The following is a 57,671-nucleotide window of genomic DNA, read 5'->3' on the forward strand; positions in this document are numbered from 1 at the left end:
CCATGCTGGCCACGGCGAGCTTCGCGCCGCGGTCGGGCAGACGGTGCCGGGCCTGCGAGCCCGTCACGACCTCGATCGCCCGCTGGCCGGGCGACACGGCGATGACGACACCGTCGGCCGCGTTGTCCGTCGAGGCCAGCAAGCCTTCGGCGGTGGCACGGGTGTCCTCGCCGAGGTCGCCCAGGTACACACTGAAGTCCAGGCCGGTCTCACGGCTGGCGAGCGTCAGCGCCTCGTCCAGCCGGGCGAGCTGCTGGGTCGTGAATGGGCTGATCGGACCAGCCGGTTCGTACATCTTGGCGGCGGAAATCCGGCCGCTCGAGGTAACGGCGGCGCCGTAACCGGGCTCTTCGTCAACAGCGGTGGACGAATGGGTCAGTTCACCAGTTGCCACGAGCGCCTCCCGTCACCGTCGCTCCGTCCGCGGCGACGACGGCGGTCGCGCCGCCCTCGTTCGCGTGCGAATGCCTCGCGCCGACACCTTCGGGGTTGGCGCTCCACCACATGGCCGGGTACTCCCACGGCTGCCCCGGCCGGTACCGGGCGACGCCCGCGCCCTTCGACCGCAGCGTGGCCACCCCGCACAGCGCGTAGATGGCCAAGGGGATCACCGCGAAGACCAGGATCGTCTCGACAAGGTTCACGCGCGTGAGCGTATCCGATGGCGTGCGGCCGCACCCGCTCGCACGGCCCCTACCGCTCATCGTCCTCAGGTGGCCGTCCGCCGCTTGCCGCGAAAGCGCTCCCACGTTGGGGCGAAGCCCGCAAGGCCGAAAGGTTGCAACTCAACGTACGGGCGGCCGCACCCGGCGCTGTCGTCTTGTCGCGGCCTTGAAATCCTCGTAGCTTTTTCACCTGTACGGGCCTTGCGCCCAGCTCCCCCACCCCAGCAGGTAACGCACCGGTCGCAGGAGGATATGTCATGCAGAGCACCCAGACACCCGGCCAGGCGATCATCGACGACATTTCGTCACTCTTCGAAATTGGATTCGTCCCCGGTACGCGTGTGACGGCGGGCACACGGGTTACGCGCGGTACTCGCGTCACTCGCGGTACGCGGGTCACCGCCGGAACCAGGGTCACCCGCGGAACCCGCGTCACGCGTGGCACCCGCGTCACCGCCGGAACCCGCGTCACCCGTGGCACGCGAGTCACCCGTGGCACCCGCGTGACGGCGGGCACCCGCGTCACCTGCGGCACGCGTGTCACTCGCGGCACCCGGGTCACCCGTGGCACCCGCGTCACCTGCCAGAGCGACTTCTCTCTCGCCGCCTGAGTCCGAGCGCGACCGGTTTGTAGGGGAACGGCGTACTCGTAGCGAGCTTCACCACGGCGTCATCGGCCCGCCCCGGCCGCCGAAAGGCAGCCGGGGCGCCGACGTGTTCATGGTCGGATCAGGCCGCGGTTCCCAGGTACGGCCGCCACAACGGGTCGGCCTCCTTCGAATGCGCGAGCAGTCGCCAGTGCGGCCCGTGCGGGGCCCTCGGCACGACGCGCAGGCGCCAGCCGATCTCGGAAAGCAGCTTGTCCGCCTTCCGGTGGTTGCACTTGGCGCAACACGCCACGCAGTTCGTCCAGCTGTGGGGCCCTCCGCGACTGCGCGGGACGACGTGGTCGATGGTCTCGGCCCGCCCTCCGCAGTAGGCGCAGCGGTACCGGTCGCGGTGCATCAGCCCGGCCCGGGTCAGCGGCACCTGCGCGCGGTAGGGCACGCGCACGTAGGTACTCAGCCGGATCACCGAAGGCACGGGCAGCGAGACCGTGGCGGCGTGCAGTTCGAGCCCCGCCGGGTCTCCGTGCACCACCTCGGCCTTGCCGCACATCACGAGGACCACCGCGCGCCGCAACGGCAGCGCCGTGAGCGGTTCGAACGTGGCGTTCAACAGCAATACCCGTCTGCGGCCCCACGAAGTCGTAGTGGGTGCCGCCGTAGTCGACGGATCCCGCCCTCTACGCTGTCCGGGCGGGCGGGCAACACCCCCTGGCCGCGTTCCCGGCCCGCCCGGTGGGGCCCCGTGCGAGGGGGCACCTCCCGGATGGGCGCGCAACACGACCTCCGGCGCCTGTCCGGCCACGGCTTGGCTCGGGACGCCGAGGGGGATGGGTTGTCGGTCTGGCACTCGACCACCTCCACCGGTGCAGGCATAGTCGACCACAGATCAGCCCCAAAGTGCACGTGTGTTACTGGACGTGTCACATGCGCGCGACCCGGCGGCCACATGAAGTTGGGTGTTTCGCATCCGCCGGGGCGTGTGGCGTGACCGATCCCCGCCGAGTACGAAAGGACATTTCCTCTCCGTGAACCTGCTGCCCACCGAACCCCCGGCCTGCACGCGCGAAGCCGGGAGCCTGTGCTACCAGGTGTTCCAGGTCACAAAGAACGAATGGCTCTCCGCGTCGGCAGGCTGGCTGCTGACGAAGCCGCTCAGGATCCTGATGATCGTCGCCGTGGCGTTCCTGCTGCGGTACCTGGTGCGGCGCCTGATCAACCGCGTGACGCGGATGCCGAGCGGATCGTCGAAACTGCCCGCCCTGTTGAGACCGCTGCGGGAGAAGGCTCCCGAAGTGCTCGGGTCGGCGGTGATGGAACGGCGCCGTCAGCGCGCCGCCACCATCGGCTCGGTGCTCAAGTCGATGGCCACGTTCCTGATCTACGGCCTCGCGTTCATCCTGGTGCTGGGCGAACTGGGTATCGACCTCGCGCCGATCATCGCTTCGGCGGGCATCGTCGGCGTGGCGCTCGGGTTCGGCGCGCAGAACCTGGTCAAGGACTTCCTGTCCGGCATGTTCATGATGATCGAGGACCAGTACGGCGTCGGTGACGTCGTCGACGTCGGCGAGGCGTCCGGCACCGTCGAGGCCGTCGGCCTCCGGATCACCACCCTGCGTGACATCAACGGCACCGTCTGGTACGTCCGCAACGGCGAGGTGCTGCGGGTCGGCAACTCGAGCCAGGGTTTCGCGGTGGCCGTCGTCGACGTGCCGCTCAGCTACTCCGCCGACGTCGAGAAGGCCACCGAACTGATGGCCGAGAAGGCGAAGACGCTCCTGGAGAGCGAAAGCCTCTCGCCGAACGTGCTGGAACCGCCGGAGATGCTCGGTGTGGAGACCGTCACGCCCGAAGGCATCAAGCTCCGGCTGACGGTGAAGGTCCGGCCGGGCAAGCAGTGGGCCGTGCAGCGCGCGCTGCGGGCGCACCTGCTCGCCGCGCTCGACGAAGCCGGCTTCGAGCCACCGCTGGGGCGCTTTATGTCGTCCGGCCCGGCCTCGCAGTAGGACAAGGGCAGAATGGAGCTGTGTCCGTGACCGAACCTGACCCCACCACCTTGTACGAAGCCATCGGCGGCGAACCGGTGTTCACCCGGATCGTCGCGCGGTTCTACGCCGAAGTGGCGGTCGACGAGGTGCTTCGCCCGCTGTACCCGGAGGAGGACCTCGGCCCGGCCGAGGAGCGTTTCCGGCTGTTCCTCATGCAGTACTGGGGCGGCCCGCACACCTACTCCGACCAGCGCGGTCACCCGCGGCTGCGGATGCGGCACGCCCCGTTCAAGATCGGCCCGATCGAACGCGACGCCTGGTTGCGCTGCATCAAGATCGCGGTCGACGAGGAGCACATCGAGGAGCCCTACCGCGGGCAGCTGTGGGCGTACCTGGAGATGGCCGCCAACAGCATGATGAACAGTTTCGTGTGATGGAACGCGACGTGGCTTGGTGGGCCCAGGCGGTCTTCTACCAGGTCTACGTGCGCTCGTTCGCCGATTCGGACGGGGACGGCGTCGGTGACCTCGAAGGCATCCGCGGCAAGCTCGGGTACCTGGAGCTGCTCGGGGTCGACGCGCTGTGGCTGACGCCGTTCTACCGCTCCCCCATGGCCGATCACGGCTACGACATCGCCGACCCGCGCGACGTCGACCCGATGTTCGGCACCCTCGGCGATTTCGACGTCCTGCTGACCGAGGCGCACAAACGCGGCATCAAGGTCACCGTCGACGTCGTCCCCAACCACACCAGCAACACCCACGCCTGGTTCAAATCGGCGATGGCGGCGCCGCCGGGCAGCCCGGAGCGGGATCGCTACATCTTCCGTGACGGGCTCGGCCCGCGCGGCGACCAGCCGCCGAACAACTGGGTCAGCTCGTTCGGCGGCCCGGCGTGGACCCGGGTGCCGGACGGCCAGTGGTACCTGCACCTGTTCTCCCCGCAGCAACCGGATCTGAACTGGGCCAACCACGAGGTCGCCGCCGACCTGGAGCGGACGCTGCGGTTCTGGCTGGACCACGGCGTGGACGGGTTCCGCATCGACGTCGCGCACGGTATGGCGAAACCGCCGGGCCTGCCGGACATGGACCCGCGGGTGAACCCGCTGGGGCCGAGCGAGTTCTACGATCCGCGCTTCGACAACGACCGCGTCCACGAGATCCACCAGATGATCCGCAAGGTGCTCGACGAATACCCGGGCACCATGGCCGTCGGCGAGATCTGGGTGACCGACGAGGAACGCCTCGCCCGCTATCTGCGGCCGGACGAGCTGCACCTGGCGTTCAACTTCCGGCTCGTCCTCACGCATTTCGACGCGGACGCGCTACGGACGGCCATCGAGCGGTCCCTGGCGGTGCCGAAGGCCGCCGGGGCGCCCGCCACCTGGACGTTGAGCAACCACGACGTCTGGCGCCAGGTCAGCCGGTACGGCGGCGGCGAACGCGGCGTCCGGCGCGCCAGGGCGATGGCACTCGTCGAGCTGGCGCTGCCCGGTGCGGTCTATCTGTACAACGGCGAGGAACTGGGGCTCGGCAACGTCGACATCCCGCCCGACGCGGTCGCGGACCCGCGCGCCAAGATCTCCGGTGCCGAGTTCGGCCGGGACGCGTCACGCGTGCCGCTGCCGTGGGAAGGCGACCTGCCGCCGTTCGGTTTCTCGCGCAATCCGAGGACCTGGCTGCCGATGCCCGCCTCGTGGGCGCCGGTGACCGTCGAAGCGCAGCTGGAGGATCCGGCGTCGACGCTCTCGCTGTACCGGCGGGCGATCGAAATCCGCAAGTCGCACCAGGCTTTCCGCGGGGACGAGCTGGAGTGGTACGGCGCCCCGGCCGGCTGTTTCGCGTTCCGGCGGCGTGGTGGCGGGCTGGTCTGCGCGCTGAACACGTCGGCGAGCCCGATCGCGTTGCCGCCGGGTGAGGTGTTGCTGTCGAGCGTGCCGTTGGTGAACGGGAAACTGCCGCCGGACGCGGCCGCCTGGCTCGTCTGAACCCCTCCCCCGCGTGCAATGAACGGTCCGTTCCTTGCAAAATTTGCAAGGAACGGACCGTTCATGGCGCGTTACCGGGTCAGTTGTTGTTGAAGCCCGGGTGCAGCTTGTACTGCGTCTGGGCGTTGAACTGGTTCTGCCGGACGAGCTTCGCCGGGAAGGTCCGCCAGTCGTTGAGGTCCAGGACGTCCAGGCCCTTCACGATGTCGGACGAGAAGATGTAGCCGTTGTACCAGTACGTCGACCACGTCCCGCCGCCGACGAGCTTCTCGTTCGAGAGCGGGCCCCGCTCCCAGAACGCGATCTCCTTCGGGTTCTTCGCGTCGGTGAAGTCCCACACCGAGACACCGCCCTGGTACCAGGACTGGACCATGATGTCCTTGCCCGGCACCGGGATCAGCGAACCGTTGTGCGCCACGCAGTTCTCGGTCTCGGACTGCAGCCGCGGGATCTTGTAGTAGCTGACGAACTCCAGCTTGCGGTCGTCGCCGCGGCCGGTGATCTGGTAGATGCCGTTGGCACCGCGGGTGGAGCCGAACTTCTCCAGGCAGGTCGCCATCCCGCCGCCGCCGAGTTCGTCGGTGAAGACGATCTTGGTGGCGTCGTTGTTGAAGGTGGCGCTGTGCCAGAACGCGAAGTTCACGTTGTCCTGGACCCGGTTGATGACCCGCGGCTTGAGCCGGTCGGAGATGTCGAGCAGGACGCCGTCACCCATGCAGGCGCCGGCCATCAGGTCCTTCTCCGGGAGCGCCGTGAGGTCGTGGCAACCGGTGGTCGCCGAGCGGCGGGTGCCGTCGGGGTTGGTGCCGCCTTCGTTGCCGCCGTCCGGGAACAGCACCGGCGTCGCGACCAGCGCGGCCTTCGCCGGGTCCTTCACCGGGACCTTGATGATGGACAGCTTGTCGTGCGGCGGCTGGCAGTCGGGCAGGTTCGCCGCGGGCGCGTACGACGAGACGTAGATGTAGACGTCCTTGCCGCGCTTGTCCGGCACCAGGGTGTTGGTGTGCGAACCGCAGTCGGTCTCGATCGCCGCGACGTACTTCGGCGCCGCGAGGTTCGAGATGTCGAAGATCTTGATGCCCTCCCACGCCGACTTCTCCGACGCGGGCTTCGCGACGCTGTTGCACGAGTTGTCGCTGCGCGACGAGTCGGTCGACAGGAAGAGCAGGTCCCCGGAGATCGACACGTCGTTCTGCCCGCCAGGGCACAGGACCTGGCTGACGATCTTCGGGCGGTACGGGTTGCGGACGTCGAAGACGTTGAACCCGTCGTAGGTACCGATGATCGCGTGGCCCTTGGTGAACGCGATGTCGGTGCCGGTCGAGTCCTTGGTGAACGGTCCCTGCTGCGGGACGTTCGCGATCGACCGGAGATTCGGGCTGTGGACGATCTCGTCCACACCCGGGATCGCGGCCGCCGACGGTTCGGCGACGACGGCCGGCGCGGCGAGCGCACTGGAGGCCCCGAGTGCGGCGACCGCGGCCGCCGACACGAAGACCCTGGTCAAGCGACGTTTCAGCCCAGGCTGCAGCACGATATGGCTCTCCTTCCACCCAGCTTTACGCGCACCTTATTCCTTATTTAGGCTCAACAGATACCGACCAACGGAGGAACTCCCGGGATGCGAAAAAGTTTGACATCGGCGCTGGTCGCCGCCGCTTTCCTCGTCTCGGGCTGCACCGGTGACGCGGACCCCGCCGCACCGGCCCAGAGCGCGCCGGTGATCGCCCCCGGCAAACCCGGCGAGCAGGCGAGCACCGGCTCCCGCGGTCCGGTGAACCGCGATCAGCCCAACGAGGCCGACGTCGAGTACATGACGATGATGATCCCCCACCACCAGCAGGCGAAGGTGATGACCGACCTGGTGCCGGGCAAGACGGCCAACGAGCAGATCCGGGCGATCGCCGGGCGGATCTCGGTCGCGCAGGACGGCGAGATCACGATGATGAAGACCTGGCTGGCCGATCGCGGCAAGCCGGTGCCGGGCGAAGGGCACGCGGGCCACGGGGGCGGGCACGATCACGCGCTCATGCCCGGGATGGCGACCGAGGCCCAGCTGGCGGATCTGCGCGCGGCGAACGGGGCGGCGTTCGAAAAGCTGTTCCTCGACCTGATGATCGCGCACCACCAGGGCGCGCTGACCATGGCCGAAGCCCAGCTCGGCAAGGGCGTGGAGATCAAGGCGCAGGAGATGGCGCAGGAGGTCATCACCGGCCAGACCGCCGAGATCGAGCGCATGAAAGCGATGCGCGGAAAGCTCTAAGCCTCGCGTTTCGTCCTCTGAATGCGGTAGTTCGTAACGCCAACTACCGCATTCAGAGGACGAAACGCGGGAGTCAGGCGTCGCCGGAAGAGCCCATGTCGCCGAAACCGGAGTCGCCGGAGTCGTCGTCGAGGGTGCCCGAGACGATCCAGGTCGCCAGCGCGGCGGCCTGGACGTAGGGCGCCGCCTTCGCCGCGGCCCGTCCGGCGCTCTTGGCGCGGCCCCACTTCTCCGGGCGTTCGGCGCGTTCGGGCGCCTCCTCACCCGGCGGGCGCTCGGTCCGCCACGGCGTCTCCTCCGGCCGGACCTCGGCGAGGAAGTCCGCGGTGGGGTCGTCCCCGTCCTTATCGTTCATGGAGACAGCATGACGCCGCGGGCGGCCGGAAGCCACCCGCGGCGTCATGCGGTAAGAAACCCGTCAGAACAGCAGCGGCAGGAGCGCGTGGCGGCGCTTGAGGACGGCGCCGTAGCGGGCGTCGATGCGCATCCACGAATCCGTCGCGGTCACCCGGACGACGTCGCCGTCGATCGACGAGTCCACGAAACCCATCCCCGACAACGCGAACAGGCACCGCATCTGGACCTTGATCTCCAGCTCGTTGCCCGAAACGGTGAGCACCGCCTGGTCCATCAGCGACGCGGGCGGCGTGCCGTGCGGGCCCACGTTGTCGCGCGCGAGGGTGACCCCGCGATCGGCCAGCTCCGAGATCACCGTCGCCGGCAGTTCGTCCACCAGCTGCCAGCGGCCCGGCGCGGGCAGCTCGGAATGCCACATCAGATCGCGGGCGGGGCCCGGATCCATCCGCTCGCCGCCGGCGACGGTCAGCGCGGCGAGCAGCTCGTTCCCGGACACGGTGATGTCCGACGGCGTGATGTCACCGGCGACGGCCCTGGTGGCCAGGACCTCGAACGGCGTCGCGCACCACGCCTCGACGACACCGTCACCCCGCTGCCGCAACCGCACCAGCGTGTTCTGGTCGAGCCGGACCGCCCTGGCCACGAACGCGCCGAGCGTTTCGCGGTCGCCCGGGTCCGGGATGACGAGCTCAGGCATCCGCGAACCCCTTCTCCAGGAAGGCACGTTCGTCCTCGGTCAGCCGGCGGGGCCGCTCGGACGCGGTGTCGAACGGCGCGAGCACCGTCTCGGCGGTGACCGCGACCTTGTCGGCCTCGGCGGGCCCGGAATGCACCCGGTAGCCGAGGGTGAAGCTGGCGTGCTTCAAGTCCTTCAACGAGATCTCCACCCGGATGTCCTGATCGGACACCACGATCGGCGAACGGTAATGGACGGCCAGCTTCACCACCACGATGCCCTTCGGCAGTTCGGTGAGCCCGGCGCGGACGGCGTCCCCGAACAACAGCGGGATCCGTGCCTCTTCGAGCAGGGTCACCATGTTCGCGTGGTTGACGTGCCCGTAGACGTCCATATCCGACCAGCGCGGCCGGATCAGGGAAATGTAGCTCACTACCTCACCGTGCTCCGGATTTGCCTAGCCGCCACCGACAGTGTCGCCAGGTCGAGCTTGCCGAACTGGCTGATCTCGTCCAGCGCGACCCGGGCCCGCTGCAGCCTCGAGGCGTTCGTCTTCTCCCAGTGGGCGATCTTCTCGTCCGGGTCGGTGCCCGAATCGCTGTGCCGCAAGGCGTCCAGCGTGATCGTCCGCAGGGAACCGTAGACGTCGTCCCGCAGCGCCAGCCGCGCGAGCGCGTGCCAGCGGTTGCCGCGTTCGAGACCGCTGATCGACGTCAGCATCTTGTCGATGCCGAGGTGGTCGGAAAGCGCGTAGTACAGGCCCGCCGTCTCCGTCGGGGTGTGCACCGCGTCGATCCCCGCCTGCTGCTCGGCCAGCTCCGCGACGTCGGTGACGTCGAGCAGGCCGTAGGTGTGCAGCAGCAGCGCCACCCGTCCGGCGAGTTCCGCCGGGACGCCCTTCCCGATCAGCCGCTCGGTGTTCGCGTCCACCGAAGCGCACTCGACACCGCGAAGCAGTTCGTGCGCCCTCGGGGCCAGCTCGCCGACGACCCGGCCGAACCGGTTGATCTCGGCGAGCGGGGCCAGCGGCTGCGGCCGGTTGGTGAGGAACCAGCGAGCGGCGCGGTCGAGCAGCCTGCGGGTCTCCAGCATCATCTCGTCGGCGACCTCGGTCGGCACGACGTTGTCCAGCGCGTCGATCTGGGCCCACAGCGAAGGCAGGTCGTACACGTGGGTGACCACGGCGTACGCGCGGACGGCGTCGGTCGCGGTCGCGTTCATCTCCTCCATCAGGCGGAAGACGTACGAGATCCCGGCGCCGTCGACGACCTCGTTGGCCACCATCGTCGTGATGATCTCGCGCTTCAGCGGGTGCTGGAAGATCGCGTCGCCGAAGCGCTCCCGAAGCGGCTTCGGGAAGTACTCGGGCAGGCGGCGTGAGAACACCTCGGAGTCCGGCAGTTCACTGGCCAGCAGCTCGTCCTTGAGGTCGAGCTTGACGTGCGCGAGCAGCGTCGCCAGTTCCGGCGAGGTGAGACCCTCGCCCGCCTTCTCCAGCGCGCGGAACTCCGCCGAACTCGGCAGCGCTTCGAGCTTGCGGTCGAAGGCGCCCTTCGCGACGAGCGCCGCGACGAGCCGCTGGTGCACCGAGACCATCGGGCCGGCGTGCGCCCGGCTGACCCCGAGCACCGCGTTCTGCCGGTAGTTGTCGGCCAGCACGAGCTCGCCGACCTCGTCGGTCATCTGCTCGAGCAGTTCGTTGCGCTGCTCGGCGTCCAGCGATCCGGTCGAGACCAGGTGGTCCAGCAGGATCTTGATGTTGACCTCGTGGTCGGAGCAGTCCACGCCGGCGGAGTTGTCGAGCGCGTCGGTGTTGATCTTGCCGCCCGCGCGGGCGAACTCGATCCGGCCGAGCTGGGTCAGGCCCAGGTTCCCGCCCTCGCCGACGACCTTGACGCGAAGCTGGTTGCCGTTGACGCGCAGGGCGTCGTTGGCCTTGTCGCCCGCGTCCGCGTGGGTCTCGTTCTCGGCCTTGACGTAGGTGCCGATGCCGCCGTTCCACAGCAGCTCGACCGGCGCCAGCAGGATCGCCTGCATCAGGTCGTTGGGCGCCAGTTTCGTGACGTCCTCGCCGAGGCCGAGCGCCTCGCGGACCTGCGGGCTGACCGGGATCGTCTTCGCCGACCGCGAGTAGATCCCTCCGCCCTCGCTGATCAGCGAGCGGTCGTAGTCCTCCCACGACGAACGAGGCAGATCGAACAGCCTGCGCCGCTCGGCGAACGACGTCGCCGAATCCGGGTTCGGGTCGAGGAAGATGTGCATGTGGTTGAAGGCGGCCACGAGCCGGATGTGCTTCGAGAGCAGCATCCCGTTGCCGAAGACGTCACCCATCATGTCGCCGATGCCGACGACGGTGAAGTCCTCGGTCTGGGTGTCCTTGCCCAGCTCGCGGAAGTTGCGTTTGACGCTCTCCCAAGCGCCCTTCGCGGTGATGCCCATGGCCTTGTGGTCGTAGCCGACCGAGCCACCGGACGCGAAGGCGTCGCCGAGCCAGAACCCGTAGTTCGCCGAGACCTCGTTCGCGATGTCGGAGAACTTCGCGGTGCCCTTGTCCGCGGCGACCACGAGGTAGCTGTCGTCGCCGTCGTGGCGGACCACGCGCGGCGCCGGGACGGTCTTGCCCTCGACGCGGTTGTCGGTCACGTCGAGCAGGCCGGAGATGAACATCCGGTAGCAGGCGATGCCCTCGTTCAGCTGGGCGTCGCGGTCCAGACCGGGGTCGCCCGTGGCCGTCGGCGGGCGCTTCACGACGAAGCCACCCTTCGCGCCGACAGGCACGATGACCGCGTTCTTGACCGCCTGCGCCTTGACCAGGCCGAGGATCTCCGTGCGGAAGTCCTCCCGGCGGTCGGACCACCGCAGGCCACCGCGCGCGACGTCACCGAAGCGCAGGTGCACACCCTCGATGCGGGGCGAGTACACGAAGATCTCGTACTTCGGCCGCGGCTCGGGCAGCTCGGGCACCGCGCTCGGGTCGAGTTTGAGCGCCAGGTACGGGCGGGAGTTCCCGTCCTCGTCGGTGACGTGGTAGTTCGTCCGCAGCGTGGCGAGGATGACCGACATCAGCCGCCGCAGGATCCGGTCCTCGTCGAGGCTCGTCACCTCGTCGACCAGCTTGCCGATCTCGGTGGTGAGCTGATCGGCCTGCGACGCGCGCGCTTCGTCGCCGAGCGCGAGGTCGAAGCGGGTCTCGAACAGCCGCACCAGCGCGGTGGCGATGTCGGTGTGCGCGAGGACGGTGTTCTCGATGTACTCCTGCGAGAACGGGATCTTCGTCTGGCGCAGGTACCGCGAATAGGCCCGCAGGATGGCCGCCTGGCGCCAGGTGAGCCCGGCGCGCAGGACGAGACCGTTGAAGCCGTCGACCTCGCAGTCGCCGCGCCAGGCGGCGTGGAAGGCGTCCTGGAAGCGGGTGCGCAGGTCGCTGTCCGCGTGGTCGAGGACCTGCGGGTCGATCCGCAGGCCGAAGTCGTAGATCCAGGACCGGCCGCCGTCCTCGCGGCGCAGTTCGTACGGCCGCTCGTCGACGACCTCGACACCCATCCGCTGCAGGACCGGGAGCACCTGGGAGAGGGTGACGCCCTCTCCGCGCAGGTACAGCTTGAAGCGCCGCTCCCCCGCCTCGGCGTCGGCCGGCAGGTAGAACGACATCGACAGGTCGCCCTCGTCGGTCAGCGACTCCAGGGCGCGGAGGTCCGCCAGCGCTTCGAGCGCGGTGAAGTCCTCCTTGTAGCCCTCGGGGAACACCGCGGCGAACCGCTGCCCCTGCTCGCCCGCGGACTCCTCGACCAGCAGGCCGATCGCGACGCCGCTGTCCCCGGCGCGCTCACGGCGCTCGGCGAGGATCGCCTCGACCATCCGGTCGTCCCAGCTGCGCACGGCTTCGTTGAGCCGTTCCTGGATGCGCAGGGTGTCCGGTTCGGACCGCTGCGACGGATCGGTGTGCACGATGAAGTGCACCTGCGCGAGCACGGTCTCGCCGATACGCGCGCTGTACTCCAGTTGCGTGCCTTCGAGTTCTTCGAGCAGGACCTCCTGCATCGCGAGCCGCGAACGGGTCGTGTAGCGGTCGCGCGGGAGGTACACGAGGCACGAGTAGAAACGGCCGTACGGGTCGCGGCGCAGGAACAGGCGCAGCCGTCTGCGATCCGAAAGCGTGATCGCGCCCGTCGTCGTCGAGTACAGCGAGTCCGTGTCGGCCGAGAACAGGTCCGCGCGCGGCCAGTTCTGCAGGACTTCGAGCATCCGCTGGCCGGAGAAGGACTCCATCGGGAAGCCCGCGCGGTGGATGACCTCGCGGACCCGGTTGCAGACCACCGGGATGTCGAGCACGTTCTCGTGCAGCGCGGTGGTGGTGAACATGCCGAGGAACCGGTGCTCGCCGGTGACGTTCCCGTTGTCGTCGAACGTTTTCACGCCGACGTAGTACGGATACACCGGGCGGTGCACGGTGGACGGCGCGCTCGCCTGGGTCAGCACCAGCAGCGTCGGCGCGAGCGCGGAGGCCGCGGTGTCCGGGCCGGCGGTGAGGCTGCGCGCGGCCAGGCTGTCCTGGCGCAGCACGCCCAGCCCGGTGGCGAGGACCGCGCGCAGGGCGGGCTCTTCGCTGTCCGGGTGCGGGTTGTCGATCAGCTCGTAACGGCGGTAGCCCAGGAAGGTGAAGTGGCCCTCGGCCAGCCAGCGCAGCAGCCGGGCGCCTTCCGCGACCTCGTTGGCGGGCAGCCGCGGCGGGTTCCCGTCCAGCTCGTCGGCGAGACGGCGCGCCGTCTCCGTCATCTTGTCGGTGTCCTCGACGACCTCGCGGACGTCACCCAGGACCGACGACAGCCGGTTGTCCAGCTCGCGGGCCCGGTTCGGGTCCGTGACCAGGTCGATCTCGATGTACATCCACGACTCGGCCGCCGAATTCGCCGGCGGCTCCGCCGGGTCGGCGTCCGGGTGGACCTCCAACAGCTCACCGGTCAGATCCCGGCTCACCACGACGATGGGGTGCACGATTCGCTGCACCTGCACCCCGTCCCGCGCGAACTCGGCCGCGACGGAATCCACCAGGTACGGCATGTCGTCCGTGACGACCTGGACGACGGTGGCTTCACGCGTCCAGCCGTCTTCGGGGCCCGTCGGGTTCAGCAACCGCACCGCGGGACGGCCGGGCATCCGGTCCTTCGCGAGCTGCAGATGCGAGCGGACGGCGCCGACGAGGTCGACCGGGTCGTCACCGAGAATCTCTTCGGCCGGGATGTGCCGGTAGTACAGGCGGATCAGGTCGCCGATCTCCGGGGCGTACGCCGCGGCGGCGTCGATCAGGTCGTCCCGGATCTGCTCCGGGTTCGCCGACCGGCGCCGGGCGCCATCCTCGGTGCCGACATCTTTTCCGGGCAGGGACGAGACTCCCGTCGAGCTCATTTGAGGCAACTCTCCACTGTAGCGAGATTGACACCGCGACCGGCACGACTCTGTACCGGCCCAGACCCAACCTACAGCTCCGGACAGTCGGCTCCACAAGGCCGGGTCATTCCCGCCCGTCGAAGATTTCCCTGCTCAGATACCGGAATCGCCGTGATCGGTTCAGCTACTCGCCGGTCACATCGGCGGTCTGTCCGGACCCTTCCACGCCTCGCCGCACCGGGGTGACCAGCACCCATTGCCGCGTGATGCCCCGACGGGCGACCTGAGCGGGTCAGCTGAATCGTTCAAGCCGAGCGCGGCTCCCACCGAGGTGAGCAAGGGACCTTTGCTACCGCGGGTTCAGTCGCTCCCGTTGGCGCGGTGCCGGTCGTGCCCGTTGACCGGACGCTTTCCCGAGTCCTGGGAACCGAGCTGCTTCACGAGCGCGGCGGCGCTGGCGGTGCCCGCCTGATGCTCGGCGAGCGCGCGGGCGAGCAGGTCGGCGAGGCCGGCGTCCGGCGGCGGTTCCTCCTCCGCGATCGCGCGGGCGTAGCTCTCCGGGAACGGCGTGATCGGCCGCCAGGAACCGGTGTCGGTCAGCGGGTCCAGCGCGGGCGGCATCCGCAACCGCGGCAACCAGGGATCCGCGACCTCTTCCTTGGCGGCCGGACGGGCGTTCTCCTGAGTCCGCGGTGGCGCGGGATCTTCCCGAGGAGGCGGGGCGAGCGGGACGGCGGGCTCGCGGTACTCGACCGGCGGCTGTTCCCGGCGTGTCCCGGCGCGTTCTTCGGCGACGGGTTCGGGGTGCACGGGATCCGCGGCGCCGTCCGCACGGCGACGGCCGCCGCCCTGTCCACCGGAGCTCGAGATCCCGAGCCGGTCCAGCACCGATTTCGCCGCCACGGAACCGTGTTCGGCGTCGTGCCTGGTCTTGCGCGAGGCGGGCGCCGACGACCGGCGGGCCCGCTCTTCGGCCGCCCATTCGTCGCTCTCCCACAACGGGGCGGCGGTGCCGGGCGGACGCGGCGGCGTGGCCTCCGCCGTCATCCGCGGCCGGGGCTCGGCGGCGGGCTCGGGTGCGAGAAGCAGTTCGGGGACGACGGGTTCCGAGGCGGCCGCGGGCACCGGCTCCTCGGTCCGGGCGGGCGCTTCGGCTTCGGCCCGCCACCGTGCGGCCGGCGCCGGGGTTTCGGGATGAGCGACCACGGGTTCGGCGGCGGTCTCACGCGCCGCAGGCGTCTCCGGACGACGGCGGCGCCCAGGCTCCGGCTCGGGACGCGACACCGGCGCGGGTTCCGGTTTCGGCGGCGGCATCAGTTTCGGCGCGGCGGGTTCGGCCTTGGGCTCGAACCTGATCGACGGTTTGACCTTCTTCGGCACCCGGCGACGCCAGTCGCTGTCGGACTCCGCCACTTCCCGTGCGGGCTCCGGACGGGACGGCGGCTTCAACACCGGTGCTTCGCTCTTTTCGGCGACCGGCGCCGCTGGCCTCTCCACCGGACGCGGCGGCTCGGCGGGACGTGCGGGCTCGGCGGGAGGCGCGGGCTCCGCGGGGCGTGCGGGTACCGACGCGCGCGCAGGCTCGACCGGCGTATGCCGCACCGGCGCGGGCTCCGGCTGCCTGGTCTGCCGCACGGGCTGCGACTCACGACGAACCGGCGGCTCGGCCGCGGCCCGTTTCGGCGGTGCCGCCACGTCGATCGGCGGGATTACCGCGGTCACCTCGGCCGGTTCCGGCGCCGGAACTGCCGACCGCGCGGCCACGGCCCGCAAGACGTCGTCGAGGTCGACAGCGGCGTTCTCGGCCGAGCCGAACTCGCCGACCAGGACGTTGCACGCCTGCCTGCGCGCGCGGGCGTGCAGATGCTCGGCGGCCCGCGAACGGTGCAGGCAGCCGATGGCCTCTTCGGCCCGGCCCAGCCGTTCCTCGATCTGCGCGAGCTCCAGCCACAGCCGTGCCGTGACGGCGTGCAGGTTGTGGTCACCGGTCCCGGCGACCGCCTCACGGACGAGCATTCCGGCGGCCTCGCCGGATCCCGCGGGCAGCAGGACCCGGGTGGCCACCGCCAGCCGCAGCCAGGCGGCGGGCGCGATCCCCGCGGCCCGGACGGGGGCGTCGAGGATCGGCTGCGCGACCTCCAGCGCCATCTCCGTGTCGCCCCGGTCCAGCAACGTGCAGACGAGTTGCAGGATCAGCCTGATCCGGACGAGACCGCCGTCGTCGTCCGGGTTTCCGAGCTTTTCGAGCATGCCCAGCCCGGTCCGCGCGGCATCGGCGGCCGCCGTCAGGTCTCCGTGCCGACGGCGGTGCGCCGACACCCCGACCCGCAACATCGCGCGGATCAGCAGCTGCGAGTCCGCCGTCATCGAGCCGTCGCCGAGCACGAGCTTGTCCGCCTCGGCGAGCACCCGGTCCAGTTCCGCCTTCCGGCCGAACTGCGCCAGGCAGCCGACGAGGTGACACAACGCCTCGGCCCGGTGCGCCGGCGAAACCGCCGGATCCGCCAGCAACGGACGCAACGCGGCCAGCCCCGTCAGCGGGATGCCGACGCTGCGCGCGCAGACCGCCAGGTCGATCCTCAGCCGGGCGGCGATGTCGCCGTAGCCCGCGTGTTCCGCGGCACGCAGGGCGGCCACGGCGCGGCCGACCGTCCGGGGACGGCTACCGAGCCGCACCCGGGCGCTCACCACGAGGCTTTCCGCACGGATCCACTGCTCGTCGGCTCCGGCGGCCTCGGCGAGCGCTGCCGCGCGCTCCCCGAGGACCAGGGCGAGCTCGGGCGCCCTCAGGTGCAGGGCGTCCGCGCGTTCGATCAACCTGCCGACAGCGGACAGGGTTCCCCCGGTGGCAGCCGTCCGCCCACCCACCATGGTGGTGGGCGAGCCCGGCCGTTGGCGCTTGCTGGCTTCCACGGGGAACCCCCGGCCCTCAGTCGCGGGTCAGCTTGCGATGGGTGACGCGGTGCGGACGAGCCGCCTCGGCACCGAGACGCTCGACCTTGTTCTTCTCGTAGCCCTCGAAGTTACCTTCGAACCAGAACCATTGCGAGGGGTTCTCGTCCGTGCCTTCCCAGGCGAGGATGTGCGTCGCGACCCGGTCGAGGAACCACCGGTCGTGCGAGATGACCACGGCGCAGCCGGGGAACTGCTCGAGAGCGTTCTCCAGCGAGCCCAGGGTCTCGACGTCCAGGTCGTTCGTCGGCTCGTCGAGCAGGATCAGGTTCCCGCCCTGTTTGAGGGTCAGCGCCAGGTTCAGCCGGTTGCGCTCACCACCGGAGAGCACGCCCGCCGGCTTCTGCTGGTCCGGGCCCTTGAAACCGAACGCGCTGACGTAGGCACGCGAGGGCATTTCGGTCTGCCCGACGTGGATGTAGTCCAGCTTGTCCGAAACCACCTCCCATACCGTCTTCTTCGGGTCGATCCCGCCGCGGTTCTGGTCCACATAGGACAGTTTGACCGTCTCGCCGATCTTGACCCGGCCGTCGTCCGGCTCCTCGAGCCCGACGATCGTCTTGAACAGGGTCGTCTTGCCGACACCGTTCGGCCCGATCACGCCGACGATGCCGTTGCGCGGCAGGTCGAACGACAGCCCGTCGATGAGCACGCGGTCGTCGAAACCCTTGCGCAGCTTCTCGACCTCGACGACCACGCTGCCCAGCCGGGGCCCCGGCGGGATCTGGATCTCTTCGAAGTCGAGCTTGCGGTGCTTGTCCGCCTCCGCGGCCATCTCCTCGTAGCGGTCGAGCCGGGACCGCGACTTGGTCTGACGCGCCTTGGCGTTGGACCGGACCCATTCGAGCTCGGACTTCAGGCGCTTCGCGAGCTTGGCGTCCTTCTTGCCCTGGACCTCGAGGCGCTCGCGCTTCTTCTCCAGGTACGTCGAGTAGTTGCCCTCGTAGCCGACCACGCGGCCGCGGTCGAGCTCCATGATCCACTGCGCGACGTTGTCCAGGAAGTACCGGTCGTGCGTGACGGCGAGGACGGCGCCGGCGTAGTTCGCCAGGAACTGTTCCAGCCACAGCACGCTTTCGGCGTCCAGATGGTTGGTGGGCTCGTCGAGGAGCAGCAGGTCGGGCGCGGACAGGAGCAGCTTGCACAGCGCGACCCGGCGGCGCTCACCACCGGAGAGGTGGGTGACCGGCTCGTCCGGCGGCGGGCAGCGCAGGGCGTCCATCGCCTGCTCGACCGTGGAGTCGATCTCCCACGCGTCGGCGTGGTCGAGCTCCTCCTGGAGCTTGCCCATCTCCTCCATCAGCTCGTCGCTGTAGTCGGTCGCCATGAGCTCGGCGACCTCGTTGAAGCGGTTGAGCTTGACCTTGATGTCGCCAAGGCCCTCTTCGACGTTCTCGCGGACGGTCTTTTCCTCGTTGAGTTCCGGCTCCTGCATGAGGATGCCGACGCTGGCGCCAGGCTGGAGGAAGGCTTCGCCGTTACTGGCCTGCTCGATCCCCGCCATGATCTTCAGAACGGTGGACTTACCCGCGCCGTTCGGCCCCACCACGCCGATCTTGGCGCCGGGGTAGAACGCGGTGCTGACGTCGTCGAGGATGACCTTGTCCCCGACGGTCTTGCGCACCTTCTTCATGGTGTAGATGAACTCGGCCATACAAGCGATCGTAGAGCGAGCCGATCGCGGCCTTGACGGCGGTCACCACCGAGCTACCGACAGTCAGCCCGATATCACTGAGTGAGCACCGGCACCTCACGCCACGGGTGCGTCCTCCAGCGCGATGACCATGGGATTCCCCGCGGGCGGCGGGGCCGACGGGATCGCCCTGGGCCGATCCCGTCCCATCCGGTGGATCTCGGCCGAGCACCGCGCGAGGTTGGGGCCGATGGAGAAGGCCTCAAGCTCAGGTAGACCCAGAGGTGCCGGGATCTCCTCCGCCGTCTCCGCGCCGCGCAGCCGCCCGGCCACGATCACCGGGTCGCCTTTGCTCAGGCAGGAGAACGCCGCCATCGCCAGCTTGCGCCAGCAGGTGACCTTGACCGCGAGTTGCCGCCCCTCGCCCCACTCGCCTCTTTCCTTGTCGTACCGGCGTTCGACACTCCGCAAGCCGAACGACACGACGTCGTGCCCGTGCACCCGCTCCGGATGGTGGACCGGTTCGCTGGTCAGGTTGCCGATCATGGTCACCCACGTTTCGCCCATCGCCATCACACTCGCCCTTCTCCTCGTTCCGGGACTTTCCCGTCCGTGATCACAGACTGCCGCGGATCGAGGGCGGAAAAGGGACGTGAACCGGATCTGTGGACAACTCCGGGCGTTGTGGACAACTCGGGGCGGAGCGCCGAGGGCTGTGGGCGGGGTGTGCTAGGAACCGGACCCCGGACCCCGCCCCTGATCGGCGAGTTTCTTCAGCATCGCGTTGTAGGCGTTCAGATCCGCGTCGCCCGAGGCCTCCTCGCGGCGATCCCGGCGCCGCGCCTCCCGCTCGTCCTGGCGGGCCCACTGCACCAGCAGCGCGACGAGCACCAGCAGCACCGGCAACTCACCGGACGCCCACGCGATCCCGCCGCCGAGCCGCTGGTCGGTCAGCAGGTCGGTGACCCACGGCAGTTTCAGCCCGCGGTAGAAGTCCTGCCCGAGCACGGTCTGCATGCTCATCAGCGCGATCCCGAAGAACGCGTGGAACGGCATGGCGGCGAACATCATCCCCAGCCGTCCCAGCGGCGGGAGCCGTCGCGGCGCCGGGTCGACCCCGATCACCGGCCAGTAGAAGACGTAACCGGCGAGCAGGAAATGCGCGTTCATCGCCAGATGCGCCCAGTGGTAGTTCAGCGCGGCGTCGAACAGGCCCGAGAAGTACAGACCGTAGAAGGAACCGACGAACAGCAGCAGCGCGACGATCGGATGCGTCAGGAACCGTGAAAGCGGCGAGTGCACGAACGCGAGCAGCCATTCACGCGGTCCGGGCGGGGCGTCCTTGCCCGCTGTGGGCAACGCGCGCAGGGCGAGCGTCACGGGTCCGCCGAGCACGAACAGCACCGGCGCCACCATGGACAGCAGCATGTGGTTGCCCATGTGCACGCTGAACATCGCGGGCGCGTACCGCCCGATGCCGGACGACGTCGCGATCAGCAGCACGAAACAGCCCGCGAGCCACGCGACCGTCCGGCCGGTGGCCCAGGTGTCGCCGCGACGGCGCAACCGTCGCACCCCGGCAAGGTACAGCCCGGCGAGAACGATCGCGAGGGTCCCGTAGACGAGGTCGAACCGCCAATCCGTGAGCAGCCGGAGCACGGTTGGCGGACCGTGGAGGTCGTAGCCGATCAGCAGTTCGGTGGTCGACGGCTGGGTGAGCGATTCCTGCGGCGGAGGGGTCTTCGCGAGCCCGGTGGCGATGCCGATCGTGATGAACATGATCAGCACCTCGACCGCGGCGAGCCGCAGCAGCTGACCCCCGCCGGCGCCGTTCACCAGCCCGGCGACGCCCTTCTGCCGTTGCTGATGCCCGAAGACACCGAGCAGCAGCAACGCGACGATCTTCGCGACCACCAGCAGGCCGTAGTCCGTGGTGAACAGGTCGGCGATCCTGATCCGCACGAGCGCGTTGACGATGCCGGAGACCGCCATCACGATCCAGCAGATCAGTGCCAGCTTGGAAAACCGGGTCGCGGCGAGCTTGAGGTTCTCGCCGCGTCGCCAGCCGAGCGCGAGCAGCGCCACGAGCCCGCCGACCCACAGCGCGGCGGCGACCAGGTGGTACAGCAGGCTGTTGGTCGCCATGTCGTGCGAGCCGCCGCTCGCGGAATGCCCCGTGACCGCGACCGGCACGAGACCGCCGACGGACAGGAAGAACACGACCGTCGTCCAGCCCCAGGTCAGCGCGAGACGGCAGCCGAGCGCGACCAGCAGCGCGATCAACGCGGTGAACAGCCAGGCCTTGGGCTGCTCGATGGCGTCCACGAGGTCGATCAGCACCTGCGGCGACAGCACCTCGGTGAAGGGACGCCCCGCGCCGTCCGCGGCCGAGAAGAAGATCGACGCGGCGGCGGCGAAGAACCAGACCCACGCGGCGACACCCGCGACGCGGATGGCCGCGTAACCGTCGGCCGCGAGCGTGCCGGACTTCTGCGGCGGGACGAGGAACGCGGCGAGCAGCAGCGAACCCACGCACAGCACCGAAGCCGCCTCGGCCAGCACGCGGACGACGGTGATGCCGTAGCGCGTCACCAGGCCAGGGTCCGGGAGTCCGGCGATGACGTAACCGGCGCCACCGGTCAGCGCGACCAGGCCGACGGCCACCACCGCGGCCAGGAGCGCCCCGATCGACACCAGCGGCAGGACACCGGCCTTCCGCGCGGGTGGGGCCGGTTTCGTCTCGGGGTCTGAAGGCACGTCACGAGGGTATGCCGGACGCGCAACCGGCAAGATGGCGGCGTGCGGATCATCCTGCTGAGGCACGCCGAGTCGCTCGGCAACGTCGACGAGCTCGCCTACACCCGGATCCCCGACCACGCGCTGCCGCTCACCGAAGCCGGCCGCGAGCAGGCCAGGCTGGCGGGCCCGGAGATCGAGGACCTGCTCGAAGGGCGGCGCCCGGCGGTCTATGTGAGCCCGTACCTGCGGACGCGGGAAACGTTGCGGCTCATGGACATTCGTGATTCCTGCGAGCGGATCGTGCCGGAGCCGAGACTGCGGGAACAGGACTGGGGCAACCTCCAGGATCCACGGGAGCAAGAGGTCCAGAAACAACGGCGTCACGAGTTCGGGCACTTCTTCTACCGGCTGCCGTTCGGCGAGTCCGGCGCGGACGTGGACGACCGGGTCGCCGCGTTCCTCAGCGAACTGGCGGCCTGCGGCGAAGATCACCCCGAAACCGTGCTGGTCGTCTCACACGGGCTGACCATCCGGCTGTTGTGCCGCCGGCTGTTCGGCTGGAGCATCGAGCTGTTCGAGTCCCTGTCCAACCCGACGACCTGCGAGTACCGGGTCGTCGAGCGGGTGGGCGACAAATGGACGCTCGACCGTCCGTTCCGTCAGTGGCGGGACTCACCCGACGGGGAGACGCAGGACTGAGGGAGCCAGGAGCACCACTCTCGTTCCGAGTCCCGGGCTGGATTCGATCCGGGCGAAACCGCCGATCTCCGCCATCCGCGCGATGATCGAGTTCTCGAGGCCGAAGCCGCGCCGCCGGTCGCCGACGTCGAATCCGGCGCCGTGATCGCGCACCGTCAGGGAAACCCCGCCGCCGATCTCCTCGACGCTGACCACGGCCCGCCTGGTCCCGGAGTGCTTCAACGTGTTCCGCAAGGCCTCCCTGACCGAATCGTGCAGTGCCACGGCCGCTTCCTCGGCGAGTTCCGGAGCGCAGTCGTCCTGGATGACCACCTCGGCCCGCAACCCCTCTGCGGCCATTTCGGCGGCGAGCAGCCGCAGCCGTTGATGCAGTCCCATTCCCTCGGCGGGTTCGTGTTCGAGGCTGATCCGGATGCGCATCGCCTGGGCGCGAGCGGTCCGGCGGACGCGGTCGAGGCTGGCCGCCGGGTCGAGTTCGTCGGCGGGCGCGGGGATCGCGAACGACTCCATCACCTGCAGGACGGTGTCGTGGACGTCGCGGCGATGCCGTTCGCGTTCCGCCGCCCGGCCCTGTTGCTCCCCGAAGCCGAGCGCGAACCGCATCGAAGCGCCGACCACGCCGACGATCGCGAGCGACGCCACGAGCGCGGTCGCGAGGGTGAGCAGGAGACCGAGCGGCGAGCCGAAGTGCAGCACGACGTTCAGCAGCACCGCGCCCCCGATGGCCAGCGCCCCCGCGAGCGCGCCACGCAGCAGGGCGCAGATCATCACCGTGCCCATCAGATGGGTCCAGGTGATCGACGTGATCGCGCCGTCCTGCGGGAACGGCGCGGCCATCAGGACGAACAGCGCGGCGAACACCGCGTCCGCCACCGGAACCAGCCGCGTCCCGGCCGGGGGACGGCGGAAGATCCAAACGGCTTCGGCGACGTTCGGCACCAGATGCAGCAGCACGAACATCCACAGCACCGAACCACCGGTGCCCGCCGTCCACAGCGCCTGCGCCAGCATCACCAGCCGGAACGCCACCGGGACCAGGATGAGCCAGGGCAACGTGGTCTGCACCAGCCGCGCCGGAATCCCGGCGCCCCCTCCGAGCATCAGCACCCTCACGCCGCCCTCCCCCGGATCAGCCTTCCTGAAATGATGACAAAGTCGCATTCATTTCAGTTTACCGAGCAATCAGCTTGCCCGGGCCCCGGCGAGGATGTCAACGGGCGACGGGTTCGGCGGCCTCCTCCCGGTTCCGCGCCCGCGCCGCGGCCACCGCGGACGGCACGATCAGCGCGGCGGTCAAGCCGACGAAGAGGAACGACACCGAAAGCGACGTCACCTGCGCGATCCCGCCGATCAGCGGCGGCCCGGCGAGGAAGCCGGTGTAGGCGATCGCCGTGACGAACGCCAGCTCCCGCTCGCCTCCGGTGCCGTCGGCGCGTTTCCCCGACGCGCCCGCGAGACTCAAGGCTATCGGGAAGGCCGCGGCCAGCCCGGCACCCGCCAGCGCGAAGCCGATGAACCCGAACACCGGCAGACTCGCCACCGCGGCGAGCACCAGACCCGCCGCCGCGATCCCGGCGCCGACCGCGAGCGCCCGCGTCGCGCCGAAACGGTTCTGCAGCCAGGCACCCGCGAGCCGGGCGAGCGCCATGGCCAGGGCGAATCCCGAATAGGCGAAGGCCGCGGCGCCGTCGCCGACCCCGTGCACGGACGTCATCAGCAGGGCGGACCAGTCCGAACTCGCACCCTCGGCGATGGCCGAGAACAACGCGATGGCGGCCAGCAGCCAGAGGACGGGACGTTTGATCGGTGGCACACGCGGTTTCCCGACGGGCTCGGTGTGCACGGGCCGCGCGCCGGGCACGGCCGTGATCACGAAGGCCAGCACGACCAGCGCGGACAGCGCGGCGACCGTGAGATGCCGTCCCGGCGACCACTGATGTGACGCGGCGAATCCGGCGGCGACGGAGCCCGCCAACGCGCCGAAGCTGAAGCCGGCGTGCAGGGTCGGCATGATGGCCCGCCCGGATCGGCGTTCCACCTCGACTCCCGCGACGTTCATCGCCACGTCCAGCGCGCCGACGCTCGCACCGAGGACGAACAGCGCCCCGGCGAGCAGGGCGACCGACGTCGAGAAGCCGATCATCGGCAACGCGGCGCAGGCGATGATCGTGCTGCCCGCGACCACCGCGCGGGCGCCGTGGCGTTCGATCAGCCGCCCCGAAACCGACGCCGCGATCAGCATGCCGACGCTGGCGCCCAGCAGGGCCAGCCCGAAAACGCCCGGTGAGGCGTTCACCCTTTCCGACAACGCCGGAGTCCGCGGCGCCCAGGAGCCGAGCGCGGCCCCGTTGAGCGCGAACACGACGAAAACGGCCGTACGGTCACGCATAGACCCCAGTCTCCTTCCGATTCCTCTTCCCCCAGAATGACTTAAGCGCTTCAGAAAGTCCACCGGCGTTCCCCCGGACTACACTGCGCCGGTGACCAGCACGCGACGGCGAAGGCCGACGTTGGACGATGTCGCCGACGCCGTCGGGGTGTCGCGGGCGACCGTGTCCAACGCCTACAACCGGCCCGATCAGCTGTCCGCCCAGCTGCGGGACGAGGTGCTTCGCGCGGCCAAGAAGATCGGGTACGCGGGGCCGAACCCGACCGCGCGCAGTCTCGCGACCAGCCGCACCGGCGCGATCGCCGTCCTGCTCGACGCGAACCTTTCGACGGCGTTCTCGGATCCCGCGTTGTCGCTCACCCTCGACGCGCTCTCGACCGTCGTCGACCCCGAAGGCCACGCCCTCCTGCTGCTTCCCGGCGACGGCGAGAGCGGCGGCCCGCGCGCGGAGCGGATCCTGACCGCGCAAGCCGACATCGCTGTGGCGTATTCGCTGGCAGACGGCGCGCCGGCGCTGACCGCGGTCCGCGACCGGGGGATGCCGCTGGTGGTGATCGACCAGCCGCATATCCGCGGTTCGGCCAGGATCGGCGTCGCGGACCGGGCGGGCGCGGCCGCCGCCGCCCGGCATCTGGTGGAACTCGGGCACCGGCGGATCGGGATCTTCTCGGCGCAGTGCCTCTCCGCGCCGCGCGGCGGGGAATTGAGCGTGGCCGAGGCCGGGAACAGCCGGTTCCACGACAACCGCGAGCGGATGGCCGGCTACCTGGAGACGCTGGCAGAAGCGGGGATCCCGGCGGCGGACGTGCCGATCTGGGAGGCGTCCGGGCTCTCGGTCGAGGGGGCGCTGCCGAGTGCGTTCGGCCTGCTCGACCGGCATCCGCGGCCGACGGCGCTGCTGTGCATGTCGGATCTGCTGGCGCTGGCGGCGATCTCGGCGGCCAGACATCTCGGCCTGTCGGTGCCGGGTGATCTTTCCGTCGTCGGCTTCGACGACGTCCCGCCCGCCCGGTGGTCCGAACCACCGCTGACGACCGTCCGGCAGGATCTCGCCGCCAAGGGCCGGGCGGCCGGTGAACTGGTGCTGGGCCTGCTGCGCGGGGAGAAGGTCCCCGCCCCCGCCGAGATACCCGCCGAACTGGTCGTCAGGGACTCCACCGCGCCCGCGTAGCAGCCGCTTTCGGCGAACACAAGGCGCTCCCGGCGATATGTGGACAACTCGCCCCGATCGAGCGGCGCACAACTACTTATCCACAGAAGTAGAAATGCGGGCAGACAAAGCCTTCCCCGCGCGTCATCGTGGAATCACACATTCACCGACGGCGATCCAGCCGCCGATTCACGGGGGAGAACCCAGCCATGCAACGACGTTTGACGAACCTGCGCGCCCGCCTCCCGCACGTGCTCCTGCTCGCCCTGGCGGGCTTGCTGACCAGCGCCGGAGTCGCCGGTGCCGCCACCGCGCCGCCCCAGCCCGGCTGCCAGAAGGGCGAGTTCTGCGTATGGGACGCGGAATCGTACGGCGGCGCGATGCACAAATTCGACCTGCGCACCTCCAATCCCGAGGAATGCATTCCCCTGCCCGAAGGCTTCGACGGGCATTCGTTCGTCAACCGGCTGAGCCGTGACGTGACGATTTACCAGAGCGAGGAATGCACGACGGAGGGAGATTTCATCACCTATCCGGGTGGCGGCACCTACGTACCCCAGGGACCGTTCGTGATCCGCGCCCTCAAGATCTGGGACTGACCACCCCGGCGGTTCGTGCCGATCGCTCGCGGAAGAGTCGACTCGCGACCTGCATGAACCCAGGGGCCGCTCCCCCGAAGCGGCCCCGGCCCGTGAGCGCGTCACCCCGCGTCGTGACGCGCTCACGGGTGTTCCAAAAAACGGTGGGCTCGACCTGAAACGATCTGGCGGTGTCGAACGATCGACAGGTTGGCGACGGCTAAGCTGCCGATGCTGGGCGACACCCAACGTCGCCGACGTCGGCCCTCGTAGCTCAGCTGGATAGAGCAAGAGCCTTCTAATCTCTAGGTCGCAGGTTCAAGTCCTGCCGGGGGCACGTCGCAGAGGAGAACGGGATCGGAGGGGCCGGACAGGCCCCTCCTCCCGGGGCGTCGTTTCAGGCCGTCCGCTCGATCGTCGGCCTCGACATGGAACGTCTCCCCCTGACGGCCTGGTCTCCGTACAGCCGGGCTGCTCAGCCGCCGGTTCCGCCGAGCGTCGAAGTCGGCGGGCACGGATTCGTCATGGAGCGCTGTGACGGGGAACTCAGGCGGTGGGGGCTAGCGTGGGGTAGTCGGTGTAGCCGCGAGCGTCACCGCCATAGAACGTTTCCGGATCAGGCGGATTGAGTTCCGCCGCGTTGCGTAACCGGTACGGTAAGTCGGGATTGGCCAGGAACTGCCTGCCGAAGGCGATCAAGTCCGCGCCTTCGTCCAGCACCCGCCGGACCAGGCGGAGGGTCGGCTCGGTGCCGAGTTCCCCGGTTCCCGGATTCACGATCAGTGTCGATGGCCAACGCCGCCGGATCATCCGAGCGATCGCCGGGTCGGAGCCGACCACCAGGTGCACGTACGCCAGTCCGATCGAGGAGAGGACGTCGATGAGTTCCGAGTAGATCCGTTCCGCGTCCCCTTCGGCCATGTCGTTGATGCCGAAGCGAGGCGAGAGCCGGATGCCGACCCTGCCGGCGCCGATCGCGTCCCCGACCGCTTCGGCGACCTCTCGGACGAACCGGACACGGTTCGCCGGCGTTCCGCCGTACCTGTCGACCCGCTTGTTCGTGCGATCGGCGAGAAACTGGTGCAGTAGATATCCGTTCGCCCCGTGCAGTTCGACGCCGTCGAAACCGGCCCGGATCGCCGCGCGCGCAGCACTCGCGAAGTCTTGAACGGTCGCGGCGATCTCGTCCGGGCGCAGAGCGCGCGGAGTCACGTAGTCGCGCTTGCCCTGATATGTGCTCGCCTGCCCGGCCGGGCGGATCGCCGACGGCGCCACCGGCAGGTGTCCGTCGCGCAGCGACGGGTGGCCGATCCGGCCGGAGTGGGCGAGCTGCACCAAGAACCGGCCGCCTGCCGCGTGCACCTCGTCGGTGACCCGACGCCAATGCCGTACATGCTCCTCGGTATGCAGATGCGGGCAGTTCGGGTGGCCCTGCGCGATCCAGTTCGGGTGCGTGCTCTCACTGATGATCAGGCCTGCCGACGCGCGCTGCGCGTAGTAGGCAGGCGCGTGCTCGGACGGGTGGCCCGCGACCGTCGCGCGGCACCGCCCCATGGGGGACATGACCAGTCGGTTCGGCGCCACGATGCCGCCGACCTCGACCTCGTCGAAAAGATCTTTCACAGTCGCCTCCCGATCCTGGCAAGAAAGTACTTCCACTTTCACCGCGCGCGATCCTGGCCGGGTAGAGCCGTGGTCTCGGCCAAGGTTCGCGCGAGCAACGCGACCGCGTTGCGATGCAAGGGAAAGTCGGTTCCCGGCGGCACCATCCTCCGATCCACCGCGAGCCGAGTGACACGGGCGGTGACGAGTGCGAAGCGAAAGCCCGCGAAAACCTCGTAATAGCCCAGATCCCGCACCGGCCTGCCGAGTCGGCGCTCGTAGTACGCCAAGGTTTCGGCGCGATCGGGCCACCCGGTCAGCCGAGGCACGCCGATCCCCTCGCTCAGATTGCGATCCAGGTAGAGGTACCAGGCCAGGTCGACTTCCGGCTGGCCGATCGCGGCCATCTCCCAATCCAGGACGGCGACCGGGGTCGTCCCGTCGAAGATGAGGTTGCCGATCCTCGCGTCGCCCCACACCAGTCCGGGTTCGACCGGATCTCCGGGGTCGTGGGTACGGAGCCAGTCCAGCGCCGTTGAAACCACTTCGTCATCGGCGCAGCCGAAGAAGCCGAGTTGCCCGGCATATCGGTCGAGGTGTCGCGCTGTGCTGGTTCGCCAGGCACCGCCCGCGTCGAGCAGACCGGCTCCCACCGAGCCGAGGGGAAGCAGATGGATCCGGGCCAGCATGTCGACCCCGGCGAACCACAGCCGGCGTCTCGCCGGTTCCGGCAGCTCGGCGACCCATCCTTGCCGGTGATAAGAGGGATAGTCACTCGGAACCCGCCCATCGACCCAGTCCTGTACCAGGAACGGGGCGCCCAGCACCGATGGATCGGGCTCGTAGTCCCGCAGCCCTGGCACCGGCAGGTCACTTTCCTTGTCAAGGACGCGCAGCACTTCCACCTGCTCCGCGAACCTGTCCCACGGGTACACCCGGTGCACCGTCGGCGCGACCCGGATCACCAGCCGTTCGCCGGCGCCCGCACGTCGCAGGTCGACGATCAGCGTCTCGGTGGAGAACCCCGACCCCGGCACCGAAACGCTCGTTACCGTACACCTCGGGTCGCGTTCACCGAACCAGCTCGCGAGTCGCTCCAGCGTGCGCGCCGGATCGCGTTGCTGCGGCACCGCCACGATCAGGCCCTCGGCAGAGTCGGTGAGGGCGGGGGAACGAAACGACCGGCGTCGGCGAGATGCAGGCTGGTCAAGAAGCCCGCGACACCGGCGGCGCCGCACATGTACCCGGTATAGGCCGCGACCGCCCACGGTTCGTGCCGGTTCGCCGCGTCGTACCAGCACCGGCCGCCGTCCTCCGCCGGGGTCGACCGTGCGATCAGCTGCCCGCCGAGTTCGCGCGCGTACTGGAGGTACTCGGATTCACCGGTGAGCGCCCAGGCACGCAGGAGAAATTCTCCGATTCCCGCGGTGCCGCAACATTGTGAGACCACGTTCCAGTAGCCGGGGCTCTGCCGGGTCAACGGATCGGCGCCGAGCACGCCGTCCGCGAACCGTCGCACCCAATCCAGCCATTCGTCCGCACCGGTGGTCAGGTGGAGCTGGTGGAACAGTTTCGCCGTGCCCGCCGGGCCGTGGCAATGACCGAGGTAGAACAGGTCGGTGCCGCCGGGTTCGTGATGGAACAGCAACGCTCCCTGTCCGGTCCCGACGGCGATGTCGGCGAGATGTCGTGCCGCGGCGACCGCTGCTTCCCCGAACTCCGGATCTCCGGTCACGGCGTGCAACCGGGCGAGGGCGAAGCCGACGCCCGCGGTGCCGAACTCGAAGTTCGGCAGGTACATCTCGGGGGCCGCGGGCCAGCGCAGGCCTCCTTCGCCCACCGGCTCGGCGATCTCCACCAGCCGCTTGCCCGCCACCACGGCCGTCTCCACCGGCGCCGGATCGTCCAGCACCTCAGCCGCGTGCAGCAACGAAAGCAGCACACCCGAATCCCCTCGGGCGACGCCGGCCTGGCCGGTCCAGCCCGGCCCGGCGTGCTGAGTGAGGAACACGGCCGCCTCCCGCGCGGCGTGCGCGTAACGCTCTTCTCCGGTGACTCGCCACATCTCGAGCAAGGCGAACATCTCGCCGGGTAACCCCTCGTACATCGAGAACCGGAGGTCGGTGCCCTCACCGGTACTCCGCGCCGCGCTCTCCATTCGCCATGACGCCGCGATCTCGTCCGCCCCGGCGATCGCATCGTCCATAATGGACTTATCGGGAACAGCGTCCGCGAGACGCAGTAAGAACAACACGATCCCCGCGGTACCACCGTAGAGACCGTGCGGGGAATGCGCGACAAAGGGAGGACGGGCGGCCGGATCGGCGGGGTCGGCAGGCCAGTAGCGCCCGGCCTCGGTCGGCACCGCGACCTTGCGGAGCCAATTCACGGTTTCGAAAGCCGCCGTCGCGGGGTCCGCCGCGCTGCCCCGGGTCCATGGCGCGTACGCCGTGTCGGTCATGTCCGCGTTTCCTCCTCGTCGTCGGGGACGTTCCTGGCGATCACGTCATCCGGCGACGGCAACGCCGAGATGAGCTCCTTGGTGTAGGGCTGTTGCGGGTTCACGAACACGCTTTCGGCCGCCGCCGCTTCGATGATCTGGCCGTCCTTCATCACCGCGACCCGATCGCTGACGTGACGCACCACCCCGAGATCGTGCGAGATGAACAACATCGCGGTGCCGAGTTCGGCCTGCAGATCGGCGAGCAGGTCGAGGATCTGGGCCTGCACCGAGACGTCCAGCGCCGAAACCGGCTCGTCGCAAAGAAGCACCCGCGGCGAGCAGGCGAGTGCCCTGGCGATGGCCACCCGTTGCCGCTGCCCGCCGGACAGCTCGGCCGGGCGGCGGCGCAGCAACGCGGCGGGCAGCCGTACCAGGTCCATCAGCTCGCGGATCCTCGCCGCGCGGACGGCACGTCCGCCCGGAAGCGCCTCACCGAGCAGCCCGGCGATGGTGAATCGTGGGTCGAACGAACCTGCCGGGTCCTGCTGCACCGCCTGGATCACATGCCTGCGCGGGCGGCGGGACCGTTCCGATCCCACGCTCCACGGTTCGCCCGCCAGCCACACCGTGCCGTGATCCGGTTTCAGCAGACCGAGCACCATCCTCGCGGTGGTGGTCTTGCCGGAGCCGGACTCACCGACGACGCCGAGTGTCTCCCCGTCGGAGAGGGTGAAGGACACGTCCCGGACCGCTGGGCGGTATCGGCCGTCGGGAGCCAGGAAGGACTTCCCCAACCGGTCCACGACCAGCACCGGCCCGCCGGGCCGGGGTTCGGGAGCGGCGGTCCGTCCGAGTGGTTCGGCACCGGACAGCCTGCTGCCTTTGGCATGGGTGGACGGCACCGCGGCGAGCAGGTCCCTCGTGTACTGCGCGTCGGGTTCACGCAGCACACGCACCGCCGGGCCGTACTCGACCACAGCCCCCTCGGAGAGCACCGCGATCCGGTCCGCCAGCCGGGCCACCACCGCCAGGTCGTGGCTGATCAGCAACACCGCGGTACCCGCGTCCCGAAGCTCACCGAACAGGTCGAGCACCTGTCGCTGCACGGTCACGTCCAGCGCGGTGGTCGGTTCGTCCGCGATCAGCAACGACGGACGACCGGCCAGTGCCGCGGCGATCAGTGCCCGTTGCCGCTGACCACCGGAAAGCTGGAAGGTGTACTGCTGTGCCTTGATTTCCGGCGAAGGCAGTCCGGCACGTGACAGCAGTGAGCCCACTTCGGCATTCAGCGCGGACCGCTCGACGACCGTGTGTATCCGCAGGGTTTCCGCCACCTCCCGGCCCACCCGCCGCAACGGGTCGAGGGAGGTCATCGCATCCTGATGGACGAGACCGATCCGCCTGCCCCGTAGTCGGCGCCATTCCGGCTCCCCGAGTGCGCTGAGATCGTGCCCGTCGAAGGAAAGCCGTCGTGCGGCCACGGAACTTCCCGGCCCGGCGAGGCCCAGCAGAGCCCTGGCGGTGACACTCTTGCCCGAACCGGATTCGCCCACCAGCGCGACGCATTCGCCGGGCGCGACGGTGAACGACACGTCCCGCACCGCTTGGGTGCGCCCGAACGAGACGGCGAGCCGTTCCACCTCCAGCCCGCCGGCCTCCCCCGCGCTCACGACTGACCTGTCCTGTCGAACCGCGCCCGCAGGTAGCGGCCGAGCACCGTGGTGGCGACCACGGTCAGGGTCACCGTGCAGCCGGGGAACACCGCCATCCACCAGGCGACCTGCACGTATCCGCTGGCCTCGGCGAGCAGTGTGCCCCATTCCGGGTCCGGCGGGGCCGGTCCGAGGCCGAGGAAGCTCAGTGACGAACCGTGGATGATCGCGGTCCCGGTGCCGATGGTGGCCAGCACCATCAGCGGGCTGATCGCGTTCGGGATCACATGCCTCATCACGATCCGCATCCCGGTCAGGCCGAGCCCCACCGAAGCCTCGACGTACCCGGACTCGCGCACCGCGAGCACCTGGCCGCGCACCAGCCGCGCATAGGGCGGAACCGCGGAAACCGCGATCGCGATCAGCACGTTCGACTGGCCTTTGCCGAGCACCGCGATCACCAGCAAGGCCAGCATCAGGCCCGGCAAGGCGAGCAGCACGTCGACGAACCGCATCAGCACCGTATCCGCGATCCGCCCGCCCATTCCGGCGAGCAGCCCGAGCAGGCCGCCGCACAGGACGGCGAGCGCGGTACCGCCGAAACCGACCAGCAGCGAGTCCCGGGCGCCGGCGACGACCCGGGTGTAGACGTCCCGGCCGAGCTGATCGGTACCGAACGGGTGCTGCCAGCTCGGCGAACGCAGGGCGTTCACCGGATCCGTGGCCAGCGGGGAACCACCGGCGAGCAGCTCGGGCCACAATGCGGCCAGCAATACCAGTGCGAACAACGCGGCCGCCAGGATCGGCGCCCAGAGCCGCCTCGCGGTTTCGCCCCGGACCGGCACGTCCGGCAGATCGAGTGTCGTCATAGCGGCATCACCCCGTCGTGATCGGCCTGCGGATCGGGGCGGTAGGCCCGCCCGGCGGCGATGACCATGCGCACTTCACGCAGATCCGAGATCTCGGCCAGCGGGTCGCCCTCGACGACGAGCAGATCCGCTGCCATGCCGGTCGCTATCCGGCCGGTGCTGTCGCCGATCCCCAGCGCCTCCGCGGCCCTCGCGGTCGCCATCTCGATGATCTCCTGGACCGGGAATCCCGCTTCCCGGAATCCTTCCAAACCATCCACAAAGGACTCGAAGGGAGCGCCGAGAACGCCGGCGTCGGTGCCAGCGATCATGCGTACCCCGTGCGCGCGCATGGTGCGCAACCGGTCCAGATACGCTTCGAACTCCGCCGCCCCGAGTCGTTCCCGCGACGACCTCCAGCGCGCGCTGACCGTGGGGCACACCCAGAGGCCGCGGGCGGCGAGATCCGCGACCACGTCCAGCCGCAGGTCCCTCCCGCCAGCCTCGGTCAGCCAGCTCGCGTGTTCCACACTGTGTACCCCGGCCCGGACGGCCAGCTCGATCCCCTCGACGCCGTGCGCGTGCGCGGCGACCGGACAACCGAACCGGGCGGCCTCCGCCACGACCACCGCCAGTTCCCGCTCGGTGAACTGCGTCCGCCACGGTGGCGGGCCGTCGGGAGTGATACCGCCCCCGGTGACCATGACCTTCACCAGGTCGGCACCATCACGCACCAGTCGCCGTACCGCGCGCCGCAGGGCGACCTCACCATCCGCCTCACCGCCGAGCTGCCAGCAATGCCCGCCGGTGATGGTGATCGGCGTCCCGGCCGCGACGATCCTCGGCCCGGCGACCGTACCCTCGGCGATCTCGTCCCGCAATCGGATCGCCAGCCCGTCGCGGTCGCCGAGGTCGCGCACGGTGGTCACCCCGGCGGCCAGCAGCCTGCGGGCACGTCCGGCCATCCGCATGCCGAGCACCGCGTCCGGGGTGTTCGCCGCCGTTGCCTGCGCCTCCGGCCCGGTGTCGAACGCGAGGTGCACGTGGGCGTCGATCAAACCCGGCAGGATCGTGCACCGCGGAAAACCGAACCGGGCCACCGAACCGGGCGCGTCGGCGATCACCGAAGCCCGGTCGCCCACCGCGGCGATCAACCCGTCTCGAACCCGGACCGCGCCGTCCGGGATCCACTCACCGGCGCCGGTCAGCACCTTGGGGGCGGAAAGCACCATGTCCATCGCGCCTACCTTCGCCGCAACCGGGGATCGATGACCCGATACAACAGATCGACGATCATGTTCAGCACCACGAACACCACCGCGGACAACACCACGACTGCGGTCACCACCGGCGTGTCCTTGTTGATCACCGCGCGGAGGATGACCTGCCCGAGTCCGGGCCGCGCGAAAACCGACTCCACCACGACCGATCCGCCGAAGAGGCTGCCGAACAGCCATCCGGAAAGGGTGACCAGAGGGAGCAAGGCGTGCCGAAGCACATGCCGGGTGCGCAGCCAGGTTTCGGACGCGCCGCGGGCCCGTACGGTCAGCACGAACGGTTCGGACAGGGCCCGCTCGACACTGTCGCGCAGTACTTGGGCGAGCACCGCGCCGAGCGGGATCGCCATGGACAGCACCGGCAGCACCAGCGCGTACGGGCCGTCCGCGCCGGAGACCGGGAACAGCTTCAACCCGAACGAAAAGAACGTCAGCAGCAGCACGGCGAGCCAGAACGGCGGGGTCGAGGCGGCCAGCAGTTCGAGCCCGTTGCTGGTCGCGCGCAACGCCTTGTTCCGCCCCGCGGTGAACACCGCGACCACGATCGCACCGGCGATCGCCAAGGTGCCCGCCGCGAGCGCGAGTTCGACGGTCGAGCCGAGCTGGCTGCCGATCACCTCGGCGACCGGCTGCTGCAGCTGGTAAGACCGGCCGAGGTCACCACTGGCCAGTGCGCCGAGCTGAGCCAGGTACTGCAACACCAGCGGCCGGTCCAGGCCGAGGTCCTTCCGAATCGTCTCGAGCGTCTGCGGGGACACCGGATTGCCGCCGACCAGTGTGGTCACCGGGTCTCCTTCACCGGCGTGCAACCCGAAGAAGCAGAGGGTCACCGCGCCGACGACCACCACGACCACCCAGGCGAACCGTCCGGCCAGCCACCACATCGTGCTTATCACCTGGACACCCATGTCTTGTGGAATCGCGGGTACGCCTGCGCGTCCGACACGATTCCGTGGACGGTCGTCTCCGCCGCCACCACGTAGGACGGCACGTAGACCGGCACGATCACGGCGTGATCGACCACGAACTTCTGGATGTCCGTGTACGACCGGTTCCGGGCGGCGTCATCGGTGGCGAAAAGACTGCTCTTGACCGTCGCGTCCAGCCCCGGATCGGTGATCCGCGCGTAGTTCTGTCCCCCGGGAGGCAGCGCGTCGGCCCCGAAGCTCGATCGGAGGATCGCACCGTCGTGGCGGTTCCAGCTCATCGCGTTGATGTCGTAGTCGCCGCTGATCCGCTGGGCGGTGTACTGACCTGGCGGACTCGGCACGCGCACCACGTCGAAGCCTGCCTTCTTCGCCTCGGCCTGGATTCCCTGGCCGAGGATGTCACGTTGTTCGCGCTGGCCGAGCTGGCCCAGCGGCCACATCACCCGCAACGGCGTTCCGTCCTTGACCCGGTTTCCGTCCGGATCCCGTCCGGTCCAGCCCGCTTCGTCGAGCAGCCGGTTCGCCAGTGCCGGGTCGAATCGCCAGCGGCCCTCGGTTTCCCGGTCGTAGCCGGGAGTGCTCGGCGAGAGCGGACTCCAAGCTCTCTTGTTCTGTCCGAAGTAGACACCGCTGACGATGCCGTCCAAGTCGAGGACCCGCTGGAACGCGATTCGCACCCGCTCGTCGTCGAACGGTGGTCTCGTCACGTTCAGATGCAGGTTGTATGCCATCCCCGGCTGATCCAGCGTGGTCAGCCGAAGCGCCCGGTTGTCCCGGACCACGGACGATCGCACGGGCGGCACATTGGTGATCGCGTCCACCTGGCCGCTCGTGAGCGCGCCGAGCCGGACCGAATCGTCCGGCAGGAAACGGAACACGAGCCGATCGAGAAACGCCGGGCCGGTGTGTCCTTCGATCGCCGGGCCCCAGGTGTAGCCGGGATTCTTCCGTAGCTCGATGCTCTGCTGGCGCTGATGCGCCTCGAACACGAACGGACCGCTGCCGACCGGCTTGGCACAAAGCTTCTCCGGTGCTTCGCTGATCGCCTTCGGTGATTGCATGCCGAGGAACGTCTGGCTCGCGGCCTGCAGGAAACCGCCGACCGGCCCGTCGAATCGCACGCGCGCCGCCAGCGGGCCGAGGACGTCGGTGCCCGCGTACCGGCCGAGCAGGCTGGCCGCGTAGTACGAGCGGGTGGCGGGTGCCGCGATGTGGTCGAAATTCGCCTTGACCGCCGCCGCGTCGAACGGTGTGCCGTCGTGAAACGACACCCCGGTGCGCAGCTGGAAGGTGACACTGTGCCCGTCCGCGCCGACCGTCCAGGAGTCGGCGAGCCAGGGATGCAGACCGCCGTTCGCGTCCTCGGCGATCAGAGAATCCAGCACTCCCCGGTTGATCATCGCGGTGATGTCCTGCGGGCTGGCATGGGGATCGAGGCAGTCCGGTTCGGCGTCCAGCGCGTAGGTGAGGGTGCCGCCGGCCACCGGCGGCCCGGCGTCGGCCGATTCCGTCGCCCCCGGCCCGGCGCAGGCGGCGGCCAGCAGCAGCAATCCGCCGCCGATAGCGACGATGCGAAGGGCAAGACTTGACGGCATTTCTGCTCCATTCACGATCATCGGCGCGATGGATCACTTTCCCGCGACCGGTGGGCCAAATCGACGATACCGATGGAGAACGATCAGGCAATGGGCGTCCAGTGGTACTGGATCGAGGCTGTACCACCGCCGTCGAGCATTGACTCGCCTACCGCAGGCGGTGGTCGGGCGGGCGGCCGACGAGCGAAGGGGAGCCGGTTTCGTGGTGGTGTTCATCAACAAACTGACAGTCATCGGAGCCGAGGAAGACCTGGAGCGCATCTATGCTTCGGTCGCGGAATTCATGCTGACCCAGCCGGGCTTGATCCGCTATCAACTGGTCCGATCGACGAAGGACCCGAAAACCTATTTCAATGTAGCGGAATGGGAAAATGAGGAATCCTTCAAACGCTCGCTGGCTGAGCCTGAATTCCGGAAACGGCTGAGCGAACTGGACGGCGTGATCAAGGGCGAGCCCCACCTCAGCGAGGTCGTACAGCAAGGCGCACCGGCCGGTGCCTGAACGCGCTCGAAGGCCGGAGGACGCCCGGTTGACGGAGCTCGCCGACCGGGTTCACGCCTACATCCAGCCCGACGGCGGTTGGTGCGTGAACAACGCCGGCGTGCTGGCGGACCGGCGACGGACGATCCTGATCGATACCGCGGCGACCGAACGGCGAGCGCACCGGCTGCGGTCGGCGGTCGCCGCGCTCGGTGCGGCGGCACCGAGCCTGGTGGTCAACACCCATCACCACGGTGATCACACGTTCGGCAACATGGTGTTCGCGCCACGAGCGGCCGTGCTCGCGCACGAGCGAACGAGGACCGAAATGGCCCGCTCCGGCCTCGCGCTCGCCGGCATGTGGCCGGAGGTCGAGTGGGGCGAGCTTCGCGTGGAACTCCCGACGCTGACCTTCGCCGACCGCTTGACCCTGCATCTCGACGACTTCACGGTCGAGCTGATCCACCCTGGCGCCGCGCACACCACGAACGACACGCTGGTGTGGCTGCCCGAGCAACGAGTGCTGTTCGCCGGTGATGTCGCACTCTCCGGCTGCACTCCGTTCGTGCTGATGGGCTCCGTCGCCGGTACCCTGTCCACCTTGGACAGCATGCGGGCACTCGAGCCGGAGATCGTGGTGTGCGGGCATGGCCCGGTCGCCGGCCCGGAGGTCCTGGACACGAACGCGGCGTACCTGCGCTGGCTCACCGGCCTGACCGTGGACGGGATCGCCGCCGGTCTCGACCCGTTGGAACTGGCCCGCGACGTCGACCTCGGCCGGTTCGCCGACCTGCTCGATTCCGAGCGTCTGGTGGCGAACCTGCACCGGGCCTACCTGGAGCAGCCGGTTCACGGCCGGTCACCCTTGCCGCTTGGCGCCCACCTCCCCTCCGCGGGACCGTTCCGGGACATGATCACGTTGGCGGGGCACCACCCGGCCTCTCACGCCTGATACGCCGGCCGTGACAGGTGGTGCGCTCACGCGTCGTCGTGCCACAGCACTCGCTCGGTGACCAGCCACCGTTCCCCGTCCGGTACCACCACGTCCGCGCCGTAGGCACTGATGTGCAACGAGGTTCCACCGTCGCGGCCGGTCTGCACGATCACCGTCCGATACTCGGCGCGAACGGTGCCGTCCGGCCCGGTGTCGACATCGACCAGGTCGATCCACTGCTTGCGCACCGCACCCCGCTCGGCCAGGTCGGCCAGCGCGCCTCGGGCGGCCGAAGCGATCTGGTCGCGGCCCCGCCGTGCCGGCGAAGCCCCGCGCGCATACACCCGATCGCTTCGCCCACGCTGCTCGTACACCGCGTCCTCGGCGAAGGTCTCCGACCATCCCTCGACATCGCCGGTACCGAGCAACCTCGTCTGCCGGGCGTAGAACCGCGCCAGCGAGACGGACGCCGAGGCCGGCTCAGACGTTGTCATGGTCGACCTGCCGGTGCCGCACCAGCCAGCCGTTTCCCCAGCGCACCAGCAGATCCGAGCAGGTGGTCGACAAATACAGCTCCGCTTTCCCGCCCTTCGGCGTGGAGATCACCAACGCGTAGTAGTTCGTCCGCACCTCGCCGCCGGGCAGCGGTTCGACTTCGAGCATCCCGGTCCAGTGGCGCCTGCGCAGGCCCGTCGCCGCGAGCCGGTCGAGGCCGCGGCGCATCGACGCGGCTATGTCCGCACGCCCGCTCATCGGCCGCGGTTTCGCGTTCTGCGCGAAAACCCCGTCTTCGGTGAAGGTCTCCGCCCAGCGCTCCGCTTCGCCGTTGTCGAGCAACCGCATCTGGCGCGCGTAGAAGGCCTGGAGTGACGTGTACAACTCGGCCGAGACCCCGGCACCACGGGACTCGGCGTATTCCTTGGCGTGGCGCATCGTGGTGGTGCTGTTGCGCCCGAGCGCCTCCCGGATGAAGGTCCGCGCGTCGGCGAGGGTGGCGTGGTCGCCGAGCACTTCCTCGATCGCCGATTCCTTGATGGTCACGGTATGGGCCGACCGCACCAGCACGCCGCCCGGCTCCGCCACGATCGTCCACTGTCCGGTATGGACGCTCAACAGCGCGGGCAGGTGTAGCTGCTTGTAGACGATGTGGCTGTGCGGTCGGCATACCCGGATGGATTTGGTGGTATGGACCGAACCGTCTCCGGTCCGGGTGTCCATCTCCAGTTCCTGCAGGCCCGGGGCCGGCTCGGTCAACGAAACCTTGTCCACATGAGGCAACCGGTCCGGCCAGCGGTCCGCTTCGTTCAGGAAGTCGTACACGTCCGCGCCGGAACCGGCGACCCACACCTCGTCGGTGAAAGTGAGCGTGGCGCCCTCGCCCTCGGTCGCGACGCGCTCCGCGGCCTCCTTCAAGGCCGCCAGTTCGGCCTCGCTGTTGTGACCCACCGCGCGTTCGATCCACGCCACGTTCTCCGGATCGTCGCCGACCGCCTCGAAGTCGTGCAGCAACCGCACCAGGGTTTCGGTGTCCGAAAGCGGTTCGACGATCCACGCACCGCCCATCGCGGCGACCGGTGGCGCGGACCTCTCCTGCCGGAAGGAGACCCGCAGTTCGTCCGCGTCCAGCTCACGGCGTGAAGTCCACGTCTTCACCTCGCCGTTCGCGGTCGCCCAGATTTGCAGGCGTTCGGTGGAACCGTTCCGCTCCAGGCACTCGATGTGCACGGTCGGGGGGAAGATCGACGGCCAGGCGGCGACATCGGCGACCAGCCCGTAGACGACGGCGGCCGGCGCCTGCACCTTGATCCGGTGTTCGGTTTCCTTTGCCATGGTCACGCGTTCCCCTCGTGTCAGTAGTTGCCCAAGCCGCCGCAGACGTTGATCGCCTGCGCGGTGATCGGGTCCGCGGCCGGCGTGACCAGGTAGCCGACCAATCCGGCGACTTCCTCCGGCTCGGTGTACCTGCCCAGCGGGATCTTGGCCTGGAAGCGCTCGAGCACCGCGTCCTCCGTGATGTCCCAAGCGGCCGCGTAACCTTCCCGGACGCGTTGCGCCATCGGGGTTTCCACGTAGCCGGGGCATACCGCGTTCACCGTGATCCCGGTCTTCGCCAGTTCGAGACCGAGCGCCTTGGTGAAACCGACGACACCGTGCTTCGACGCGGAATACGGCGCGCCGAGCACGACACCCTGTTTGCCCCCGGTCGAGGCGATGTTGATCACCCGGCCGCGCGGCTTCTCCAGCATCCCGCCGGTCTTGAGCACTTCCTTGGTCACCCGGAACACACTGTTCAGGTTCGTGTCCATCACGTCGAGCCACAGTTCGTCGGCGATCTCCGCGGTCACCCCGCCGCCGCTGCGCCCGGCGTTGTTCACCAGCACGTCGATCGTGCCGAATTCGGCCACCGCGGCCTCGACGAACTCGCGCACGTCCGAACCGGACCGCACGTCGCAGGCCTGCCCGCTCACCGTGCGCCCCGCGTCGCGCAGCCGTTTCACCGTGGCGTCCACGCCATCGCGGTCGCGCGAGCAGATGAACACCCGCCCGCCATCAGCGGAAAGACGCTCGGCCACCGCCAGTCCGATCCCGCTGGTCGCTCCGGTGACCACCGCCACCCGATGCTTCGTTGACGTCGCTGACATCGCACTCCTCACCCTTGGTTCCGCACCAGTTCGTCCACATCCGACCGCTCGCTCGTCCGCTTGCCCAGGTGGTCGCCCACGATCGAGGTGGTGTGCTCGCCGCGCCGGAATTCAGGCTCCGCGATGATGCCCGCCAAGAACGCCGTCGTGGTGCGCACTCCCGGCCCGGAAACCCGGAACTCGGCGAGCGCCCGGCTCATCCGGCGCAAGGCGGTGTCGCGGTCCGGCGCCCACACCAGCAGCTTCGCCAGCAGCGAGTCGTAACTCGCCGGTACGCGATAGCCGGGAAAGCCGTGGGTGTCCACCCGGACGAACGGTCCGGCGGCGGGCTCGAACTCGGCCAGCAGGCCGGGGGCCGGGGCGAAATCGCGCTCGGGGTCCTCCACGTTGATCCGGCACTCGATCGCCACGCCACGCGGGATGATCTCCTCCTGCCGCAGCCGCAACGGTTCACCCGAGGCGATGCGCAACTGCTCGGCGACCAGATCGACACCGGTGACCAGCTCGGTCACCGGATGCTCGACCTGGATCCTGCAGTTCACCTCCATGAAATAGAACTCGGCGCGTTCGGGATCGACCAGGAACTCGAAGGTTCCCGCGCCGAGGTATCCGGCCGCCCGCGCGCCGCGTACCGCGGTCTGGCGCATCGGCCGGAGCAGGGCCTCCGGGAGACCGGGCGCGGGGCTCTCCTCGATCAGCTTCTGGTGCCGCCGCTGCGTGCTGCAGTCACGTTCACCGAGGTGCACCGTGTCACCGCGGTGATCGGCGAGAATCTGGATCTCCACGTGCCGCGCCCGCTCGAGATACCGCTCGAGATACACCCGTCCGTCACCGAAGAGAGACTGCGCGGTCGCGCGCGTGCGCTGGTAGGCCGGTTCCAGCTCACCGGCCGACCGCACCACGGCCATCCCACGGCCACCGCCTCCTGCGGCGGCCTTGATGATCACCGGATAGCCGATTCCGTCCACGACGGCCCGCGCGTCGGCCAGCGTGTCGAGCGGTCGCAGGCTGCCCGGCAGCAAGGGCACCCCGGCCCCCGCCATCAGCTCGCGCGCCGCGGGCTTGTCACCGAGCGTCGCGATCACTTCGGCGGGCGGACCGATGAAGGTGAGGCCGTTGGCCGCGCATACTTCGGCGAAGTAGTGGTCCTCGGAGAGGAATCCGTAGCCGGGATGCACCGCGTCGGCGCCGGTGCGCAGCGCTGCCTCGATGATCGCCGGCATGTTCAAGTAGCTGTGCCGGGCAGGCGAGGGCCCGATCGAGACTGCCTCGTCCGCGAACCGCACGACCGCGGAATCCCGGTCCTCGGTCGAGTACACCGCGACCGTGCGCACGCCGAGCTCCCGGCAGGCCCTCGCCACCCGGAGCGCGATCTCGCCGCGATTCGCGATCAGCACCTTGTCGAACACGGTGCTCAACCGTCCTTTCCGGAGGGTGTGACGAGGAACAGCCGATCGCCGTACTCCACCGGTTCCCCGTCCGCGCCGCAGATCCGCTCGATCCGGCCCGGCAAATCCGCTTCGACCGGCACCATCAGCTTCATCACCTCGACGATCCCGAGTTGCTGGCCCGCGCTCACGACGTCACCCGGTTCGACGAACGGCTTCGCACCCGGCTCCGACGCCCGGTAGAACACGCCGACCGTCGGGGCGCACACGTAGTGCCCCTGATCGCCGTCCACGAGGTCCGTGGTGGGCACGCCAACCTCGGGCGCGGAGGCGACGCCGGGCCAGGTCATTTCGATCTCGGCCGCTCCCGCCCGCAAGCGGAGCGTGGCCGGCATCACCGGCGCGCCGGCGAGGAGGCCCAACGCACAGTCCCGCAACCGATCCATCAGTTCGATCAGCCCGGCCCCGGCCACGGCCTCCGAGTCCGTCCGGACTCCGTTCCCGTTCATCCCGTCCCGCTTTCCACCGGCTGTACCGCACCGGCACCGAGTCGCCTGAACTTCCGCCCCCGCCTGCCGATCAGTTCGGCGGGATTCATCGGGAACAGTTCACCGAGCGCGGCGAGCAGCGCCGCCCGCAGCATCCTGGCCGCCGCGAGGTGATCGGCCTGCGTCCCGCCGTCCGGCTCCGGCACGATCCCGTCCACCACGCCGAGTGCGAGGAGTTCGGGCGCGCCGAGGCGGAGCGCGCCGGCCGCGGCACGAGCGGCCTGGGCGTCATGCCACAGGATCGCCGCGCATCCCTCAGGGCTGATCACCGAATAGATTCCGTTGGCACAGATCAGTACCCGGTCGGCGACCGCGGTGGCCAGCGCGCCGCCGCTGCCGCCCTCACCGGTGATCACGGAGACCACCGGAACGGGCAATTCCGCGAACAGCCGGATACATTCCGCTATCGCGACGAATTGCCCCTGTTCCTCGGCTTCCACTCCCGGATACGCGCCAGGGGTGTCCACCAGGGTGATCACCGGGAGACCCAGCTTCGCCGCGATACCCGCCAGGCGCGCGGCCTTGCGATAGCCCGCCGGGCTCGGCATCCCGTGGTTGTGCGCCGCACGCTCGGCCAGGGTGTGCCCCTTCTGCTGGCCGAGGACCATCACCGGAATACCGGCCAACCGTGCCACCCCGCCGATCATCGCCGGGCAGTCACCGGAGATCCGATCACCATCGAGCCGCTCGAACTCGTCGAACACCAGACTCAGATAGTCCACTGTGGTCGGACGTTCCGGATCACGTGCGGTCAGCACCCGGTCCCAGGCGGGGACGGCGGGGAGCCCGGCCGGGTCCCGCAGCACCGGATCCGGTTCGCCCGGGCCGGGTGGCTCGATGCCGGACTTCGCCGAAAGCAGCCTGCCGAGTGTGACGCGCAGCGCGTGTCTCGGCCGGATCGCGTCGATCAACCCGTGCGCGAGAAGGAATTCGGCGGTCTGGAACCCTTCCGGCAGCACTTGGCGGACCGTCTGCTCGATCACCCGCCGCCCGGCGAAGCCCATCCGCGCGCCCGGCTCGGCGATGATCACGTCGGCCAACGTCGCGAAGGACGCGGCGACTCCGCCGAAGGTGGGGTCGGTGATCAACGAGATCGTAGGGATTCCGGCCTTGTCCAGCTCGCCCATGGCCCGCGCGGTCTTCGCCATCTGCATCAGGGACAACGCGCCCTCCTGCATCCGGGCGCCACCGGAGGCGGTGACCAGGAGCAGCGGCGTCCGTTCGCGCAGCGCGATCTCGGCCGCCACGGTGACCAGCTCACCGACCGCGGAGCCGAGACTGCCGCCGAGGAAACGGAAATCCATCACGGCGAGCACCACCGGTGCGCCCATGACCCGGCCCTTGGCGACCAGCACGGCCTCGGCCAGCCCAGTGGCCTCTCGCGCCGCCTGCCAGCGCCGCGGGTAGGGCTCGGTGTCGATGAAGGCCAACGGGTCGGTGCCGGCCACCTCGAACTCCAGCCTGTCCTCGGTGCCCTCGTCGAGCAACTGCGCCAGCCGTTGCCCGGCGGTCAGGCGGTGGTGCCGCCCGCAATCCGGGCAGACCCACAGGTTGCGGGCCAGTCGTTTGCGGTACACGAACTGACGGCAGCCGGAGCAGACCATCCAGTCGGTAGCCGCGAGTCCGGCCGGGGCAAGGGTTTCGGTCAACGGTCCACCTTTCTTCGCCCGCCGAGTCAGGCCTGCGCCGTCGCGACGTCGTTGATGACGGCGAGCAATTCGCCGGCGTTCTTCACGTTGGCGACCACGTCGTCGTCGAGCCGGATGCCGTACTCTTGCCGCAGTCGCGCCGTCGTTTCCAGCAGCGCCAAGGAGTCGTAGCCGAGATCGGCGAACTCCACACCCGCGATGTCGCCGGTGAGATCGACGGATTCATCCGCACCCGCGCATTCGCGCATGACCCTGGTCAGGTCGTCCAGGGTGAGTTTCACTCGCTCGTCGGTCATCGTCGTGGTCCTTCCTGTTTCCGTCGATTCGGGCCGCGTACCAGCAGGGCGGAGTTGAACCCGCCGTGCCCGCGCGCGATCACCAACGCCGTCCGGACCGCCACCGGTCGTGCGTCGGTCACCAGGTCCATCCGGTAGGCGGGATCGGGCGAGAGAGTGTGCACCGTCGGCGGGATCACCGAGTCCCGGACGGACAGCAACGCGGCGGCCACGTCCAGCGGCGCGGCCCCGGAGTAGAGGCGTCCGGTCATGGTCTTCGGCGCGGTGACCGGAACACCGTGCGGGCCGAACACCTCGGCGATCGCGTCCGCCTCGATCTTGTCCTGCTCCGCGACCCCGGAAGCGTCCGCGAAGACGACGTCCACCTCGCCTGGATCCGCGTCCGCGTCGCGCAACGCCTGCTCGATCGCCCGGCGCAACCCGGGTTCACCACCGCTGCCCGGAGCGGGATCGAAGGTCGCGCCATAACCCGCGATCTCCCCGTATCCGGGGTGATCGGGCCGAGCGTCCCCACGCTCCAGGATCAGGATCGCGCCACCTTCACCCGGCAAGTACCCGTTCGCCCCGCTGCCGAACGGCAGGTACCCGGTAGCCGGATCGGTGGCCCGGCTGATCTTCCCGTTGGCCAGCTGGGCCACCCACCCCCACGGGCAGAGCGCGCTGTCGATCCCACCGGATACCACCAGCCGGATACCCTTGCGCAGTTGCCTGCGCGCATGGGCGAGCGCGTCCAGCCCGCCGGCCTGGTCGCTGACCACCACCCCGCCCGGCCCGCGCATGCCGTTGCGGATGGAGATCTGGCCGGTGTTCACCGCGTAGAACCAGGCGAACGATTGGTATGCGCTGACGTACTCGCTTCCTTTGCTCCACAGCTTTTCCAGCTCACGCTGGCCGAATTCGAAACCGCCCGAAGCGCTGGCGGTGATCACTCCCATGTCGAATTCGCCGAAGTCACCCGGCCTCACCCCCGCGTCGGCGAGCGCCCACTCCGCGGCCACCAGGGCCATCCGGGTCATATGGTCGGTTTGCGGCAGCAACCTGCCCGGCAAGCGCTCGGCAGGGACGAAACCGGTGACCTCGCCTGCCAGCCGAGCCGGGTAGGAGGCGGGGTCGAAACGGGTCAGTTCACCGATTCCGCTGCGCCCTTTCAGCGTGGCTTCCCAATATTCCTCGACCCCGAGCCCGTTCGGTGCCAGCACCCCGAGCCCGGTCACCACGACCTCGTTCACGCCGCGATACCTTCCCGGCGGCCGCCGAGGGTGCGCGGCCCGCTGAGCACCATCGCGCTTTGGAAACCGCCGAATCCACTGCCCACGCTGAGCACCACGTCGGTGCGATGTTCCCGGGCCGTGATCGGCACATAGTCCAGATCGCATTCCTCGTCCGGCTCGTGCAGATTGGCCGTCGGCGGCACCACGTCGTTCGTGATCGCGAGCACCGAAGCCGCGATCTCGATCGAACCGATCGCGCCGAGGGAGTGCCCGATCATCGATTTGATCGAACTGACCGGGGTTCGGTAGGCGTGCTCGCCGAGACTCCGTTTGATCGCGGCCGTTTCGTGTCGATCGTTCTGCTTGGTGCCGGAACCGTGGGCGTTCACGTAGTCCACGCGTTCCGGCTCCAGCCGCGCCTCGCTCAGCGCGACCCGGATCGCCTCGGCCATTTCCCTGCCGTCCGGCCGTAAACCGGTCATGTGGTAGGCGTTGCAGCGGGTGGCGAACCCGGAGACTTCGGCGTAGATACGCGCGCCTCTCGCCTTCGCGGCCTCGAGTTCCTCCAGTACGAACACCGCGGAACCCTCACCGAGCACGAAGCCGTTACGGCTGCGTTCGAATGGGCGCGACGCGTGCGCGGGATCGTCGTTGCGCGGTGTGGTCGCCTTGATCGCGTCGAAGCAGGCCAGGGTGATCGGCGAGATCGGCGCATCGGTCGCACCGGTGATCATCACGTCCGCGGTGCCTTCGCGGATCAGCTCAGTGGCGTAGCCGACAGAGTCCAAGCCGGACGTGCAGCCGGTGGAGATCACCGTCGCCGGTCCCTGCGCGCCGGCCGCGATGGCCACTTCCGCGGCCAGCGAGCTCGGCACCAAGTAGTCGTAGAGATGCGGTACGGCGTACTCGTGATCCACCAGCCATCGGCTACCGCGATCGCTGACCACCACGTACTCCTCCTCCAGTCCCATCGTCGCGCCGACCGCGCTGCCGATCGCCACACCGACCCGATACGGATCGAGCCGGTGCACCTCGAGCCCGCTGTCCTCGATCGCCTCGGCGGCGGACACCACGGCCAGCTGGGCGGCGCGATCCATCCGGCGGATTTCCCTTGGGCTCAGGCCGTGCTTCGCCGGATCGAAGTCGCATTCGGCCGCGACCCTCGACCGGAAACCCGTGGTGTCGAAGGTGGAGATCAACCTGGTCGCGGTGCGGCCGCCGGCCAACAGGTCCCAGAACGCCCGCGCCCCGATGCCGCCCGGCGCGGTCACGCCCAGGCCGGTGATGACTACCCGCCGCTGCATCACATCCCCATCCCTTCCTTGAGGAATCGAGATTCGCACCGGGCGGTATAACGCCGGTCCAGTGGTGATTCATAGTCCTGAGAAGGGAAAACTCCAGTGAGACAGTAGGGACACCGGATGCGGGCGCGGGCAGAATCGATCGGAAGTACCTGGGCCGAGCGAGGAGATTTCATGCGTCTCAAAGGAAAAATCGCCGTCGTCACCGGTGGGACCAAGGGCATCGGCAGACGGATCGCCGAACGTTTCCTCGCCGAGGGGGCACGGGTCGTCGGTGTCGGACGCGATCACCCCGCCGAACCGGGCGGCGATGATCTCAGCTGGTACGCGGCCGACGTTCGAGATCAGGACGCGGTAAGGGCGGCTTTCGCCGCCGCCGCGGACCGGTACGGCGCACTGGACATCGTGGTCGCGGCGGCCGGGCTGAGCAGGCCCGGGCCGGTGGCCACGCTTCTTCCCGCGCAGTGGCGTGAAGTGCTGGCGACGAACGTCGACGGAACATTCCACTGTATCCGGGAAGCCGCGCCGCTCCTGGAAGAAAGGGGCGGCGGCCGGATCATCACCCTGTCCTCGGCCTTGGCGAGCCGGGTGGCTCCGGGCGCCGCGGCGTACAGCGCGTCCAAGGCAGCGGTGGAGATGCTCACCAAGGTGGCCGCTGTGGAACTGGCCCCGAAGGGGATCGCGGTCAACTGCCTGGCACCGGGCATCATCGACGAAGGCATGGGCAAGGCGCTGATCGGCAACGCGGCGGTGTGGCAGCGTTACCGGCACCGGCTGGCGTCCGGCAGGCCGGGCCGGGCCGATGAGGTCGCGGAAAGCGCGGTGTTCCTCGCCGCCGAGGACACCGGTTACGTCAACGGGGCCGTACTCGAGGTCAACGGCGGGCTCGACTGGTGAGTGGTCAGGCGACCCACGGCCCGAAGCCCCGTACGGGCGCGGTCACCTCCGGTACCGCGGCGAGCAGCTCGATGGTCGGCCGCTGCTGCGGATTGCGGAACACCGTCGTGGTGTCGCCGGACTCCACCGCCTTGCCCTCGTCCATCACCACCACCCGATCGCTGATATGGCGGATCACGCCGAGGTCGTGCGAGATGAACAACAACGCCATGCCGTTCCGCTGCTGGAACTCGGCGAGGAGGTCGAGCAGCTGCGCCTGGCTCCAGACGTCCAGTGCCGCCATCGGCTCATCGCAGACCAGCACGTCGGGTTCCACCGCGAGGGCCCTGGCCAAGGCGACCCGTTGCGCCTGCCCGCCGGACAACTGGTGCGGTACCTGATCGAGAACATCGGTGCCGAGCCCCACCTGGTCGAGCAGTTCGGCGATCCGCCGCTGCCGTGCCCAGCCGACCGGCATGCCGACGGCACTGAGCGCCTCGCCGACGATCCGGGACACGGTGAATCGCGGATCGAACGAACCGAGTGGATCCTGGCTCACCGCCTGGATTCCCCGGCGCAGGTCTCGGCGGCGCCGCTCCGGCAACGGGTTCCACAGCCTGCCCCGTAGCCATACCGATCCCCGATCCGGGTTCAGCATGCCGAGGATCATTCGTGCCGTCGTGGTCTTCCCGGACGCGGAGGCGCCGACCAGCCCCAGCGTCTCGCCGGCGTCGAGCCGGAACGAGACGTCGTCGACCACGTTCCGTCTGCCGACTCTCGGCAGACGGAACGACCGGGTCAGGCCCTCGGCTTCCAGCAGGACTTCGTCGCGCACCCGGGCAGGCCACACCGGTGCCCGGATCACCGTGGCCAAGGGTGGGAGCGGCGCCTTCCAGCAACTGACCTGGTGACCCGCGCCGAAGTCGCGGGCCGCGACGACTCCGTGGCGGCAATCCTCGTCCGCGAACACACACAGGTCGGCGAAGCCGCAGCCGTCCGAGCTCTTCGACGGCCCGTTGCGCTGACACGTGCTCAGCCTGGTTCGCCGCCGGTGGAACAGCGGAATCGCTTGAAGCAAGCCCCTGGTGTACGGATGTTGCGCGGCGGTGAGTACCCGCCGGGCCGGGCCGGACTCGACGACCGTCCCCCGGTACATCACCACGATCCAGTCGGCCAGCCGGTACACCATCTGCAGGTCGTGCCCGGTCAACAGCAGTCCGGTGCCCCCGTCCCGCAGCTGTATCAGCACGTCGAGTACTTGTCGCTGCAGTGGCCAGTCCAACGCGGTGGTCGGCTCGTCGGCGATCAGCAACTCAGGTCTCGCCGCGGCCGTCGCGGCGACCAGCGCTCGTTGCCGCAGGCCACCCGAAAGCTGGTGCACGTACTGGCGAGCGCGCATTTCCGGGTCACGAACGCCGAACCCGCGGAGCAGTTCGACGGCGAGACCGCCGAGCCCACGCCGCGGCACCAGACGGTGGATCCGCGGAGTGGCGACGACCTCCCTGCCGACACGACGTAACGGATCCAGCGAGAGGAGGGCGTCCTGTGCCGCGAGACCGATCCGCCGCCCGCGGACCCGGCGCCAGCCGCGCTCGTCCAACGCGGTGAGATCGGTGCCGTCCAGCCGCAAGGTGCCCGCCTCGACGACCGACCCCGGACCGGTCAACCCGACGAGAGCCCTCGTGGTGACGCTCTTGCCCGCTCCCGATTCCCCGACGATGGCGACGCATTGCCCCGCCGCCACGGTGAACGACACGTCGTGCACGACGCGCTGCCCACCGAAACGCACACCGAGACCCGCCACCTCCAGCAGCGCCGGAGCCGCTTCGACGGCGGGTTTCGAGCCGCTCACGCGGAGCTACGGGCCGGTCCCTGGCCCCGGTCCTGTCTGGTTGTTCCGCTCCGGTCGACCAGATCCAGCGACAGCCGTGACCCCGCGTGCGCGGAGACCTCCAGTGCGGGGTCTGCGGACAGGATGGCCTGCTGCAACCTGCGCATCCGGGGCGACGGGTCGAGCCCGAGTTCGTCGTCGAGCGCGCGCCGGAGCCGGTGATAGACCTCGAGCGCGTGCGCCGGCCTCCCGGATCGATAGAGCGCCACCATGAACTGGGCGTGCAGGCTCTCGTGCAGCGGCTGCTGGCCGACCAGGAGGCTCAGTTCGCTGAGCAGTTCATGGTGCTTGCCCAGGCCGAGGTCGGCCTCTATCCGCTGTTCCAGTGTGCTCAGCCGGTACTCCTCGATACCGTTCAGCCAGGACCGGAGCATCGGCCCCGGTTCCACGTCGACCAGCGCGGGCCCGCGCCACAGCCCGAGCGCGCGGCGGAACAGCGCGGCGGCGTCGACCAGCTTTCCGTTGCTCAACGCCACTCGCCCCTCCCGCGCGCAGGATTCGAAAACATGCAGATCCAGCTCGCCGTCACGAACCTTGAAAAGGTAACCACGATCCTTGGTGACCAACAGGCTGCGCATCGACATCGAATCAATTCTTTTGCTGCCTCTGAACGCCTTGCGTAATTGCATCACATAAGTTTGCAACGTGGAAAGCGCACTAGCCGGAGGGTTCTGTCCCCATAGTTCTTCTATGCATTCCGTCACCGGCACGACCTGATTGGAGTTCAGGAGCAGCAAAGCGAGTAGCTGCCGTTGTTTCCGCGCGCTCGGAACCTTGGACACCATGTCCTCGCGAACGTAGATCGGCCCCAGTAACCCAAATTCCATGCTTGATCCCCCCTATGACACGCCGAGGGCAGGTGAAGCCAGCGTAGCGCTGATCTTCGACCGGTCGACCCAGCGCGGGCGTCGAACAACCGGTGGACGTGAGCGGCTCGAATCGACGTTAGCAACGCGCGGCCGTAGAGCAAGGGGATCTCACAAGAAAATTCGACCCATTCGGCCCAACCCCGGGGCAACTGAGCAGGTGAATACACTCAGAGTGACGTCCCCTTACTCCAGCGAGAATCCAGTGCTGCTCCAAATCGCCTCGCCAACGGCCCGTGACGCGCCGAGAACGCCCGCATCGCCGCACACCCGATTGGTTCGGTCGTGGAGCGCGCCGAAACAACTCCCGCGCACGGTCCGCTCAGCCGGTGACCGCGTTGGCGTCGTAACGCAGCCGCGCCACCACCGACGCGGTCCGGCTCTCGAAGGCGGCCACGTCCAGCGCCTTGGTCAACTCGGCGCTGAAGGTCTCGAGAGCGCGCTCCACCCGGTCCCGTCCCGCCTCGGTGATCGCGCAGAACACGCCGCGCCGGTCGTACTCGCAGACCACCCGCTCGACCAGGTTCTTCGCCTCCAGCCTGGCGGTCAGCCTGCTCATCGAGGACTGGTTGAGGCCGATCGCTTCGGCGAGTTCCTGCACCCTGGCCCCACGCGGATTGCCGTCCCTCAGTGTCATCAGGGACAGGACCTCGGACATCCCGATGCCGTGTTCCTGAGTCAGCTGCTTGTCCAGCGCCTGGCCGACCTGGTTGGTCAGCGCCGTCAGCTGGCACCACAGCTCGACCCCGTCCCGCTGCCGGCGGTTCATCACCATGTCGCATCCTTCCGTCCTGCCTTCGAGGATACCCGGGTTCGGCTCAGCGAAGTGCATGCACATGCAATCGAATTCTCTCGGCCAGGCCGCCGCGACGTCGTTTCTTACAACAGGGACAAGGAAAACTTCCTCGGAGTTCGCTCCCTATTCGCATGCGCGAGCAGAGGTGTGATTTCCGCTCTACCGCGACTGGAGCGCCGGTGTCCCCGGACCGGCTAGAGCTTAAGCATGAAATCACTGGTCACCACCGGAAACCCGGGGGAGCTCGCCCTGGCCGATCGCCCCGAACCGGCGCAGCCGGACGATCACGCGCTGATCGAGGTGCGCGCCGCGGGCGTCAACCGGGGCGAGCTGGCCCTCACCACCGTTCTGCCCGCTGGTTCGCCACTCGGCTGGGATGTCTACGGCACCGTGCTGCGCGCGGCGCCGGACGGTACCGGACCGGCGGAGGGCACCGCCGTGGTCGGCCTCGCGGACCGTGACGGCTGGGCCGAACGCGCCGTGATCCCGGTCGACCGGCTCGCGGCGGTGCCGGACCCCCTCGGCAGGTCCGCCGCCGCGATCCCGGTCGCCGGGCTCACCGCGTTGTACGCGATACGCGCAAGTGGCTCACTGCTCGGCCGCACGGTGCTGATCACCGGGGCGGGCGGCGGGGTGGGCAGATTCGCGGTGCAACTGGCCGCGATCGCGGGCGCCCGGGTACTGGCTTCGACCAGCTCGGCTCGCCGCGCCGACGGCTTGACGGACCTCGGCGCCGCCGAGGTCCTCGGCTACCGGAACCCGCCGGACGAGCCCATCGACGTGCTGCTGGACGGCGCGGGCGGTGAAGTACTCGGCACCGCCTACAGCCGGGTGGCGGCGGGCGGCTCGGTGATCTGCTACGGCAACACCGCACGTGAGGAACTACGGCTGCCCGCCGACTGGGGACACGCACGGCCCGGCGTGACGCTTCACTATCTGTTCCTGTTCCGGGAACTCGCCGCCCAACCCGTCGCGCGCGACCTCGCCTACCTGGTCGGTTTGGCCGCCGGGCGCGAACTAGACCCGCAGATCGCCACCACGGTCTCGTGGACCGAAGCCGGCAGCGCGCTGCACGCGCTGCACAACCGTGAACTGAACGGAAAAGCTCTGCTCACCCTGTGACCGGTGCGGCGCCGCGGCGCCCACGACGAGAGGAGTCTCCATGCGCGTTGTTCGTTACCATGAACACGGCGGACCGGACGTGCTGCGGATCGAGGAAGCCGACGTCCCCACCCCCGGCGACGGCCAGGTGCTTCTGCGGACCGAGGCGATCGGGGTGAATTTCATCGCCACCGAACTACGCCGGGGCAGCGAGTTCTTCCCGAACCGGCTGCCGGCGATCCCACTCGGCGATGTCGTCGGCACGGTCGAAGCGGTGACCAGCGGGGTGACCACGGTCTCGGTAGGCGACCGAGTCGCGGCGTGGGGGGTGAAGGAGGCCTACGCCGACTACGTCGTCGCGGACTCCGCCTGGCTGCGTCCGCTGCCCGCCTCGATCGACGCGGGCGCGGCGAGCGCCCTGGCGTCTCCGGCACAGGTCGCCTACAACATCCTCCGTGTCGGGAGACTTTCACCGGGCGAGACGGTGATGGTGCACGCCGCCGCGGGCTCGATCGGCCACCTCGCGGTACAGCTGGCCAAGCTCGAGGGTGCGGGCACGGTGATCGCGACCGCGGGCTCGCCCGCGAAGCTGGAATTCGCCCGCTCGCTGGGCGCGGACGTCGTGGTCGACTACCGCGAACCAACGTGGCCGGACGCGGTACGGGCGGCGGTCGGTGATCGCGGCGTCGACGTGGTGCTGGACAGTGTGGAGGGCACGGTCTTCCAGCCGAGCCTCGAGCTGCTCGCTCCGTTCGGCCGGTTGGTCTACTACGGCTTCGCCGGCGCGTCCGGGGAGACCGCGCGCGCGTCCATGGTGGACCTGTTCGGAATCAAGTACGTCGTCGGCACGTCGTTCGACCAATGGGTGACGCACCGCCCCGAGGAGGCCGAAGCAGGCCTCATCAAGCTCATCGAGTTGGTACGAACAGGAAAGCTGCGTACCGCCGTGCACGCGACGCTTCCGCTCACCGACGCGGCCAAGGCGCATCAGATCCTCGAGAACCGAGAACAGCTCGGCCGGGTACTGCTGGTCCCGTGAACCGCTAAAGGGCGGTTCCAGTGACGTTGTACGGGCTCCGCCCATGCTGGAACGGCAGGAGGGAAGCGGATGCCGATCGACGAGAACGAGTTCAGGACGCTGTTCGCCGCGGTGCCCGCGACGGTCGCCGTGGTCACCGCGGTGGACCTCCGCGGACGGCCGCACGGCCTGACGAGTACCACGATCTGCGCACTGGCAAAGGATCCCCCGCTGCTCGCGGTCAGTGTCGACGAGCGGTCGAACACGCTAAGGGCGATCCGGGAAGCCGGTGGTTTCGCGGTGAACTTCCTGGCAGGCGGCCGGGACCTGCTGGCCGGGGCGTTCGCCACGAAGAGTCCGGATAAGTTCGCCGGCCTGCGCATCCGGCCGTCGGCGGCCGGTCGCGGCGCCCCGATCCTCGTCGACGACTGCTTCGCCCATGCCGAATGCGTGGTGTGGCAGGAGGTCAAGGCGGGCGACCACGCGCTGGTCCTCGGCCGGATCGAGGCGACCGCCCGGTATCCCGGAAAGCCGCTGCTCTACCACGACCGGGGCTTCCTCACCGCGACCACATCCACCCTGGGTGTCCATTGACCGACCACTAAGGACAGACATGAAGTTCGGTATCAACCTTTTCCCCACCGTGGGCGAGGACGAGAAGCCCGCCGACCGCTACTTCCAGGAGGCACTCGAACTGACCGAGCTCGCCGAGCGGCTCGGCTTTCATCATGTCAAGACGGTGGAGCACTACTTCACCGGCTACGGCGGCTACAGCCCGGATCCGGTCACCTTCCTCGCCGCCGCGGCCGCGCGGACCAGCAAGATCCGGCTGGTCACCGGCGCGGTGCTGCCTGCTTTCACCCACCCGATCAAGCTGGCCGGGAAGCTGGCCATGCTGGACAACATCTCCCTCGGCCGCTTGGACGTCGGTTTCGGGCGCGCTTTCCTGCCGGACGAGTTCGCGGCCTACGAGGTGTCCATGGACGAGAGCAGGCCGCGGTTCGACGAGGGCATCGCCGCCTGCCGCTTGCTGTGGACGGAGAAGGACGTCATCTGGAACGGCACCTTCCACCGGTTCGGCCCGCTCACGATGCTGCCGCGTCCCTACCAGCGCCCGCACCCCCGGATACTGGTCACTTCGGCGGTCACGCCGGAGACGTGTGCCGCGGCGGGTCGCGCAGGCTACGGGTTGATGCTGGTGCCCGCGATCAACAAACGCGAAAAGCTGCAGGACATGCTCACGCTGTACCGCAAGGAAGCCGCCGAAGCCGGTTACGAACCAGTCGACGAGGACATCCACATGTCCTACAACTGCTATCTGGCACCGGACGGAGAAGTAGCGCGCACCCTCGGCCGCACCTATTCGGAGAACACCAACCGGAAACTGGTCGCGGCGGTCGAGTCCTGGACGCACACGCGCAGCGACCAGTACCAAGGCTACGAAAAGATAGTGGAGAACGTACGCAACAGTGACTTCACGAAACACCTCACGGACAACAAAGTCCTGGTCGGTTCCCCGGACGAGGTGATCCAGCGGCTGGAGACGATCCGCGGCTGGTTCGGCGACATCACCATCAGCCTGCAGGTCATCACCGGCAACATGCCGTTCGCCGAGTCGGTACGGACCATGGAACTGTTCGCCGACCACGTGCTGCCACATTTCTCCTGAGCGAAGGGAAAACGATGTCCGCACCAACGCTCGACCTGTTCCGGGCCGCCGATATCCTCACCCCATGGGCGGTCCGGGTCGCCGCCACCCTGCGGATCGCCGACCACCTCGCGGCGGGGCGTACCCGGCTGCCGGATCTCGCCGAGGCCGCGGGTGCCGACACGGACGCGCTCGGCCGGTTGTTGCGGCACCTCGCCCGGCAGGGTGTGTTCGCCGAACCGAGCGAAGGAGTCTTCGCGCTGACCGAAAGTGCCGAGCCGCTCCGGACGGACCATCCGGGCAGCTGGCGTGCGCGCCTCGATCTGACAGGCATCGGAGGACGGATCGACGGCGCGTTCGCCGGCCTGCTGCACTCGGTGCGTACCGGGGAACCGGGTTACTCCTCCGTTTTCGGGCGATCGTTCTGGGCGGACGCCGCCGACCCGTCGATCATCCCGTCCTTCGACGCCATCATGTCCGGTCACGACTACTGGTTCCACGAGGTGGCCGAAGGATATGACTGGGCCGGAGTGTCCACTGTGGTCGACGTGGGTGGCGGGGCGGGCGGGCTACTGACCGAGATCCTGTCCCGCTTCCCCCGTCTCTCCGGGACCGTGTTCGACCTGCCCGCGACCGTCGTCGAGGCGAAGAAGGTGTTGGAAGAAGCCGGTCTCACTGGCAGAGCCACCACCTATGGCGGCGACTTCTTCGAACCGTTGCCTCCAGGGGCGGACGTGTACCTGCTCTCCAATGTGCTCCACGACTGGAGCGACCCGGACGCGCGGCGAATCCTCCGCCGGTGCGCGGAAGCCGCGGGCAGGGATGGCCGGGTGCTGATCGCGGACCGGGTCGTCGACGACCGGGCCGACCAGTCCGTCACCGCGATGGACCTGCGGGTACTGGTGCTGATGGGTGGGCGGGAACGCACCGAGGCGGCCTGGCGTGCACTCGCTGGTTCCGCCGGCCTCACGGTCGGCAAAGTCGTACGTCGTGACCGTGGCGTAACGCTGCTCGACTGCGCGCTCGACGACCGGGCGAGGATCGACGATGTCGGCTGAACGGGTACCGGTGCTGATCGCCGGCGGCGGATTGGCCGGGCTCAGCACCGCGGTCTTCCTCGGTCTTCGCGGAGTCCCCGCGCTGGTATGCGAACGGCACCGGTCGACCTATACCGGGGTCAAGGCCCAGGGCCAGTTCATCCACGCGATGGAAGCTCTGCGGGTCGCCGGGGTCGCCGATCGGCTGCACGCCATGACGGCGAGACGTAACAAGGACTTCCACATGGTGATCGCGGACAGTCTGCGAGGACCGGTGCGGAAGGACTTCAGTGCCCCGGCGGACGCCCTGAAACACCTCTCACCGGAGGACTGGGGACAGGCGAGCCAAGCCCAGTGCGAAGAGATCCTCGCCGTCCGGGCCGGAGAACTCGGCGCGGACGTGCGCTTCGGCACCGAGTTGCGCTCGTTCGTCCAGAACCGGGACGAAGTCGTCGCGGTGATCAGGGACCTGAAGACCGGTACCGATCGCACCGTGTACGCCGACTACCTGATCGGCGCGGACGGCTGGCGCGGTGCGGTGCGGAAGACCCTCGGTGTCGGCACGCACGGGCGGGGGGAGGTGGGTGCCGTGATACGGGTGCTGTTCGACGCGGACCTCACCGGCGTTCTCGACCAGCGGGACGGGCTGACCGACGGCAGGCAGTTCGCCGCTTTCCATCTGACCACGCGGCATGGCCCGATCGTCTTCTTCACCACCGACGTCCCCGGCAGGTACGGCGTCTTCTACAACATGACCCCCGAGTTGGCCGATCTCACCACCCGCGCCCCCGGCGACGTCGCCGGACTGCTCAGCGCCGATCTGGGGTTGGCCGGACGCGAGCCGGCCGTGGTCGAATGCGCCGAAACCTCGATCACCTGTGCGGTGGCCGATCGGTTCGCCGACGGCCGTGTACTGCTGGTCGGCGACGCGGCGAAGGTGATGCCACCGACTGGCGGACTCGGTGGCAACACCGCGATCATGGATGGCTTCTACCTCGGCTGGAAACTGGCCGCGGTGCTGCACGGCCAAGCGGGCGACGGCTTGCTGGACAGTCACGACACGGAACGCCGTCCTGTCGCCGACCTGCTGGCCGAGCAGCAGTACGCCAACCTTGTTCAGCGGCTGCGGCCGGACCTCGCGGCCGACGACGTCCCCGACCAGCTGCCCTTGCCCATGCTGATCTTCGGCTACCGGTATCCCGTCGGGGCGATCATGGCGGAGCCGGGCGACGACGGGGAGATCGTGGAGGATCCGGCCGCCCCCTCCGGCAGGCCGGGATCGCGTGCCCCGTATGTCCCGCTGACCACCAGCGACGGCGAACCGACGTCCACTTCGGCCCTTTTCGGCTCCGCGTTCGTCCTGCTCACCTCCGATCCCAGCGGCTCGTGGCCGTCGGCCGCGGCCGAGGTCGCGGCCGGGCTGGGAGTCGAGGTGAACGTGCACCGGATCGGCGAGCACGGCGACCTGCGAGACCCGGGCGGGCTCTGGGAGAAGCTCTACGGGGTGACCGCGCCCGGTGCGGTCCTCGTGCGGCCGGACCGGTTCATCGCCTGGCGCTCGCCGCGGGCCGCC

At 69.2% G+C, this 57,671-nt stretch carries 51 protein-coding genes, 1 tRNA gene and 1 pseudogene (2 of these 53 cut by a window edge); 18 read left to right on the plus strand and 35 right to left on the minus strand.

Annotation, left to right across the window (positions count from 1 at the left end; translation table 11 throughout):
* A protein-coding gene (locus tag DMC64_RS38145) for a DUF5130 family protein (protein ID WP_038517360.1) crosses the window boundary here: on the minus strand, positions 1–394 show its 5' portion. 89 nt of this gene lie to the left of the window's left edge; 394 of the gene's 483 nt are visible here — the first part of the coding sequence; the start codon lies at positions 392–394; its stop codon lies off the left edge, out of view.
* On the minus strand, positions 381–644 hold the full coding sequence (locus DMC64_RS38150; RefSeq protein ID WP_125737486.1) for a hypothetical protein: 264 nt from the start codon (positions 642–644) through the stop codon (positions 381–383). Before DMC64_RS38150 ends, DMC64_RS38145 begins: the two co-directional genes overlap by 14 nt.
* A 278-nt stretch (positions 645–922) precedes the next feature.
* On the opposite strand from DMC64_RS38150, the gene DMC64_RS38155 reads away from it, so the two are divergent.
* Positions 923–1,276, plus strand: a complete 354-nt coding sequence (locus DMC64_RS38155) for a hypothetical protein (protein WP_016332309.1) — start codon at positions 923–925, stop codon at positions 1,274–1,276.
* Positions 1,277–1,394: 118 nt separating this feature from the next.
* Here DMC64_RS38155 and DMC64_RS38160 read toward each other — a convergent pair whose 3' ends face one another.
* A complete protein-coding gene (locus DMC64_RS38160) occupies positions 1,395–1,889 on the minus strand; it encodes an HNH endonuclease (protein WP_007034711.1) in 495 nt (164 codons plus the stop codon).
* Positions 1,890–2,298: 409 nt separating this feature from the next.
* Here DMC64_RS38160 and DMC64_RS38165 point away from each other — a divergent pair, with 409 nt between their 5' ends.
* Genes DMC64_RS38165 through DMC64_RS38175 form a run of 3 tightly spaced genes read left to right on the plus strand, consistent with a single transcriptional unit; the run spans position 2,299 to position 5,245 of the window.
* Positions 2,299–3,276 (plus strand): mechanosensitive ion channel family protein, encoded by a 978-nt coding sequence (locus DMC64_RS38165; protein WP_037347637.1) that lies wholly within the window; start codon positions 2,299–2,301, stop codon positions 3,274–3,276.
* A 20-nt stretch (positions 3,277–3,296) separates the two neighbouring features.
* On the plus strand, positions 3,297–3,692 hold the full coding sequence (locus tag DMC64_RS38170; protein WP_037347639.1) for a globin: 396 nt from the start codon (positions 3,297–3,299) through the stop codon (positions 3,690–3,692).
* The gene (locus DMC64_RS38175; protein WP_125737487.1) at positions 3,692–5,245 is read left to right on the plus strand and encodes a glycoside hydrolase family 13 protein; all 1,554 of its coding nucleotides are present in this window, start codon (positions 3,692–3,694) and stop codon (positions 5,243–5,245) included. Before DMC64_RS38170 ends, DMC64_RS38175 begins: the two co-directional genes overlap by 1 nt.
* 79 nt (positions 5,246–5,324) lie before the next feature.
* On the opposite strand, the gene DMC64_RS38180 is transcribed toward DMC64_RS38175, so the two are convergent.
* Entirely contained in the window at positions 5,325–6,779 is a 1,455-nt protein-coding gene (locus DMC64_RS38180) for an LVIVD repeat-containing protein (RefSeq protein WP_125737488.1), read from the minus strand.
* An 87-nt stretch (positions 6,780–6,866) separates the two neighbouring features.
* On the opposite strand from DMC64_RS38180, the gene DMC64_RS38185 reads away from it, so the two are divergent.
* Positions 6,867–7,508, plus strand: coding sequence for a DUF305 domain-containing protein (locus tag DMC64_RS38185; protein ID WP_125737489.1), 642 nt, complete (start codon positions 6,867–6,869; stop codon positions 7,506–7,508).
* A gap of 73 nt (positions 7,509–7,581) precedes the next feature.
* Here DMC64_RS38185 and DMC64_RS38190 read toward each other — a convergent pair whose 3' ends face one another.
* From DMC64_RS38190 to DMC64_RS38230, 8 genes are all read right to left on the minus strand, one after another.
* Positions 7,582–7,863 (minus strand): hypothetical protein, encoded by a 282-nt coding sequence (locus DMC64_RS38190; protein ID WP_125737490.1) that lies wholly within the window; start codon positions 7,861–7,863, stop codon positions 7,582–7,584.
* 63 nt (positions 7,864–7,926) lie between these two features.
* The gene (locus tag DMC64_RS38195) at positions 7,927–8,562 is read right to left on the minus strand and encodes a hypothetical protein (protein ID WP_125737491.1); all 636 of its coding nucleotides are present in this window, start codon (positions 8,560–8,562) and stop codon (positions 7,927–7,929) included.
* A complete protein-coding gene (locus DMC64_RS38200) occupies positions 8,555–8,974 on the minus strand; it encodes a thioesterase family protein (protein WP_038517375.1) in 420 nt (139 codons plus the stop codon). The genes DMC64_RS38195 and DMC64_RS38200 overlap by 8 nt, the downstream gene beginning before the upstream one ends.
* Positions 8,974–13,947 carry an NAD-glutamate dehydrogenase gene (locus DMC64_RS38205; RefSeq protein ID WP_125737492.1) on the minus strand — a complete coding sequence of 1,658 codons (4,974 nt, stop codon included), beginning with the start codon at positions 13,945–13,947 and terminating at the stop codon, positions 8,974–8,976. The genes DMC64_RS38200 and DMC64_RS38205 overlap by 1 nt, the downstream gene beginning before the upstream one ends.
* A gap of 342 nt (positions 13,948–14,289) precedes the next feature.
* Positions 14,290–16,842 carry a hypothetical protein gene (locus tag DMC64_RS38215; protein WP_125737493.1) on the minus strand — a complete coding sequence of 851 codons (2,553 nt, stop codon included), beginning with the start codon at positions 16,840–16,842 and terminating at the stop codon, positions 14,290–14,292.
* Positions 16,843–16,858: 16 nt separating this feature from the next.
* Positions 16,859–18,535 carry an energy-dependent translational throttle protein EttA gene (gene ettA / locus DMC64_RS38220; protein WP_007034699.1) on the minus strand — a complete coding sequence of 559 codons (1,677 nt, stop codon included), beginning with the start codon at positions 18,533–18,535 and terminating at the stop codon, positions 16,859–16,861.
* Between the two features lie 96 nt (positions 18,536–18,631).
* Entirely contained in the window at positions 18,632–19,081 is a 450-nt protein-coding gene (locus DMC64_RS38225) for a single-stranded DNA-binding protein (protein ID WP_233629969.1), read from the minus strand.
* 162 nt (positions 19,082–19,243) lie between these two features.
* Complete coding sequence (locus DMC64_RS38230; RefSeq protein WP_125737494.1) at positions 19,244–21,271, minus strand: cytochrome c oxidase assembly protein; 2,028 nt, start codon at positions 21,269–21,271, stop codon at positions 19,244–19,246.
* Between the two features lie 42 nt (positions 21,272–21,313).
* Here DMC64_RS38230 and DMC64_RS38235 point away from each other — a divergent pair, with 42 nt between their 5' ends.
* Positions 21,314–21,952, plus strand: coding sequence for a histidine phosphatase family protein (locus tag DMC64_RS38235; protein WP_125737495.1), 639 nt, complete (start codon positions 21,314–21,316; stop codon positions 21,950–21,952).
* Here the strand turns inward: DMC64_RS38235 and DMC64_RS38240 are convergent.
* Positions 21,926–23,059: a sensor histidine kinase gene (locus tag DMC64_RS38240; RefSeq protein ID WP_125737556.1), complete on the minus strand. Its 1,134-nt coding sequence runs from the start codon at positions 23,057–23,059 to the stop codon at positions 21,926–21,928. The genes DMC64_RS38235 and DMC64_RS38240 overlap by 27 nt on opposite strands.
* Positions 23,060–23,162: 103 nt before the next feature.
* Positions 23,163–24,341 carry an MFS transporter gene (locus DMC64_RS38245; RefSeq protein ID WP_037347661.1) on the minus strand — a complete coding sequence of 393 codons (1,179 nt, stop codon included), beginning with the start codon at positions 24,339–24,341 and terminating at the stop codon, positions 23,163–23,165.
* 121 nt (positions 24,342–24,462) lie between these two features.
* Between DMC64_RS38245 and DMC64_RS38250 the strand changes: the two genes are divergently transcribed.
* The 3 genes from DMC64_RS38250 to DMC64_RS38260 all read left to right on the plus strand — a co-directional run bounded on the left by DMC64_RS38250 (position 24,463) and on the right by DMC64_RS38260 (position 26,406).
* Entirely contained in the window at positions 24,463–25,512 is a 1,050-nt protein-coding gene (locus DMC64_RS38250; protein ID WP_125737557.1) for a LacI family DNA-binding transcriptional regulator, read from the plus strand.
* 188 nt (positions 25,513–25,700) lie between these two features.
* Positions 25,701–26,090, plus strand: a complete 390-nt coding sequence (locus DMC64_RS38255) for a peptidase inhibitor family I36 protein (protein ID WP_125737496.1) — start codon at positions 25,701–25,703, stop codon at positions 26,088–26,090.
* 242 nt (positions 26,091–26,332) lie between these two features.
* Positions 26,333–26,406 (plus strand) — tRNA-Arg (locus tag DMC64_RS38260).
* Between the two features lie 209 nt (positions 26,407–26,615).
* Here the strand turns inward: DMC64_RS38260 and DMC64_RS38265 are convergent.
* The 8 genes from DMC64_RS38265 to DMC64_RS38300 all read right to left on the minus strand — a co-directional run bounded on the left by DMC64_RS38265 (position 26,616) and on the right by DMC64_RS38300 (position 36,415).
* Positions 26,616–27,692: an alkene reductase gene (locus tag DMC64_RS38265; protein WP_037347691.1), complete on the minus strand. Its 1,077-nt coding sequence runs from the start codon at positions 27,690–27,692 to the stop codon at positions 26,616–26,618.
* A 38-nt stretch (positions 27,693–27,730) separates the two neighbouring features.
* Positions 27,731–28,708, minus strand: a complete 978-nt coding sequence (locus DMC64_RS38270; RefSeq protein WP_199755225.1) for a phosphotransferase family protein — start codon at positions 28,706–28,708, stop codon at positions 27,731–27,733.
* Between the two features lie 101 nt (positions 28,709–28,809).
* Positions 28,810–30,132, minus strand: coding sequence for a lanthionine synthetase LanC family protein (locus tag DMC64_RS38275; protein WP_125737498.1), 1,323 nt, complete (start codon positions 30,130–30,132; stop codon positions 28,810–28,812).
* The gene (locus tag DMC64_RS38280; protein ID WP_125737499.1) at positions 30,129–31,784 is read right to left on the minus strand and encodes an ABC transporter ATP-binding protein; all 1,656 of its coding nucleotides are present in this window, start codon (positions 31,782–31,784) and stop codon (positions 30,129–30,131) included. Before DMC64_RS38280 ends, DMC64_RS38275 begins: the two co-directional genes overlap by 4 nt.
* Positions 31,781–32,635 (minus strand): ABC transporter permease, encoded by an 855-nt coding sequence (locus DMC64_RS38285; RefSeq protein WP_037347693.1) that lies wholly within the window; start codon positions 32,633–32,635, stop codon positions 31,781–31,783. Before DMC64_RS38285 ends, DMC64_RS38280 begins: the two co-directional genes overlap by 4 nt.
* Entirely contained in the window at positions 32,632–33,852 is a 1,221-nt protein-coding gene (locus tag DMC64_RS38290; RefSeq protein WP_199755226.1) for an amidohydrolase family protein, read from the minus strand. The genes DMC64_RS38285 and DMC64_RS38290 overlap by 4 nt, the downstream gene beginning before the upstream one ends.
* 5 nt (positions 33,853–33,857) lie before the next feature.
* On the minus strand, positions 33,858–34,787 hold the full coding sequence (locus DMC64_RS38295) for an ABC transporter permease (RefSeq protein ID WP_199755227.1): 930 nt from the start codon (positions 34,785–34,787) through the stop codon (positions 33,858–33,860).
* Positions 34,784–36,415, minus strand: coding sequence for an ABC transporter substrate-binding protein (locus DMC64_RS38300; RefSeq protein ID WP_158634312.1), 1,632 nt, complete (start codon positions 36,413–36,415; stop codon positions 34,784–34,786). The genes DMC64_RS38295 and DMC64_RS38300 overlap by 4 nt, the downstream gene beginning before the upstream one ends.
* A gap of 202 nt (positions 36,416–36,617) precedes the next feature.
* On the opposite strand from DMC64_RS38300, the gene DMC64_RS43075 reads away from it, so the two are divergent.
* Entirely contained in the window at positions 36,618–36,917 is a 300-nt protein-coding gene (locus DMC64_RS43075; protein WP_037347854.1) for an antibiotic biosynthesis monooxygenase, read from the plus strand.
* Positions 36,918–36,945: 28 nt separating this feature from the next.
* Positions 36,946–37,848 carry an MBL fold metallo-hydrolase gene (locus tag DMC64_RS38310; RefSeq protein WP_037347695.1) on the plus strand — a complete coding sequence of 301 codons (903 nt, stop codon included), beginning with the start codon at positions 36,946–36,948 and terminating at the stop codon, positions 37,846–37,848.
* Between the two features lie 26 nt (positions 37,849–37,874).
* Here the strand turns inward: DMC64_RS38310 and DMC64_RS38315 are convergent, their stop codons facing one another.
* Genes DMC64_RS38315 through DMC64_RS38355 form a run of 9 tightly spaced genes read right to left on the minus strand, consistent with a single transcriptional unit; the run spans position 37,875 to position 46,868 of the window.
* A complete protein-coding gene (locus DMC64_RS38315; protein WP_037347697.1) occupies positions 37,875–38,324 on the minus strand; it encodes a nuclear transport factor 2 family protein in 450 nt (149 codons plus the stop codon).
* Positions 38,311–39,660, minus strand: a complete 1,350-nt coding sequence (locus DMC64_RS38320) for an SRPBCC family protein (protein ID WP_125737560.1) — start codon at positions 39,658–39,660, stop codon at positions 38,311–38,313. The genes DMC64_RS38315 and DMC64_RS38320 overlap by 14 nt, the downstream gene beginning before the upstream one ends.
* A 20-nt stretch (positions 39,661–39,680) precedes the next feature.
* Positions 39,681–40,472 (minus strand): SDR family NAD(P)-dependent oxidoreductase, encoded by a 792-nt coding sequence (locus DMC64_RS38325; protein WP_037347701.1) that lies wholly within the window; start codon positions 40,470–40,472, stop codon positions 39,681–39,683.
* A gap of 8 nt (positions 40,473–40,480) precedes the next feature.
* Entirely contained in the window at positions 40,481–41,881 is a 1,401-nt protein-coding gene (locus DMC64_RS38330; RefSeq protein WP_052121303.1) for an acetyl/propionyl/methylcrotonyl-CoA carboxylase subunit alpha, read from the minus strand.
* A gap of 5 nt (positions 41,882–41,886) precedes the next feature.
* Positions 41,887–42,369, minus strand: coding sequence for a biotin/lipoyl-containing protein (locus DMC64_RS38335; RefSeq protein WP_052121276.1), 483 nt, complete (start codon positions 42,367–42,369; stop codon positions 41,887–41,889).
* Positions 42,366–44,057, minus strand: a complete 1,692-nt coding sequence (gene accD / locus DMC64_RS38340) for an acetyl-CoA carboxylase, carboxyltransferase subunit beta (protein ID WP_255432918.1) — start codon at positions 44,055–44,057, stop codon at positions 42,366–42,368. Before accD ends, DMC64_RS38335 begins: the two co-directional genes overlap by 4 nt.
* A gap of 26 nt (positions 44,058–44,083) precedes the next feature.
* Entirely contained in the window at positions 44,084–44,353 is a 270-nt protein-coding gene (locus DMC64_RS38345; RefSeq protein WP_037347703.1) for an acyl carrier protein, read from the minus strand.
* Positions 44,350–45,582 (minus strand): ketosynthase chain-length factor, encoded by a 1,233-nt coding sequence (locus DMC64_RS38350; protein WP_037347704.1) that lies wholly within the window; start codon positions 45,580–45,582, stop codon positions 44,350–44,352. Before DMC64_RS38350 ends, DMC64_RS38345 begins: the two co-directional genes overlap by 4 nt.
* Positions 45,579–46,868, minus strand: a complete 1,290-nt coding sequence (locus tag DMC64_RS38355) for a beta-ketoacyl synthase (protein ID WP_052121280.1) — start codon at positions 46,866–46,868, stop codon at positions 45,579–45,581. The genes DMC64_RS38350 and DMC64_RS38355 overlap by 4 nt, the downstream gene beginning before the upstream one ends.
* Before the next feature lie 171 nt (positions 46,869–47,039).
* Here DMC64_RS38355 and DMC64_RS38360 point away from each other — a divergent pair, with 171 nt between their 5' ends.
* Complete coding sequence (locus tag DMC64_RS38360; RefSeq protein WP_125737503.1) at positions 47,040–47,762, plus strand: SDR family NAD(P)-dependent oxidoreductase; 723 nt, start codon at positions 47,040–47,042, stop codon at positions 47,760–47,762.
* A gap of 4 nt (positions 47,763–47,766) precedes the next feature.
* Here DMC64_RS38360 and DMC64_RS38365 read toward each other — a convergent pair whose 3' ends face one another.
* The 4 genes and pseudogenes from DMC64_RS38365 to DMC64_RS38375 form a co-directional block, all read right to left on the minus strand.
* Entirely contained in the window at positions 47,767–49,593 is a 1,827-nt protein-coding gene (locus DMC64_RS38365; protein WP_052121282.1) for an ABC transporter ATP-binding protein, read from the minus strand.
* Positions 49,590–50,216: an AfsR/SARP family transcriptional regulator gene (locus DMC64_RS38370; RefSeq protein ID WP_063777655.1), complete on the minus strand. Its 627-nt coding sequence runs from the start codon at positions 50,214–50,216 to the stop codon at positions 49,590–49,592. The genes DMC64_RS38365 and DMC64_RS38370 overlap by 4 nt, the downstream gene beginning before the upstream one ends.
* Before the next feature lie 21 nt (positions 50,217–50,237).
* Positions 50,238–50,459: pseudogene (locus tag DMC64_RS43725) on the minus strand (winged helix-turn-helix domain-containing protein); the annotation flags it as partial.
* A 361-nt stretch (positions 50,460–50,820) separates the two neighbouring features.
* Positions 50,821–51,273, minus strand: a complete 453-nt coding sequence (locus DMC64_RS38375) for a MarR family winged helix-turn-helix transcriptional regulator (protein WP_233629970.1) — start codon at positions 51,271–51,273, stop codon at positions 50,821–50,823.
* Between the two features lie 228 nt (positions 51,274–51,501).
* On the opposite strand from DMC64_RS38375, the gene DMC64_RS38380 reads away from it, so the two are divergent.
* The 6 genes from DMC64_RS38380 to DMC64_RS38405 all read left to right on the plus strand — a co-directional run.
* Entirely contained in the window at positions 51,502–52,416 is a 915-nt protein-coding gene (locus tag DMC64_RS38380; RefSeq protein ID WP_037347707.1) for a zinc-binding dehydrogenase, read from the plus strand.
* A gap of 40 nt (positions 52,417–52,456) precedes the next feature.
* Positions 52,457–53,434, plus strand: coding sequence for a zinc-binding dehydrogenase (locus DMC64_RS38385; RefSeq protein ID WP_125737504.1), 978 nt, complete (start codon positions 52,457–52,459; stop codon positions 53,432–53,434).
* Between the two features lie 69 nt (positions 53,435–53,503).
* Positions 53,504–54,007, plus strand: a complete 504-nt coding sequence (locus tag DMC64_RS38390; protein WP_125737505.1) for a flavin reductase family protein — start codon at positions 53,504–53,506, stop codon at positions 54,005–54,007.
* A 19-nt stretch (positions 54,008–54,026) separates the two neighbouring features.
* On the plus strand, positions 54,027–55,082 hold the full coding sequence (locus DMC64_RS38395; RefSeq protein ID WP_037347712.1) for an LLM class flavin-dependent oxidoreductase: 1,056 nt from the start codon (positions 54,027–54,029) through the stop codon (positions 55,080–55,082).
* Positions 55,083–55,096: 14 nt separating this feature from the next.
* Positions 55,097–56,119, plus strand: coding sequence for a methyltransferase (locus DMC64_RS38400; RefSeq protein ID WP_052121283.1), 1,023 nt, complete (start codon positions 55,097–55,099; stop codon positions 56,117–56,119).
* A protein-coding gene (locus DMC64_RS38405; protein WP_125737506.1) for an FAD-dependent monooxygenase crosses the window boundary here: on the plus strand, positions 56,109–57,671 show its 5' portion. 54 nt of this gene lie beyond the right edge of the window; the window shows 1,563 of its 1,617 coding nt (coding positions 1–1,563); the start codon lies at positions 56,109–56,111; the stop codon falls past the right edge of the window. Before DMC64_RS38400 ends, DMC64_RS38405 begins: the two co-directional genes overlap by 11 nt.

It is taken from the genome of Amycolatopsis sp. WAC 04197 (assembly GCF_003947475.1).
Lineage (GTDB): Bacteria > Actinomycetota > Actinomycetes > Mycobacteriales > Pseudonocardiaceae > Amycolatopsis > Amycolatopsis japonica.

Excerpts from the sequence above, each read along its gene's own strand:
- DMC64_RS38360 (WP_125737503.1), top strand. The coding sequence starts at position 47,040 with ATGCGTCTCAAAGGAAAAATCGCCGTCGTCACCGGTGGGACCAAGGGC.
- DMC64_RS38185 (WP_125737489.1), top strand. The coding sequence starts at position 6,867 with ATGCGAAAAAGTTTGACATCGGCGCTGGTCGCCGCCGCTTTCCTCGTC.
- DMC64_RS38190 (WP_125737490.1), bottom strand. The coding sequence starts at position 7,863 with ATGAACGATAAGGACGGGGACGACCCCACCGCGGACTTCCTCGCCGAG.
- DMC64_RS38245 (WP_037347661.1), bottom strand. The coding sequence starts at position 24,341 with ATGCGTGACCGTACGGCCGTTTTCGTCGTGTTCGCGCTCAACGGGGCC.
- DMC64_RS38395 (WP_037347712.1), top strand. The coding sequence starts at position 54,027 with ATGAAGTTCGGTATCAACCTTTTCCCCACCGTGGGCGAGGACGAGAAG.
- DMC64_RS38325 (WP_037347701.1), bottom strand. The coding sequence starts at position 40,472 with ATGTCAGCGACGTCAACGAAGCATCGGGTGGCGGTGGTCACCGGAGCG.
- DMC64_RS38375 (WP_233629970.1), bottom strand. The coding sequence starts at position 51,273 with ATGGTGATGAACCGCCGGCAGCGGGACGGGGTCGAGCTGTGGTGCCAG.
- DMC64_RS38380 (WP_037347707.1), top strand. The coding sequence starts at position 51,502 with ATGAAATCACTGGTCACCACCGGAAACCCGGGGGAGCTCGCCCTGGCC.
- DMC64_RS38255 (WP_125737496.1), top strand. The coding sequence starts at position 25,701 with ATGCAACGACGTTTGACGAACCTGCGCGCCCGCCTCCCGCACGTGCTC.
- DMC64_RS38285 (WP_037347693.1), bottom strand. The coding sequence starts at position 32,635 with ATGACGACACTCGATCTGCCGGACGTGCCGGTCCGGGGCGAAACCGCG.
- DMC64_RS38390 (WP_125737505.1), top strand. The coding sequence starts at position 53,504 with ATGCCGATCGACGAGAACGAGTTCAGGACGCTGTTCGCCGCGGTGCCC.
- DMC64_RS38315 (WP_037347697.1), bottom strand. The coding sequence starts at position 38,324 with ATGACAACGTCTGAGCCGGCCTCGGCGTCCGTCTCGCTGGCGCGGTTC.
- DMC64_RS38195 (WP_125737491.1), bottom strand. The coding sequence starts at position 8,562 with ATGCCTGAGCTCGTCATCCCGGACCCGGGCGACCGCGAAACGCTCGGC.
- DMC64_RS38355 (WP_052121280.1), bottom strand. The coding sequence starts at position 46,868 with ATGCAGCGGCGGGTAGTCATCACCGGCCTGGGCGTGACCGCGCCGGGC.
- DMC64_RS38400 (WP_052121283.1), top strand. The coding sequence starts at position 55,097 with ATGTCCGCACCAACGCTCGACCTGTTCCGGGCCGCCGATATCCTCACC.
- DMC64_RS38290 (WP_199755226.1), bottom strand. The coding sequence starts at position 33,852 with ATGGACATGGTGCTTTCCGCCCCCAAGGTGCTGACCGGCGCCGGTGAG.
- DMC64_RS38385 (WP_125737504.1), top strand. The coding sequence starts at position 52,457 with ATGCGCGTTGTTCGTTACCATGAACACGGCGGACCGGACGTGCTGCGG.
- DMC64_RS38175 (WP_125737487.1), top strand. The coding sequence starts at position 3,692 with ATGGAACGCGACGTGGCTTGGTGGGCCCAGGCGGTCTTCTACCAGGTC.
- DMC64_RS38275 (WP_125737498.1), bottom strand. The coding sequence starts at position 30,132 with ATGACCGACACGGCGTACGCGCCATGGACCCGGGGCAGCGCGGCGGAC.
- ettA (WP_007034699.1), bottom strand. The coding sequence starts at position 18,535 with ATGGCCGAGTTCATCTACACCATGAAGAAGGTGCGCAAGACCGTCGGG.
- DMC64_RS38335 (WP_052121276.1), bottom strand. The coding sequence starts at position 42,369 with ATGAACGGGAACGGAGTCCGGACGGACTCGGAGGCCGTGGCCGGGGCC.
- DMC64_RS38205 (WP_125737492.1), bottom strand. The coding sequence starts at position 13,947 with ATGAGCTCGACGGGAGTCTCGTCCCTGCCCGGAAAAGATGTCGGCACC.
- DMC64_RS38300 (WP_158634312.1), bottom strand. The coding sequence starts at position 36,415 with ATGCCGTCAAGTCTTGCCCTTCGCATCGTCGCTATCGGCGGCGGATTG.
- DMC64_RS38155 (WP_016332309.1), top strand. The coding sequence starts at position 923 with ATGCAGAGCACCCAGACACCCGGCCAGGCGATCATCGACGACATTTCG.
- DMC64_RS38370 (WP_063777655.1), bottom strand. The coding sequence starts at position 50,216 with ATGTCGATGCGCAGCCTGTTGGTCACCAAGGATCGTGGTTACCTTTTC.
- DMC64_RS38225 (WP_233629969.1), bottom strand. The coding sequence starts at position 19,081 with ATGGGCGAAACGTGGGTGACCATGATCGGCAACCTGACCAGCGAACCG.
- DMC64_RS38320 (WP_125737560.1), bottom strand. The coding sequence starts at position 39,660 with ATGGCAAAGGAAACCGAACACCGGATCAAGGTGCAGGCGCCGGCCGCC.
- DMC64_RS38345 (WP_037347703.1), bottom strand. The coding sequence starts at position 44,353 with ATGACCGACGAGCGAGTGAAACTCACCCTGGACGACCTGACCAGGGTC.